General features: G+C 42.1%; 46 protein-coding genes (1 of these 46 running past the window's edge). 18 read left to right on the plus strand and 28 right to left on the minus strand.

Annotated elements, in window-relative coordinates:
* Positions 1–220 precede the first annotated feature (220 nt).
* From dnaA to PSYCG_RS00025, 5 genes are all read left to right on the plus strand, one after another.
* The gene (dnaA, locus tag PSYCG_RS00005) at positions 221–1,666 is read left to right on the plus strand and encodes a chromosomal replication initiator protein DnaA (RefSeq protein ID WP_020442403.1); all 1,446 of its coding nucleotides are present in this window, start codon (positions 221–223) and stop codon (positions 1,664–1,666) included.
* Between the two features lie 160 nt (positions 1,667–1,826).
* Complete coding sequence (dnaN, locus tag PSYCG_RS00010; RefSeq protein WP_011512380.1) at positions 1,827–3,002, plus strand: DNA polymerase III subunit beta; 1,176 nt, start codon at positions 1,827–1,829, stop codon at positions 3,000–3,002.
* A gap of 166 nt (positions 3,003–3,168) precedes the next feature.
* The gene (gene recF, locus PSYCG_RS00015; protein WP_020442404.1) at positions 3,169–4,377 is read left to right on the plus strand and encodes a DNA replication/repair protein RecF; all 1,209 of its coding nucleotides are present in this window, start codon (positions 3,169–3,171) and stop codon (positions 4,375–4,377) included.
* 499 nt (positions 4,378–4,876) lie between these two features.
* On the plus strand, positions 4,877–7,492 hold the full coding sequence (gene gyrB / locus PSYCG_RS00020) for a DNA topoisomerase (ATP-hydrolyzing) subunit B (RefSeq protein WP_020442405.1): 2,616 nt from the start codon (positions 4,877–4,879) through the stop codon (positions 7,490–7,492).
* Between the two features lie 124 nt (positions 7,493–7,616).
* On the plus strand, positions 7,617–8,198 hold the full coding sequence (locus PSYCG_RS00025; protein ID WP_020442406.1) for a manganese efflux pump MntP family protein: 582 nt from the start codon (positions 7,617–7,619) through the stop codon (positions 8,196–8,198).
* 113 nt (positions 8,199–8,311) lie between these two features.
* Here the strand turns inward: PSYCG_RS00025 and rlmF are convergent, their stop codons facing one another.
* A complete protein-coding gene (rlmF, locus tag PSYCG_RS00030) occupies positions 8,312–9,349 on the minus strand; it encodes a 23S rRNA (adenine(1618)-N(6))-methyltransferase RlmF (RefSeq protein WP_041772346.1) in 1,038 nt (345 codons plus the stop codon).
* A gap of 65 nt (positions 9,350–9,414) precedes the next feature.
* Positions 9,415–10,152 (minus strand): LysE family translocator, encoded by a 738-nt coding sequence (locus tag PSYCG_RS00035; RefSeq protein WP_020442408.1) that lies wholly within the window; start codon positions 10,150–10,152, stop codon positions 9,415–9,417.
* Positions 10,153–10,368: 216 nt separating this feature from the next.
* Between PSYCG_RS00035 and PSYCG_RS00040 the strand changes: the two genes are divergently transcribed.
* A complete protein-coding gene (locus PSYCG_RS00040; RefSeq protein ID WP_020442409.1) occupies positions 10,369–11,184 on the plus strand; it encodes a crotonase/enoyl-CoA hydratase family protein in 816 nt (271 codons plus the stop codon).
* Between the two features lie 26 nt (positions 11,185–11,210).
* On the opposite strand, the gene PSYCG_RS00045 is transcribed toward PSYCG_RS00040, so the two are convergent.
* Both PSYCG_RS00045 and PSYCG_RS00055 read right to left on the minus strand, forming a co-directional pair.
* A complete protein-coding gene (locus tag PSYCG_RS00045) occupies positions 11,211–14,096 on the minus strand; it encodes an ATP-binding protein (RefSeq protein WP_144061735.1) in 2,886 nt (961 codons plus the stop codon).
* Between the two features lie 661 nt (positions 14,097–14,757).
* Positions 14,758–15,600: a membrane protein gene (locus PSYCG_RS00055; RefSeq protein WP_020442412.1), complete on the minus strand. Its 843-nt coding sequence runs from the start codon at positions 15,598–15,600 to the stop codon at positions 14,758–14,760.
* Positions 15,601–15,838: 238 nt separating this feature from the next.
* Here PSYCG_RS00055 and PSYCG_RS00060 point away from each other — a divergent pair, with 238 nt between their 5' ends.
* Positions 15,839–17,014 carry a MalY/PatB family protein gene (locus tag PSYCG_RS00060; protein ID WP_041772186.1) on the plus strand — a complete coding sequence of 392 codons (1,176 nt, stop codon included), beginning with the start codon at positions 15,839–15,841 and terminating at the stop codon, positions 17,012–17,014.
* A 30-nt stretch (positions 17,015–17,044) separates the two neighbouring features.
* On the opposite strand, the gene PSYCG_RS00065 is transcribed toward PSYCG_RS00060, so the two are convergent.
* The 3 genes from PSYCG_RS00065 to PSYCG_RS00075 form a co-directional block, all read right to left on the minus strand.
* The gene (locus PSYCG_RS00065; RefSeq protein ID WP_020442414.1) at positions 17,045–18,613 is read right to left on the minus strand and encodes an FGGY-family carbohydrate kinase; all 1,569 of its coding nucleotides are present in this window, start codon (positions 18,611–18,613) and stop codon (positions 17,045–17,047) included.
* Between the two features lie 180 nt (positions 18,614–18,793).
* Positions 18,794–20,449: a glycerol-3-phosphate dehydrogenase/oxidase gene (locus tag PSYCG_RS00070; protein ID WP_020442415.1), complete on the minus strand. Its 1,656-nt coding sequence runs from the start codon at positions 20,447–20,449 to the stop codon at positions 18,794–18,796.
* 230 nt (positions 20,450–20,679) lie between these two features.
* Positions 20,680–22,431 carry an FAD-binding oxidoreductase gene (locus tag PSYCG_RS00075; protein ID WP_020442416.1) on the minus strand — a complete coding sequence of 584 codons (1,752 nt, stop codon included), beginning with the start codon at positions 22,429–22,431 and terminating at the stop codon, positions 20,680–20,682.
* Positions 22,432–22,687: 256 nt separating this feature from the next.
* Between PSYCG_RS00075 and guaA the strand changes: the two genes are divergently transcribed.
* Positions 22,688–24,283, plus strand: a complete 1,596-nt coding sequence (guaA, locus tag PSYCG_RS00080; protein ID WP_020442417.1) for a glutamine-hydrolyzing GMP synthase — start codon at positions 22,688–22,690, stop codon at positions 24,281–24,283.
* Between the two features lie 444 nt (positions 24,284–24,727).
* Here guaA and PSYCG_RS13090 read toward each other — a convergent pair whose 3' ends face one another.
* The 5 genes from PSYCG_RS13090 to PSYCG_RS00105 all read right to left on the minus strand — a co-directional run bounded on the left by PSYCG_RS13090 (position 24,728) and on the right by PSYCG_RS00105 (position 28,941).
* Complete coding sequence (locus PSYCG_RS13090; RefSeq protein ID WP_020442418.1) at positions 24,728–25,651, minus strand: hypothetical protein; 924 nt, start codon at positions 25,649–25,651, stop codon at positions 24,728–24,730.
* Positions 25,652–25,659: 8 nt separating this feature from the next.
* Positions 25,660–26,238 (minus strand): hypothetical protein, encoded by a 579-nt coding sequence (locus tag PSYCG_RS00090; RefSeq protein ID WP_020442419.1) that lies wholly within the window; start codon positions 26,236–26,238, stop codon positions 25,660–25,662.
* A 232-nt stretch (positions 26,239–26,470) separates the two neighbouring features.
* Positions 26,471–27,475, minus strand: a complete 1,005-nt coding sequence (locus PSYCG_RS00095; protein ID WP_020442420.1) for a YhdH/YhfP family quinone oxidoreductase — start codon at positions 27,473–27,475, stop codon at positions 26,471–26,473.
* A gap of 86 nt (positions 27,476–27,561) precedes the next feature.
* Positions 27,562–28,539 (minus strand): zinc-binding dehydrogenase, encoded by a 978-nt coding sequence (locus tag PSYCG_RS00100; protein WP_020442421.1) that lies wholly within the window; start codon positions 28,537–28,539, stop codon positions 27,562–27,564.
* 147 nt (positions 28,540–28,686) lie between these two features.
* Entirely contained in the window at positions 28,687–28,941 is a 255-nt protein-coding gene (locus PSYCG_RS00105) for a DUF2798 domain-containing protein (protein ID WP_011512396.1), read from the minus strand.
* A gap of 252 nt (positions 28,942–29,193) precedes the next feature.
* On the opposite strand from PSYCG_RS00105, the gene PSYCG_RS00110 reads away from it, so the two are divergent.
* Complete coding sequence (locus tag PSYCG_RS00110) at positions 29,194–29,913, plus strand: aspartate/glutamate racemase family protein (RefSeq protein ID WP_020442422.1); 720 nt, start codon at positions 29,194–29,196, stop codon at positions 29,911–29,913.
* Positions 29,914–30,033: 120 nt separating this feature from the next.
* Here PSYCG_RS00110 and PSYCG_RS00115 read toward each other — a convergent pair whose 3' ends face one another.
* A complete protein-coding gene (locus tag PSYCG_RS00115) occupies positions 30,034–31,605 on the minus strand; it encodes an MATE family efflux transporter (RefSeq protein WP_020442423.1) in 1,572 nt (523 codons plus the stop codon).
* Positions 31,606–31,871: 266 nt separating this feature from the next.
* Here PSYCG_RS00115 and PSYCG_RS00120 point away from each other — a divergent pair, with 266 nt between their 5' ends.
* Positions 31,872–32,819: an alpha/beta fold hydrolase gene (locus PSYCG_RS00120; protein WP_020442424.1), complete on the plus strand. Its 948-nt coding sequence runs from the start codon at positions 31,872–31,874 to the stop codon at positions 32,817–32,819.
* A 240-nt stretch (positions 32,820–33,059) separates the two neighbouring features.
* On the opposite strand, the gene PSYCG_RS00125 is transcribed toward PSYCG_RS00120, so the two are convergent.
* Positions 33,060–34,103, minus strand: a complete 1,044-nt coding sequence (locus PSYCG_RS00125) for an NAD(P)H-dependent flavin oxidoreductase (RefSeq protein ID WP_020442425.1) — start codon at positions 34,101–34,103, stop codon at positions 33,060–33,062.
* Between the two features lie 237 nt (positions 34,104–34,340).
* On the opposite strand from PSYCG_RS00125, the gene PSYCG_RS00130 reads away from it, so the two are divergent.
* Positions 34,341–35,312 carry a GTP pyrophosphokinase family protein gene (locus PSYCG_RS00130; protein ID WP_020442426.1) on the plus strand — a complete coding sequence of 324 codons (972 nt, stop codon included), beginning with the start codon at positions 34,341–34,343 and terminating at the stop codon, positions 35,310–35,312.
* A gap of 220 nt (positions 35,313–35,532) precedes the next feature.
* Here PSYCG_RS00130 and PSYCG_RS00135 read toward each other — a convergent pair whose 3' ends face one another.
* The 4 genes from PSYCG_RS00135 to PSYCG_RS00150 all read right to left on the minus strand — a co-directional run bounded on the left by PSYCG_RS00135 (position 35,533) and on the right by PSYCG_RS00150 (position 38,536).
* Positions 35,533–35,910 carry a DsrE family protein gene (locus tag PSYCG_RS00135; protein WP_011512403.1) on the minus strand — a complete coding sequence of 126 codons (378 nt, stop codon included), beginning with the start codon at positions 35,908–35,910 and terminating at the stop codon, positions 35,533–35,535.
* Between the two features lie 245 nt (positions 35,911–36,155).
* Entirely contained in the window at positions 36,156–36,698 is a 543-nt protein-coding gene (locus PSYCG_RS00140; protein WP_020442427.1) for an acyl-CoA thioesterase, read from the minus strand.
* A gap of 70 nt (positions 36,699–36,768) precedes the next feature.
* Complete coding sequence (locus PSYCG_RS00145; RefSeq protein WP_020442428.1) at positions 36,769–37,821, minus strand: YheT family hydrolase; 1,053 nt, start codon at positions 37,819–37,821, stop codon at positions 36,769–36,771.
* Positions 37,822–37,939: 118 nt separating this feature from the next.
* On the minus strand, positions 37,940–38,536 hold the full coding sequence (locus tag PSYCG_RS00150; RefSeq protein ID WP_020442430.1) for a YigZ family protein: 597 nt from the start codon (positions 38,534–38,536) through the stop codon (positions 37,940–37,942).
* Between the two features lie 198 nt (positions 38,537–38,734).
* Here PSYCG_RS00150 and PSYCG_RS00155 point away from each other — a divergent pair, with 198 nt between their 5' ends.
* Positions 38,735–39,439: a pseudouridine synthase gene (locus tag PSYCG_RS00155; protein WP_020442431.1), complete on the plus strand. Its 705-nt coding sequence runs from the start codon at positions 38,735–38,737 to the stop codon at positions 39,437–39,439.
* A gap of 325 nt (positions 39,440–39,764) precedes the next feature.
* Positions 39,765–40,850, plus strand: coding sequence for a disulfide isomerase DsbC N-terminal domain-containing protein (locus PSYCG_RS00160; RefSeq protein ID WP_020442432.1), 1,086 nt, complete (start codon positions 39,765–39,767; stop codon positions 40,848–40,850).
* 137 nt (positions 40,851–40,987) lie between these two features.
* Here the strand turns inward: PSYCG_RS00160 and PSYCG_RS00165 are convergent, their stop codons facing one another.
* Complete coding sequence (locus tag PSYCG_RS00165) at positions 40,988–41,641, minus strand: DUF2939 domain-containing protein (protein WP_041772353.1); 654 nt, start codon at positions 41,639–41,641, stop codon at positions 40,988–40,990.
* A 484-nt stretch (positions 41,642–42,125) separates the two neighbouring features.
* Between PSYCG_RS00165 and dnaJ the strand changes: the two genes are divergently transcribed.
* The 3 genes from dnaJ (at position 42,126) to PSYCG_RS00180 (ending at position 45,285) form a co-directional block, all read left to right on the plus strand.
* Entirely contained in the window at positions 42,126–43,262 is a 1,137-nt protein-coding gene (dnaJ, locus tag PSYCG_RS00170; RefSeq protein WP_011512410.1) for a molecular chaperone DnaJ, read from the plus strand.
* A 170-nt stretch (positions 43,263–43,432) separates the two neighbouring features.
* A complete protein-coding gene (gene dapB, locus PSYCG_RS00175; protein ID WP_020442434.1) occupies positions 43,433–44,263 on the plus strand; it encodes a 4-hydroxy-tetrahydrodipicolinate reductase in 831 nt (276 codons plus the stop codon).
* A gap of 101 nt (positions 44,264–44,364) precedes the next feature.
* Complete coding sequence (locus PSYCG_RS00180; protein WP_020442435.1) at positions 44,365–45,285, plus strand: hypothetical protein; 921 nt, start codon at positions 44,365–44,367, stop codon at positions 45,283–45,285.
* A 95-nt stretch (positions 45,286–45,380) separates the two neighbouring features.
* On the opposite strand, the gene PSYCG_RS00185 is transcribed toward PSYCG_RS00180, so the two are convergent.
* From PSYCG_RS00185 to erpA, 8 genes are all read right to left on the minus strand, one after another.
* Positions 45,381–46,556, minus strand: a complete 1,176-nt coding sequence (locus tag PSYCG_RS00185; protein WP_011512413.1) for a type III PLP-dependent enzyme — start codon at positions 46,554–46,556, stop codon at positions 45,381–45,383.
* Between the two features lie 244 nt (positions 46,557–46,800).
* Positions 46,801–47,355 (minus strand): peptide deformylase, encoded by a 555-nt coding sequence (gene def, locus PSYCG_RS00190; protein ID WP_020442436.1) that lies wholly within the window; start codon positions 47,353–47,355, stop codon positions 46,801–46,803.
* A 235-nt stretch (positions 47,356–47,590) separates the two neighbouring features.
* The gene (locus tag PSYCG_RS00195; RefSeq protein WP_020442437.1) at positions 47,591–47,845 is read right to left on the minus strand and encodes a GlsB/YeaQ/YmgE family stress response membrane protein; all 255 of its coding nucleotides are present in this window, start codon (positions 47,843–47,845) and stop codon (positions 47,591–47,593) included.
* Positions 47,846–48,158: 313 nt separating this feature from the next.
* Positions 48,159–49,658, minus strand: a complete 1,500-nt coding sequence (gene mpl, locus PSYCG_RS00200) for a UDP-N-acetylmuramate:L-alanyl-gamma-D-glutamyl-meso-diaminopimelate ligase (protein ID WP_020442438.1) — start codon at positions 49,656–49,658, stop codon at positions 48,159–48,161.
* 289 nt (positions 49,659–49,947) lie between these two features.
* On the minus strand, positions 49,948–50,571 hold the full coding sequence (locus PSYCG_RS00205; RefSeq protein WP_020442439.1) for a copper resistance protein NlpE N-terminal domain-containing protein: 624 nt from the start codon (positions 50,569–50,571) through the stop codon (positions 49,948–49,950).
* Positions 50,572–50,764: 193 nt separating this feature from the next.
* A complete protein-coding gene (locus PSYCG_RS00210; protein WP_020442440.1) occupies positions 50,765–51,295 on the minus strand; it encodes a disulfide bond formation protein B in 531 nt (176 codons plus the stop codon).
* 64 nt (positions 51,296–51,359) lie between these two features.
* Positions 51,360–52,943, minus strand: a complete 1,584-nt coding sequence (gene gshA / locus PSYCG_RS00215) for a glutamate--cysteine ligase (RefSeq protein ID WP_409033810.1) — start codon at positions 52,941–52,943, stop codon at positions 51,360–51,362.
* Between the two features lie 395 nt (positions 52,944–53,338).
* A complete protein-coding gene (erpA, locus tag PSYCG_RS00220) occupies positions 53,339–53,719 on the minus strand; it encodes an iron-sulfur cluster insertion protein ErpA (RefSeq protein WP_020442442.1) in 381 nt (126 codons plus the stop codon).
* A gap of 503 nt (positions 53,720–54,222) precedes the next feature.
* Between erpA and PSYCG_RS00225 the strand changes: the two genes are divergently transcribed.
* A complete protein-coding gene (locus PSYCG_RS00225; protein WP_020442443.1) occupies positions 54,223–56,214 on the plus strand; it encodes an ATP-binding cassette domain-containing protein in 1,992 nt (663 codons plus the stop codon).
* Positions 56,215–56,318: 104 nt separating this feature from the next.
* On the opposite strand, the gene PSYCG_RS00230 is transcribed toward PSYCG_RS00225, so the two are convergent.
* Positions 56,319–56,681 (minus strand): septal ring lytic transglycosylase RlpA family protein, encoded by a 363-nt coding sequence (locus PSYCG_RS00230; protein ID WP_011512421.1) that lies wholly within the window; start codon positions 56,679–56,681, stop codon positions 56,319–56,321.
* A gap of 542 nt (positions 56,682–57,223) precedes the next feature.
* Between PSYCG_RS00230 and PSYCG_RS00235 the strand changes: the two genes are divergently transcribed.
* A protein-coding gene (locus PSYCG_RS00235) for a DnaJ C-terminal domain-containing protein (protein WP_020442444.1) crosses the window boundary here: on the plus strand, positions 57,224–57,671 show its beginning. 545 nt of this gene lie beyond the right edge of the window; 448 of the gene's 993 nt are visible here — the first part of the coding sequence; the start codon lies at positions 57,224–57,226; its stop codon lies off the right edge, out of view.

The following is a 57,671-nucleotide window of genomic DNA, read 5'->3' on the forward strand; positions in this document are numbered from 1 at the left end:
ATGATTACTTATACACAAAAATATCCACAGGCTTATCCCCAGAAAACAAGGTTTTATCCACAGGTTATTTGTGGTAGATTACTCCCCTATAAGATATAAGGTGTTAGTGTACTTTGTAATAGGTTGTTTAACGTAAACCTCAACGCCTTTTTAGACCTAATTCGATCCATTCTTACAATAAAAAATGCTAATACTTTGAACTATAGGGCTACTGATATTCATGATAGATACAGCAAATATTTGGGATAAATGCCTAAACGACTTACGTTATCATGTCAAAGATAACGTGTTTACCATGTGGTTAAGACCATTGTCAGCTCATCAAGAAAACAACACTTTAATCATTCTTGCACCTAATGATTACTTTGTAACTTACATTAAAAAGAACCACTTAGAGGATATTCAACAGCTGGTTACTAAGCATAGCCAAGGAAGTATCGAAGAAGTTATTGTACGTGTTGATAATGCTGGTCGTACTGCTGATGATACTAGCTCGCTACAATCAGGGTCTTTATTCTCAGAAGATAACCTCTCCCCTACCCTTGCAAATCATGATTTTGAAACCATTCATCATAATAATGCCAAAGCAGATATCGATGCCAATATGCGTCATGCGGAAGCCGTTGACTCTGCTGATGCGAAATCCTTAAATTATTTAAATCCTGATTTTACCTTTGAAACCTTTGTCACAGGTAAGTCTAATAACCTTGCCTATAAGGCATGCTATGAGCTTGGTAAACGCCAATCAAAGAATCGCCACAATCCTTTATTTATATATGGACCTTCTGGTTTGGGAAAAACCCATTTAATGCATTCAGTAGCACATCGCTATTTAAAAAATAATCAAACTTTTTATTATTTCACTTCTGAAAAATTTATTAATCAATTGGTTTATTCATTAAGAAATAATAAAATAGAAGACTTTAAAAAGAAAATAAAAAAAGTAGATTTATTAATAGTAGATGATATTCATGTATTAGCTGGAAAGACTAAAAGTAGTAATGAGTTTTTAACATTGTTTGCAGATTTTACTAGTGGTGATAAACAGCTGATTTTGGCATCCGATCGTCATCCATCACAAATGACTGAATTTGACGAGCGCTTTAGATCTCGTTTTTCTTGGGGCTTAACGGTCGCAGTTGATCCGCCTGAAATTGATACGCGCGTACAAATCTTACAAAGGAAAGCCGCCTCTTATGGAATGAGCCTTCCTAAAGAATGTGCGTTATTCATCGCTCAAAATGTTGTTTCTAATGTGAGACGTTTAGAAGGTGCTTTAAACCAAGTATTTGCCAATGCTAACTTAACCGGCGCCCCTATTACCCTTGAAATGGTGCAATATGCCTTAAAAGATATTGTTGCCATGCGCGTACAAGCGGTCAATATGGATAATATTCGTAAAGTGGTCGCTGAATATTATGATGTGACGATTAAAGATATGCTTGGTCGCAAGCGTACGCGTAGTATTGCTAGACCTCGCCAAATAGCGATGGCACTATCACGAGAGTTGACCAGCGAGAGTTTTCCTGAGATTGGGCAGTCTTTTGGAGGACGCGACCACACAACAGTGATGCATGCTTGTGATAAAGTGAATGAGCTACGTGCCGCCGATCCAGCGTTTGACAAGGATTACAAGACCCTAGCTTTGATGCTGCAAGCTGGTTAGAAGGCTCTACTATCACTATATTTTAGTAGATAGATATGGTTTATAATGTTGAAAACGGGCGTATACAGACCCCTAATAGATTATCGTCAGTAGACAGGGTATATTAAGTCAATATTCTTTATTTTTATAAAAAGAATCAATCAAATAAGAGTAACTAAGCATGCAATTATCGATTAATCGAGAGTCGTTACTAAAAGCCATTAACTTGATCGCCAAGGCTGCTGATAAACGCCATAATATGGTTATTTTGGGTAATATCAAGCTACAGCTATTTGAATCAGAGCTTGTTTTGACCGCTTCTGATTTAGAAGTAGAGCTGACATCGACGTTGAAATTGCCTGCTGGAGCTTGTGTTGAAGCAGGTACGACGACATTGCCTGCCACTAAATTAAGAGATATTTGTAAATCTTTACCCGCTCAAGCACAAGTTAGTCTGATAACTCAAGAAAACCAACGCTGCTTATTGACCAGTGGCAAGAGCCGTTTTACCTTGGGGACATTGCCTAGCGAGGATTATCCAAGTTTGGGCAATCCTGAAAATATTACACCATTAACGATTAGCCGTAGCCGTCTTATTGATTTAATTCATAAGACCCAATTTGCGATGGCGATTCAAGATGTCCGTTATTATCTAACGGGTATGCTATTTGATGTATCACAGCAGCAGTTAACGACTGTTGCAACCGATGGTCATAGACTGGCATTAGCACGTAGTGTTATTGAGGTCAGTGCTGATTTAAGTATGCAGGCTATCTTGCCACGTAAGGCTGTAATTGAGCTTGAGCGTTTGGCTACCGAGCTGGGCAAAATGCTTGGTGATAAAGACAATGCCGTTACGTTGAGTTTCGGTCGTGAATTTTTGCAAGTGAGCTTACCCTTTGGTGATGTGGATAGTGCAGGGCAGGTTAGTCAGGATTTGATGGTGACTTTTACCGCGCGTCTGATTGATGGTAAATTCCCTGATTATCGCCGTGTGATGCCTAGCAATACAGACAAACTTGCTCTATTTAATCAAGAGAAAATGATGGATGTGCTGCGCCGTGTCGCGATTTTGAGTAATGAGAAGTCTCGCGGAGTAGTCTTTAATTTTGCCAGTGATGGTATGGTAGAAGTACGCGCCAATAATGCAGAGCAAGATGAAGCGGTGGAGATGATTCAAGCTAAGTATCAAGGTGAGCCGATGGAGTTGTCCTTTAATGCTGCTTATCTACAAGACGTGCTAGGTGTCATCCAAGGCGACTTGCAAATGCATATGAGCCAGTCAAATGCGTCGGTATTGGTTAATCAGTTAAATGATGAGTTTCATCAATACGTTATTATGCCAATGCGCATATAATCTATTCTTTAAATGATAGATAATTAGGGTTGAAAGTTATAATTGTTATGAATTTTAACCCTCATCATATCGATAATTTTAAGCTTCCAAAGCTTAACATTCTATATTTTAATTAAACTTTTGCCTGCTAAAATACAAGTAGGATTTATAGGCGGCTGTCGGTATTATGATTGAACGTCTACAAATCTCTCACTTGCGCAATTTAACGCACATCAATTTATCTCCTGCAGCTTGTAATGTTATTATCGGCGCTAATGGCAGTGGTAAAACCTCGTTACTTGAAGCTATATTTTTGTTATCAAGAGGCAAAAGTTTCCGTCATCATCAGCCTAAACGCTATATCCAACATTATCAAGAGTCTGCCACTATACATGCTAAGCTCAATGACAGCCGTACCTTAGCTATCCAAAAGAAAGCAGATGCGACGACTATTCTGCGTTTAAATCAAACCACTGTATACAACCAAAGCATCTTGACCGAGCAGCTACCAACATTGCTTATAGACCCATCAACGATGGACATGCTAGAGCAGGGTAGTGCCAGTCGTCGCCAGCTATTGGATTGGTTAGTGTTTCACATGAAACAAGGCTTTCACCCCCAGTGGGTTGCTTATCAACGTCTTCTAAAACAGCGCAATAGTTTACTAAAGCAACGGCGTCATTTAACTCAGGTTCAGCTCGCTGAGCTTAAAGCTTGGGATAAGGGGCTGGCCAGTCATGCAGCGCTGATTCATCATTACCGTCAAGCTATATTTGAAGCTTGGCAGCCTTATTTTTCTAAGAGCATTGCACAGTTATTGCCTGCTTATGCTGAACAATTGAGCTTAAGCTACAATGCAGGCTATGATACTGGTATAGCGCTCGACATACAGCTTAACGAACGCCTAGAGCAGGATTTGCAGTTGGGTTATACCCGTATTGGTAACCATCGTGCTGATATTCACGTACATTGGCGCTCGATAGGCTCAAGACAGATAGCTGATGAGAATCTAAACTCACCTTTATCAGCAGATTCGACTGTGAAACTGCCTATTTTAAAAGAGCAGGCGGCTAATATCTTATCTCGTGGAGAGAAAAAACTGTTGATTACGGCATTGCGTTTATCACAATTACCATTGTTGCTTAATGCTAAAACTAATAGCGAGCTATATAACAGTGACGCTAAATTAAGTGCTACACCAGTAGTATTACTAGATGATATTACTGCAGAGCTAGATGATAAGGCGATAGAGATTTTATTATCAACATTAGCACAGCTACCATGTCAGGTATTTGTGACCAGTTTGACAGACAGTATTTTACCTTTAGTACATAAATATTGGGAAAAATCTCAAGTGTTTCACATGAAACAAGGATGTATTTTGCCAGCTCAGTAGCTTTTACTAGGGTATTGATATCTGCGTTATTAATCCTTATTTTATGTCCTTAAGCACCCTTCCCCTTGCATATTTCACCCTCATCTTATACCGCATTCTGCTACTTAAAAATCGTTCCCTAAACAGTGACTTACAGGCAAAAAAATGCTAAAATAGAGCTTTATTTTTGTCCTATTCTTAGCAAGTTATCTTACCGTTTTATATGGATTTTTATTATTGGTTGTAAGGACTTAAGTTATTGATAACAATGAATTTGATTCAATATTTTTAAACTTCATAGTTTTAAGAATAATCGCAGTATGGATCAAATAGAGTATGCAGACCTGACATATTTTTCAATCTGGTTTTTTGCCTCTATATTATTTTCTAAAAAGCTTGGGCCAACCTTAATAAAGACAGAATATGACTACAAAACGATATTATAGATAGCATCATTAAGTATCACCACTGTGGTGAGCTGATGATAAACAGCTGATAATGGCTAGATCAAGGAATGCACATGAGTGACTCATTACCTACCGACCACCAGCAATTAACGTCAGACAGCGCAGTTGAGACTATTGCCGCCGCTGTCGCTCCTGAGGTATTACCCTCTGATTACAGCTCGAAAGACATCCGAGTACTGCGCGGACTAGAAGCGGTGCGCGTGCGTCCTGGTATGTATATTGGTGATACCGATGATGGTACTGGCTTGCATCATATGGTCTTTGAGGTGGTGGATAACTCTATCGATGAAGCGCTTGCTGGTCATTGTGATCAAATTGATATCATTATCCACGAAGATGAATCTGTCAGCGTGATGGATAATGGTCGCGGTGTCCCTGTTGACATTCATCCAGAAGAAGGTGTGTCTGCCGCACAGGTTATTATGACGGTACTGCATGCTGGTGGTAAGTTTGATGATAATAGCTATAAAGTCTCTGGCGGTCTGCATGGCGTTGGCGTTTCAGTCGTTAACGCCCTATCCAAAAAGCTTGAGATGAATATCTGGCGTGAAGGTTATCATTATCATCAGACTTATACTGATGGTGTGCCTGATGGCGATATTCAGCAAATGGAAGCGACAGATCAAACTGGCACACAAATCCGTTTTTACCCTAGCAATGACGTATTTACCGGTACTATTTTTGAATATGATATTTTAGCCAAGCGTTTACGTGAATTGTCATTCTTAAACTCTGGCGTACGTATTGTTTTGACTGATGAACGTATTGATAAGCGCCATGAGTTTGAACATAAAGGTGGATTGTCAGAGTTTGTCAGCTATATCAATGCTGGTAAAGATGGCATCAATGATGTGTTCCATTTTATCAGTAATCAAGATGATGGTATCAGTGTCGAAGTGGCGTTGCAGTGGACAGATACTTATAACGAAAAGGTGTTTTGTTTTACCAATAACATTCCACAGCGCGATGGCGGCACGCATTTATCTGGCTTCCGCTCAGCACTCACGCGTTGTTTAAATACCTATATGGATCGTGAAAATCTCTTCAAAAAAGAGAAAGTGGCTGCGACTGGTGATGATGCCCGTGAAGGTCTAACGGCTATCGTATCTGTCAAAGTTCCAGATCCTAAGTTTTCGAGTCAAACCAAAGATAAACTGGTATCAAGTGAAGTAAAATCTGCCGTCGAATCAGCAATGCACGATAAGTTTAATGATTATCTGCAAGAAAATCCAAGCGCTGGTAAATTGATTGCCGGTAAAATAATTGATGCTGCTCGTGCTCGTGATGCCGCTCGTAAAGCGCGTGAGATGACTCGTCGTAAGACCACATTAGATATCGCAGGTCTGCCGGGTAAATTGGCAGATTGCCAAGAAAAAGATCCTGCATTATCAGAGTTATATATCGTGGAAGGGGACTCTGCTGGCGGTTCAGCCAAGCAAGGTCGTAGCCGTAAAACGCAAGCAATTTTGCCTTTAAAAGGTAAAATCCTAAACGTTGAGCGCGCGCGTTTTGACAAGATGTTATCATCACAAGAAGTCGGTAATCTAATTACTGCACTTGGTTGTGGTATTGGTCCTGATGAATATAATCCTGATAAAGTTCGCTATCATAAAATCATTATCATGACCGATGCGGACGTTGATGGGTCGCATATTCGCACTTTGCTATTGACCTTTTTCTTCCGTCAAACGCCTGAATTGATTGAACGTGGTTATATTTATATTGCTCAGCCACCACTTTATAAAGTCAAAAAAGGTCGTCAAGAGCTATATCTAAAAGACGATGAGGCGCTTAAAGCGTATTTATTATCTTCAACGATTGATAATACTAGGCTGCATATCAGTGCGGACGCCCCTGCCATTACTGGTCAAGCGTTAGAGACTTTATTAAACGACTATAACCAAACGCAACTGATTAAGGCGCGTTTGCAGATTCGTTATCCAGCCATCTTATTGGATGCATTGACTCATACGCCAAAGCTTAGTACTGATATGACGTATGATAAAGATGTAATGCAAGCATGGAAAGACACGCTACAGACCCAGCTTGAACACTTTGGTAGTGACTTAAGTCCTGAGATTGAGCTGGTGAATATCCATGCACCGCAGCCTAAAAATATGGATGCTGCTGCCGCTGATTTACTGGGTATGAAACCTGTCGTTGCCGTTGAAGAAAGTGATAGCTCTGACACTGAAGCGGTAGTCGCAAAAGCACAATGGCTGCCACGTATTACGGTCTATGTGCATCAGTTGGCCCATCATTACTTGCTCGATGCCAGCTTTATCAATTCGGGTGAGTATACTAAGCTGCTGCGTTTATCAGCTGAATGGAATACCTTGCTTGATGAAGATGCTTTTATTCGCCGTGACGCAACAGCGGGTACAACCAAAGACATCCCCATACGTGACTTCGATTATTTGTGGCAGCAAATGATGCTTGATGCGCGTCGTGGTCTAGCGATCCAGCGCTATAAAGGGTTGGGCGAGATGAATGCCGATCAGCTGTGGGATACCACTATGGATCCTGAAAACCGCCGTATGCTGCGCGTCAATATTGAAGATGCTATCGCAGCGGATCATATGTTCACCTGCTTGATGGGTGATCATGTAGAGCCGCGTCGTATCTTTATCGAAGAAAATGCGTTAACGGTTTCTAATTTAGATATCTAAATGGCATAATATTGTGAATCAATGAAAAACCACCGCTTTGGCAACCAATGCGGTGGTTTTTTAATATCAAGCTTGTTTCACGTGAAACTTAATTGAATAAATGCTTTAAATAATGGATGTAGAAATGATCGAAGTTATTTTACTTGCTATAGCATTGGCAATGGATGCGTTTGCGGTATCAATTGGTTTAGGCGCTAAGTCTCAAAAACAATCGTCCGCTTATGTTTTACGTTTAGCGGTTTATGCAGCACTGTATTTTGGTATCGCACAAGGCGTTATGCCGCTGATAGGGTATTTATTGGGCGCAGTATTGCTAGGCTGGTTAGCGACTGCTGCACCGTGGATTGGCGGTGGTATCCTTATTCTGCTTGGCACTAAGATGTTATATGAAGCGTTTAATGGTGAGGTTGAAGCGGTATTAGAAGACAGTTTTGATAGAAATATGCAAGAAAAAATCAATCATCGCATGATGTTTACACTGGCTATTGCCACCAGTATTGATGCCATGGCAGCAGGATTTACTTTAAATTTACTGGCACTTAATGCGTGGTTAGCGTGCTCCATCATCGCTATTGTTACCGCTGGATTTGGCTTTTTTGGTATCTATTTAGGTAAGTTTTCTGGAACGTGGCTTGAGGATAAAGCTGAGATACTTGGTGGATTGGTATTGATAGCCATTGGTATAAAGGTTATGTTTATCCGTTAATAAGCACCATTATTTGGATTAATTCTCTACAATAAAAAGCACCCCTTTGATGATCAAAGGGGTGCTTTTTTGTTTCACGTGAAACTATAGTTATTTATGATCTTAATTATTATTTACTCTTCATCAGTATTAAAACGCCATGCAAGTATACGAGTACTTTTTTGACCTTGACTCATCTCGATGATACGCATTTGGGCGACACCAAGTTGTTTCAACAGTAATTGCAGAGGTTTTACGTTTTCTGACTTAGATACCAGTGTCGTAAACCAGCCAACATGCTCAGCGAAATCTTGACTCTCTTTTGCCATTTTGGTTAAAAAGGCAATCTCACCGCCCTCAGACCACAGCTCTTTATGCTGACCACCAAAGTTTAGGTTTTGCGCGGCATTGCCAGACTTTGTTGAGCTGCGGCTGATTTGTTCATTCTCATTCTTACCACGATGTCGTTGTAAATTATGCTGCTTACGACTATTGGCTTCCATCGCTTCTTCCAACGAGGCATGAAACGGCGGATTACAAACCACCACATCAAAGTAATCTTGGCGACCGATGATATTTTTAAAAATAAATTTAGGTTCGGTCTGTAGTTTGACTTTAACGGCACTTTTTAGCTTTGGATTGGTCTCACAAATCAGCGCGGCAGTATTGACCGAAATAGGGTCAATGTCTGAGGCGGTAAATCGCCAACCGTAGCTTTGACTACCAATAATCGGATAAATCGCGCTGGCACCCGTGCCAATATCTAGGGCGTGAATTTCTTTGCCAGTTGGCGGTGTATTGTCTTTATTCACATGCGTGGTTTGCGCGAGCAGGTCAGCGATATAATGGATATAGTCGGCACGACCAGGGATTGGTGGGCAGAGATAGCCTTCAGGAATATCCCAAAATTTCACGCCATAATAATTTGCTAGTAGCGCCTGATTGAGCACTCGTACCGCTTGATGATCGGAGAAGTTAATCGTCGACTCACCTTTAGGATTGGTAATGGTGTGCTTGGCAAGCTCTGGTAAGGCACGAGTCAGTGCCACAAAGTCATAGCGACCTTGGTGCGGATTGCGCGGATGCAGCTGACCGAGTTTTTTGGCAGTCTCAGGCGAGCGGTTTCTGTGATTATTGGCGGTCGGGCGACGGTTTATAGGCTTACTGGTCATAGTATCGGGCTTTGATGTTTGAATATAATGCACCATTTTAGCAGATTTCACGAGTCACTAGCGTCTTATCGACTACGTAAAATAAGATTTAATCCCAATATTATCATCGCTGTACCCAAGACGCGGTCTATCCAATGCTCAAAGCGTTGAAAGCGACGATGAATGGCAGGAATAGACAGTAACATCACCACCGTGCTAAACCATGCCATCTGCAAGACCATCATCCATACGCCATAGATTGCTAACTGCCAAAGCGGTATGTCAGGTGACAATACTAAGGTAAATATCGCCACGAAATACACTGGTGCTTTTGGATTAAATACATTGCAAAAAAAGCCACGGCGCAGAATGGCAGTGGTCGATTCAGTATCAGTAGGCGGTTTTTTATTAGAAATAGCTTTATCAGAAAGTGCTGTATGAGTGCTAAGCGTCGTTTGCTTGGTAAGCGTATCTTGCGAAACGTAAGCGCCTGAATCTGTTGGTTCTGCGGAAAGGGCTAAATCTGCTGGCTTTTTAGGTTTGGCTTGAATACCTTGCCAACCTAAATAAATAAGATAACTGCCACCTAACCATTTAATAGCAGTAAGTAATGGCTGCGAATGGGCAATTACCGTCGCCAGTCCTAGCACCGAATAAGTGATGTGTATCGCAAGACCTAAAGTAATACCAAGGCTACAAATCAAACCCGTGCGTCTACCTTTTGCCAAGGTTTGCTGCGAGACCAATACAAAATCAGGACCCGGAGAGGCGGCAGCGAGTAAATGGACGCTGGTGATAAGCAAAAAACCGTGCCAAAATTCCATAAAATGCTCTGAGTCATGTCTTGAGTTGGATAATAGTTGCACATTAGCGTAAATGAGGTCAACTGATATTGATACCAGCTATTGATGCTCATGCTAAAACGTTGCTTGCGTTGCACGTAGCGTATGTCTATATTGAAAGTAAGTTACATGATTTTTAGCAGTGTTAATTCGCCATGTGACAAACCATAAAACGATCGCTCTAATAAGGATAAAAATATGACTACGGAAAGTAATAACAGTAATTCTACTAGCAATGACACTCGCATTACTTATGAAACTCAAGATTACATCTGCTTGATCGGGCTCAATCGCGCTGATAAACGTAATGCCTTTGACAGTCATATGATTAAGCAATTATCTGAGGCACTCACTCAATACGAAAATGATGCCAATCTTCGCTGTGCGCTGATATTCGCTCACGGTGAGCACTTCACTGCAGGGCTTGATTTGATGGAGCTACAAGATAAATGGGATAAAGGCGCGTTTGAGTTTACTGCTGACGAAATCGATCCTTGGGGTATCGGTGGAAAATTGCGCAGTAAGCCCGTTGTCGTCGCAGTACAAGGCACGTGCTTTACCGCTGGGATTGAGCTGATGCTCAATAGTGATGTCGTCATCGCAAGTGATAACTGCAACTTTGCACAAATGGAAGTGCAGCGCGGCATCATGCCCTTTGGCGGCGCAACCGTACGCTTTGTCGCTGCTGCTGGTTGGCAAAAAGCTATGCCTTATTTACTCACTGGTAAAGCGTTTGATGCGCAAACGGCTGATAGACTGAATTTGGTCAGCGAAGTGGTGGCAAATGGAGAAGAATACGAGCGCGCGCTAACTATCGCCCAAGAAATTTGCAACGCTGCACCGCTTGGGGTGCAAGGGTTATTGTCATCAGCGCAAGATGCCAGTCGTAATGGGGCTGCGACTGCATTAGCCAATATCCATAGTTATCTGCCACCGCTCTTTCATTCAGAAGATGCCAAAGAGGGTGCGATGGCGATGGTTGAGAGACGTGAGGCTGAGTTTAAGGGGCGTTAGTTTTAAACATAGTTATAAAGCTTATTTTAAACTTTAAAATAAGCTTTTCCGTTATTTAGTTCTAACCATGTGTCAACTATGGAATATCCGACTTCTTTTTTCTCTATTAATATATCTGGATCTACGTTATCCCAATCAAAGTAGTGTGCGATAGTACCTACTAGCTTTTCTTGTTCCAAAAAGCTTATTACTTCTTCTGGTTTGAATAACCCGGGCAATTCGTTTGAAATTTTATTTTCTAAAATGTACCAATCACTATTTTCCCAGATAATATCTAATTTGTTCTGAAAACGTTTGGGTAAAAATGTTGGTTTACATATTTCTTCATAATCGTCAATACGTATAAATAGCCTTGAACCAGACAAGAATTTTAAAAGGAAGTTTCCATATAAGGCTCTATAGTGATTTGTACTTGAAAACTCAAAGTAGTTTCTAACCCAATCTAGCCTACCAGTTTTAGTATCGCCAGAAACTTTAACAAATGAGAAGTCAGTGTAAAAACCGTTTAAAAGCTTTTTTTCTATAGTAGGAGTATCATGAAATGGAATGATTTGAATTGAAGTTGGCTTGGATTTCACTATAGTTTGCTTATCTACTAGAGATATACCTTGTCTTGAAAACAAAAAAGCACTAATGTAGCTATCTTTATGTCTACCAATTTCCCAGTTCAACTTTCTCAAAATTAAAGTTTTCTTGATAGTATTTTCGATGCTAATAAAGTCTGTTTTACTAAAGCTTTCAAAGAAATTCTCTATGAGTTTCTTTGTTACATCTTTACTTACTTTGCTTATAAAACTTGCGTTAGAGTAAGTAAGGCTATTTCTTTGTATATCAAGCGGTACTTGCCCGTCTTGGTCATAAACTACTACAGTTGGATCTTCTGGAGTAAGTATTTGATTTCCTCTATCCCAGAGGAATTTTATGTTGCTATTGTATTTAACTGAATTGATAAATATACCATTGCACACTAATACTGAGAAATATTTGTTTGAATGATATTCACTATCTTTAGTTTCAAAACCTTCGTATGACCAAACTACATCGTCAAGTCCTTCAGTTTCAACTCTAAACCAGTTAGTACCTTGTAAATTACTTCTAGATTGTGGAACAACTATATTTTGTTCCAAGAACTTTGTATGTTTCTCATTAGAATCATTAACCTTAATTAAACTTCTCTTTACTTTAGGCACTGATAAACAGTACCAATCCCAAGATTTTGGATTTTTGCTTAAATTACAAACAATATTTTTACTTGTCTTAATAGATACCTTAGTACCTACGTGACAATCAGTATGAGATATAGTGACAGACTTACTTCCTCGACTGCATCGAAACTTCAAACCTTTATTTTCTGGACAGCTTATGTGTCTGGTTTCAACCTCTAATTCATCACCCAATAGGTAGGCTGCTAACAATCCGATACCAAATCTTCCTGTACGGTGAATATCAGAGCTACCTTCAGTTTCATGAGTTTTTTTCCATCTATCACTATTTCTAAAGGAAGCACCGATATTTAAGAAATAGTTTTCGATAATATCAAGTGTCATGCCTACACCGTAATCCTCTACAATTACTTCACCATAATCTCCATGCTCAATTACTGAAACGCATACATCAAAGTCTTCAGGTTTTTCGATGACAATTTTTTGCTGTTTTTTGCTTATATCTTCAAGCTCTAAACAGGCATCTACTGAATTTTGTACTAATTCTCTAATACCAATTTCTGGTTTGTTCCCATATAAAGGTGCAATAAGTAGTTCCATCATTTCAGAATCAGCAGTTCGAAATTTGAGAACCTTAGGGATAAATTCAGGTTTTTTATTTCTAGTATATTCATTGATATCATCTAATGAAGAGCGTAGGCGACGAATATTGATACCTAGATTAGCCATCTTATCGTACCTTCCATAAACCTCGCCCAGCACAGCCCAAACCTCATCCAGCTCTCTTTGGATGTCAGTGAAAAGCCATCTCAAGTCTTCGAAAAGAATCGCATCTTGAGGTTCAGCATCTATAAATAAAGCTTCTGGATCTTCATCGGCATGATTGATTTCGAGAATAGCATCATGCTTTTTCCACTCACCTTTTGATATAGGGCTAATCAACGATTTAACATTTAATAGTTGAGAAGGCGCTCTAGTTGCTTGTACCTGAATATAGTCCGAGATACGTAATACGGACATCAAGAATGGAACGTGGCAACCAAGATGCTCTCTTTTCTTCTTTGTATTAAGAGCATCTACGGCTTGCCTTAGAGACATATTATGACTTTTAGCAATGAACCCACACAAATCTAAAAAATGTCGTCTTGGTTCTTCCGCTAGCTTGAGAGTTTTTCCATCAGTTCCTGGTACACCATTAAACACGATCTCGTGTGCTATTCGAGCATGATGCCTTCTAATAAACTCACCAATCAATAGTTTATCTCTAGTCGTAAGATCTATTTTATTATCTGGAATATCACTGACAGGTTTAGAGTCATTGAAAATAGACTTGAGCTTATCAGAGTTAAAACGTTTAGCTTCTGCGATATAGTCAGACCACATCTCACTCCATTTAGGATCGGTACTAAAATATTGAGATTTAATTGAAGGATAAGTATCTGTTATCAGAGAATAGAACCCATCTTCTGTAATATGCATTGCGCAATCATGAAGTAAGACGGAAATTATCATTGCTGATACGTCTTCGGGTGTTATGGTATCCCAGCTTTCATCTGTAATAATACTTTCAGCTGTCGCTAAGACTTCATTCAAATGTATGAAACTATGATCAGTGTACTCAGGAAAAAACACTGTTGTATTTGCATCTAGCCAAGGTTTAAGATTGTTTACGCTTGTTAAAGTAAAAGAGTTGATACCAGAATCTTGTTCTAGTCTTTCTTTCATTCTATTCGGGATATTTAATGACACTAAGATTCCTTAATTTTTACTGATTTTAATTATAAAGTCATAAATTTATGTTCTGTTGAGCTGTTATAAGTTTGCAGCTGATTTATTATTCAATCTATTGTAGCAAAGAGAACCAAAGTTGACTTGAATATTAGCTACTAAGGGTTTCAAAAAAACGCGATAGTTAGTCTCAATTTTAGAGCTTGCCACGAAGGCGCGTTTTAGCCCTGATATGAGAGCCGTAAAAAAATTGCACTGCAATTTTAGGCTTGCAAGTGAAACTCTCTTAAATGAGAGTTTCTTAAGGCTATCCTGCTTGAATAGGCGTGTTGCGAAGGCTAGGTTTTGGGGCAGTCTCGTGACCAAACCTAGCCACAGAAAATCATAGATTTTCTCTTGCGTCAGGGCGAAGCAGTACTTCGCTTGATCCATCCTCACACCTAGATAAGCAGATAATAGCGAATGGCAGGATTGGCTCCCCTTATTACTGCAACGGTTTTACCTTCTAATCCGCAAATTCTAAACTATTCCCAAACCATCTAAAGCCCCAAGCCAAACCCCTAAACCTAGTACCGTAATCTCAAATAGCAAAAACCTCGCAATCGCGAGGTCTTATTATCTTATTGAGTATAGCTGGTGATAATTGCACCAGCGTTAGCAGCTTGGCTCTGATTGATTACTATTATTTAGCTGATTTTTTATAGTAATCAACCATCATAGTACCTAAAGTACCATTGTCATCGATAGTGACGATTCTGACCGTACCTGACTGAGACGCAGTACTGGACTGCACTTGTCCAGCATTACCTAAGACGACTTGATTGTTTTTCGTCGCCATTGCTCCGTTACCGATAGCGATGCTATTCATGCCGCCAGCCATAGATTTATTGCCTAACGCTACCGAGTTTGCACCTTGTGCGGCAGCCGCTTCACCAACTGCGGTAGAGCGTACGCCACTAGCATTGGCTATATGACCGAATGCTTGCGCGCGTTCGGCAGTGGCTTTTGACTGCCAACCGATAGACGTCGAGCCTAGACCTGCGGCATTGGCTTCACCGCCAACAGCCGTTGCTGAGTTCAGACCTGCATTGGCTTTATTGCCGACAGCGACGGTATCGTTAGTGCCACCAGCCATGGCTGCTTCACCAACAGCGGTAGAGCGTACGCCGCTAGCATTGGCTAGATGACCAAAGGCTTGCGCGCGTTCGGCAGTGGCTTTTGATTGCCAACCGATAGACGTTGAGCCTAGACCTGCGGCATTGGCTTGACCGCCGATGGCAGTTGCCGAATTAAGTCCTGCATTGGCCATATTACCGATTGCAACAGTATCATTGCTGCCGCCAGCAGTGGCTGTATTGCCAAGAGCGAGGGCAGTAGTGCTAGTAGTGTTTGCGGTGGTTTGTGCATTTGACATTTGATAGTCAGCGCCTGTTGCCATAGTCGTGCATGAAGCGGTGGCAGCGATGGCTAAAGTAAGGGCACACGTTTTGAGTGCTAAGTTTGGTAAAAAGTCCATTTTCATCATGCTAAATCCTTTTAGACAAGCCATCTTGGCTTAGTAGGGGGTTTGAGTAAAAGCTGATAGATCACAATCCTTGCAATATCAGCGTACTCTGGCATAAATAAATGATCATATGTAGAGTCCGCAACATTAATGTAACACTAATTTTTAACCATTATTCAAATAATGATGATGTTATATTTTCGAATATCATTTAAGCCGATGGATGAACAGTTATAATATAAAGCAATCGTAAAGGGGAATGCTGGTGTTGTACAACTTTAATAAAATAATAGACAGACGTAACACGGGATCGTTTAAATGGCACTATACCGATGACACGATTCCGCTGTGGGTAGCGGATATGGACTTTAAGACTGCTCAGCCTATTTTAGCGGCGATTGAGCAAGTAGCGCAGCATGGCATATTGGGTTATACCGTGCCGACCGAGCCGTTGTATCAAGCGATTATCGACTGGCATGGCAGTCGTTATGACTTGTGGCTGGATAAGCAGGATATCCTGTTTTCTCCGGGTGTCGTGCCAAGTTTGGTACTGATGATGAAGGTATTTACCGAGGTAGGGGATGCGGTACTCATCAATGACCCTATTTATACGCCTTTTATGACCAAGGTTTTAGACAATGATCGTAAGCTGGTGACTTCTGCATTACAGGAGGTTGAGGGCCGATATCATCTAGATTTAGTCGATATCGAAGCCAAAATTATCGAGCATAAAGTTAGGCTGTATTTGTTCTGCAATCCGCATAATCCGGGCGGGCGGGTATGGACAGCAGATGAAATTGAGGCGTTGCTTTCGATTTGCAAAAAGCACGATGTGGCGATTGTGAGTGATGAGATTCATCAAGATTTAACTTTGAGTGGGCATACATTCACGCCTTTTTTAACCCTAGCAAAAGACTATGAACACAAAGTAGTAAGCCTAACCTCGATGACCAAAACCTTTAATATTGCCGGTACCAAAGGCTCGATGATATTTGCTAAAGACAGCGCATTACTGAGTAAAATTAACCAGCAGCAGCGTTTAAGTGACGAACATGAGCTAAACTTATTTGCTTATACAGCGATGCGTAGTGCATATGAGCAAGGTGGTGAGTGGTTGGCGCAGGCGCTGACTTATATTGAAGCCAATATTGACTTAACCCTGCAATTTTTAGAAGAGCATTTACCTAAAATTAAGGTGATGCGTCCAGAAGCTTCGTATTTGATTTGGCTTGACTGCTCGGCATATGAGCAAGACGATCAAACGCTTTATGACAAATTGAGAGCCGCTAAGGTTGAGCTGAGTGCAGGTATCAAATATGGTAATGAGGGACATCTTAAAATGCGCCTTAATGTAGCGTGCCCTAAAGCGCTACTGATAGAAGGGCTAAACCGTATGCATACTGCATTAAATAGTAATGAAAACTGCAAAGCCTAATCAGCATTAAGTCTAAACAGACATTGAATGTTATTTAGCTGGATAACCGGTAATATCTTGAATACTTTGATATAAGGGTTTTAGACGCTCATACATTTTGAGATAAACCTCATTATAAAGACGTTTGTAGAGCTGAACATTGGCGTCAATGGGTAAGAATTCATCGCCCAAATGGGTCATGGCCTGAGTTGCGGTTAAATGGTCAGGATAAACGCCAAGTCCCACCGCACAGTTGATGGCAGCGCCTAAGCCTGAGGCTTCATAAGTATGCGGTCGATAAGCAGGCATACCAAAGATATCTGCCGTCAGTTGCATCGCTGAGTCACTTTGGGAGCCACCGCCAGACACACGCAGATGCTTAATGGCTTTGCCTGTACGCTTCTCAATGGTATCAAAACCAAGCTTTAGCTCATAAGCCAGCCCTTCTAAAATAGCGCGGTAGACATGCGCTCGCGTATGTACATCACCAAAACCAATAAGCGCACCTTTGCCTTCAAGACCTGGATGACGAACACCGGGCGACCAGTACGGCTGCATCATCAAACCCATACAGCCTGCTGGAATGTCTTTGACTGCCTTGTCGAGTAGTTTTTCAGTATCAACACCCTGCGTTTTTGCCAGTTGCTCTTCATACTGGGCAAATTGCTCTTTAAACCAGCTAACCATCCAAAAGCCGCGATAAATCATATACTCATGATTGTAGTAATTTGGCGCGGCGGCGGTATAAGCGGGCATGTGCTTGAGTATCTCAATATAACGGCTCGACGTGGTATTGATAGTCGCAGTAGTGCCAAAGCTTAAGCAGGCGGTATCGGCGGCAAGTCCGGCGGAACCCAACGCTTCGCAAGCTTTATCACTGGCGGCAGCAATCATTGGCGTGCCTTCAAGAATACCAGTAGCGGCGGCAGCGTGAGCGGTAATATGACCAAGTAGCTGCCCCGGTGCAATGAGTCTAGGCATTTGCTCTAGTCGACAACTGAACAGTCGCCATTTGATGTTGTTTGGCTTAAACCATGCTTGTGTTTTGTAATCGTAAGGCAGGTAGCCTAAGGCATGACCAGTAGAGTCGGCAATCTCGCCTGTGAGCTGATAGGTGAGGTACGCTGATAAATTGACATAATAGGCTGTTTTTGCCCATATCTCTGACTCATGATGCGCAAGCCAATTACAGCGTGCTTTTTGCTGCGCCTCTTGTACCAGCTCGCCCATACCGATGACTTTGGTGAGTGGACCTAGAAAGCCTATGTCATTGTTCTCGCCGCGACGCAAATCCATCCACACAATGGCTGGGCGTAGCGGTTGTTTATCCTTGTCCAAACATATCATGGTATAGCGCTGGGTGGCGAGGCTAACGCCGGCAATTTGTACTGGCGTGATATCGCAATTTTGCCACAACTGCTGACAGGCCTCGCTTAATTTTTGCCAATAGTAATCGGCATGTTGCTCGGCAAAACTAGGCTGCTCAGAAAAATACGGCTCGATAGGAACGCGTGCTTTGGCTATCTCGGTGCCGAATTGATCAAAGATAAGCGCTCTGACGCTTTGGGTGCCATTGTCGATGGCTAAGAAATAAATAGGCGCATCAAAGTTGTCGGTCATAGTCATCCTTAACTATGTGGGAATATAGGTTGAAGCTAACTTAGAGTATCAAGCGGAACGGGTATTAATTTTTCTAGCTTGCTGTGCCTACGCCGACAGAGGCTGAAAAAATTCATCCCAGTTCCGTCATATCTTTTCAACAATGAGTTTAGTATAGATAAATTAGGATGTAAAAGAGCGCTAAGCCGCAGGCAGATAATAGTAGCGTTGCCATAAGGCTTGATAACGGTCAGCCTCTTGCTGCCATTTTTGCTCATCCCAGCCTAGCTCCTGCTGACATATTTGCTTGACTCGCTGACTGATTAGCGGGGTCATCGCACCATTGGGCAATATAAGACCCAAGCGCGTGCGTCGTAGTAATAAATCATCCAAATGAATAACCTGCTCATAGCGAGCAGCAAAGCGAATCTCCGCCCAAATGGTATTGCTATCGGTCACATAAGCCAAGTCATCGTCATGAGCCAGCTCTAGCAAAGTATCGAGCTGTAGGCCATAAAAACCTTTTAAGCGCTGTTGTAATGGTAGCGGCAGGGCAGTAAATTTAGGATTGGTTGAGGTTTGCTTGCTAAAAACTTGGCTGCTATACAACACATTATCTTGAGTAGCTGATTCATCGAGTTCGAGCACCTTTTGACAGACTTTTAGCACATCAAGGGCGATTAGGCGAAAAGTGGTTAATTTGCCACCGCTTACAGTGACCAGATTATTATCCAACCAGACGCTATGATCGCGTTTTTCCTTACTAGGACTGACGCGCTTACCATCATTGCCATCAGAAATCAGTGGGCGCACGCCTGCCCATGAGCTGATGACATCCTTGCGGCTAATATCTACATCATCAAAAAGATCATTGGTCGCGGTCAACAGATAGTCCACCTCAGCATTGGTAATGCCGACTTCTGTATCATCTAAGGGTGGATGGTCCAAATCAGTAGTACCAAGAACGGTTCGGTTTTCCCACGGAAAGACAAAGATTGCTCTTTTATCGACAGGATGCAAAAAGGTATAGGCTTGATTGAGCGGTAGGCGCTCTTGACTGACCACCAAATGACTGCCACGCGATGGACGAATTTGCTTATGAAAGGTTTGTTCCGTTTGCTGACTGGCTTGCATCCGTAACGTATCTGCCCAAGCGCCCGTGGCACTGACCACGACTTTGGCCTGAACGTCGTAAGTATGGGTACTATGTTGAGGAGAGGTGTCTTTTAGAGTAGCCCCCACCACTAAACCTTGTTCAGTGGTTATGAGTGATTCTGCTTTAAGATAGTTAATCGCGTGCGCACCATCATGAATAGCTTCGTCCAATACCCGCATCACGAGCCGTGAGTCATCGGTCACGGCATCACTAAATTGACTGGCACCCAAAAACTTATCTTGTTTAATATGAGGATTAAGGCTAAGAAAGGCGTCTTTTTTAAAGTACTTAAAGTAGTGCTTACCCGCGAGCTTATCATATACCCTAAGTAGATTATTAAATATCCATGGCGGTGGAAACTTGCCTTTGTAATGGGGCATGACATAGTGCATCTCATTAACGAGGCCACTTGCTTCATTCAGCATGCGTTCACGCTCGCGTACGCTGTGCAGTGTCGTCTTGAAATCGCCTGAGGCAATGTAACGTAGCCCGCCATGTACCATTTTGCTTGAGCGGCTGGAGGTGCCCCAAGCGAAGTCTTTTTGCTCAATTAATAGGACTGCTAAGCCGCGCCTTGCTGCTTCGCGAGCAATACCAGCACCAGTGATCCCGCCACCGATAATGAGCATATCCCATGGTTCAGAACGAGACAGTGGTGCTAATGCTTGCTGGCGTTGTTGATACTGATTAGCTCGGTTCATAGACGACTCATTTTAATTGTTATTTAATTTCAACTATGTATGTTATCCAAATAATCTAATTCATAGTCGTTACTAAATAAAATAAATACACTATATTATAATGCGCGACTGGTATTAATTTTCCTTGCGTGCTGTGCCTACGCCGACAGAGGCTGCGAAAAATCAATGCCAGCCGCGCTGTAACGCTCTTAAACCAAACTAACTATAAACAAGGTTTTTGAGTAAAGTTATTATTCAATCAAAACACCCGGATTCATACGCTGCTCAGGGTCCAGACTTTTAAGCATATCACGGGTAACCTGAATACCTAGCTTACCCTTTTCAGCAGTGAGGTAAGGGGCATGGTCACGGCCGACACCATGCTGGTGCGATATTGTCGCTTTGCCATTTGCCAGACTTGAGCTGGCAGCATGCTTGATTTTTTGCCAGCGACTTAAGGTACTGGTGTGATCTCGTGCTGCTCTAAAGAAATAGGTGGTATAAAGGCTAGCACCTTGCTTATAGACGTGTGAGATATGCGTAAATGCCATCACGGCTTCGCCTTCGTCTGCCAGTGCAGTTTGCACCGCTTCTTGCATCTGCTGCATTTGCTCGTCGATATTATGCCAATTGGTCGCGGTCTCAAAGGTATCCACCATGATGCCTTTTTCCCACAAAGTACCGCGCAAATATGGAAATTTAAAACGCCCATGTGACCATATCTTACCCATCAGATTGGCAAGCTTGCCACTGATACCCCCATGCTGCTTTAATAGGTTTTTAAACTGCGTCAGTGCCAGCGCATTCTGTGCTTTATCACCTGATAGGCCATAGGTAAGCATGACTTTTTGTGAACCTAATCCGCGCGCTTTTAGATAGGTATTAATGGCTAAAAATTGACTGGGCGTCGTGCCTAAATGTAGATGAGCATCAGTCTCGACCGCATTGCTTAGGCGTAGCATTGATAGGCGGATGTTTTTTTGTACTGCTTGTCTGAGCACTTCTTTACCCGCTTCCCAGTTGGGGAGAAATGCGACTTTAAACAGCTCTTCTTCAGGCTGCTGTTGCACGCGCATTTTGACTTCAGTAAAAATACCAGCACGACCTTCCGTACCCATCGTCATCTCACGCAGATCAGGCCCTGCTGCTGACGCTGGAATATCAGCGATATTGAGTACACCCTGCGGCGTGACCAACGTACCACCAGCAAACATCTGCTCGATACGTCCGTAACCCAATGACTGCTGACCGCTAGAGCGTGCTGCAATCCAGCCGCCAAGCGTCGATAATTCCCATGACTGCGGATAATGTCCCAAACGGTAACCGTGGGCATTTAATTGTGCCTCGACTGCTGGACCTTGTGTACCTGCGCCAAAAGTAGCAATTTGGCTCTCATTGTCTAAATCAATGAGTTGATCCATCTTGCTCATGGCGATGGTCAATACGGGGCGTGAACCCTTTTGCGGATTGATATGACCAGCGACTGAGGTACCACCGCCAAAAGGAATGACGATCAGGTCGTACTCGCTTGCTAGTTTTAATAAGATTTCGACATCAGCGGTTGATTGCGGATGCGCCACGCCATCAGGGAAAGCCCCAAAGTCGCCGCCGTGCATGGCTATCCAATCTGGAAAGCTTTGACCACGGGCGTGTCTGAGTCTTACTTCGTTATCGACAGATACAGTATCAAGCTCAATCATAGCAGCAGGTAAGCGTGATTTTGGAACGGTTTTGAGCACCTTTTGTAAGCTGACAGAAGACAGTTTTTTAGTTTTACCGATATGAGATTTGATCAGTTTTGCGCCATGTGGCGAGACTTTTTTATTGATACTGACATTGCCCCAACCATTCCAGCGCGTCTGTTCTATAGGTGTGTTGGCAGGCGTAATGACGGACGTATCTATTTTTGAGAGCGTATCTAAACTGGTATTATCAATAGGAGAGGTCGTTGAGATAGAGGCAGTTTTAGACTTTTTACGCATAAAGGATTTAATTTTGCTCATAGTAAATTTAACCTATCTATTTATAATCACGGTTTGAGTGTCGCTACTGTGGCTATCTAATTGTCTATGATCAGGCAATGAGGATATTTTTCTTTATCGAATTAGCATATCACAAATGATCTGATTATTTGTGATATGCTAAACATTAGTAGAATAATTAAAAAATAGATAATAATAAACGCATATCTAACCGCCACTACATTCGTGAAACTTGTTAAAATAGCGCACCAATTTATTTATTGATGGACACTACGTTATGACAACTGCTGCCAACGTTCCTACTATTAAAGAAGATCGCATCTTAATTCTCGATTTTGGCTCGCAGTACAGCCAGCTTATCGCTCGCCGTGTCCGTGATTCAGGCGTATTCTGTGAGATGTTCCCGTTTGACATCGACACCCAGCGCATTACCGATTTTGGCGCAAAGGGCGTTATCTTATCTGGTGGTCCTGAGAGCGTCCACGCAGATGACAGCCCACGTATCAATGATGCTGTATTTGATCTAGGCGTACCAGTATTGGGTATCTGCTATGGTATGCAAGCGATGGCAGAGCGTTTCGGTGGTAAAGTTCACGCCAGTGATATCCATGAATTTGGCGCAGCAACCATCAATATCGATGGCAAATCAACGCTGACTGATGGTATCGAAGACGCAGCAGCGAAGCTAAATGTCTGGATGAGTCATGGCGATAAAGTGGTCGATGCCCCACAAGGTTTCGATATCGTCGCTAGTACGCCAAGCTGTCCGATTGCGATTATGGCTGATGATTCGCGCCATTATTATGGTTTGCAGTTCCATCCTGAAGTGACGCATACCGCACAAGGGTCTGCATTACTTGGTCGTTTCGTCCATGAAATCTGTGGCTGCGCCGGTAGCTGGACGCCTGATAACATCATCGATATGCGTATTGAGCAACTGAAAAAGCAAATCGGTGATAAGCAAGTATTGCTCGGTCTTTCAGGTGGTGTAGATAGCTCAGTCGTCGCAGCATTGCTGCATAAAGCGATTGGCGATCAATTAACGTGTGTATTTGTTGATACTGGTCTCTTGCGTCTGCATGAAGGCGACCAAGTGATGCAAATTTTTGCAGAAAACATGGGCGTAAAAGTCATCCGTGTTGATGCCGAAGAGTTATTCTTAACGGCATTGGCTGGCGAGTCTGATCCAGAAGCCAAGCGTAAAATCATTGGTAAAACCTTTATCGATGTATTCGCTAATAGCGCCCGTGAAGTCAGCGAGCAAAGCGATGGTAAAGTCATCGAATTTTTAGCGCAAGGCACGATTTATCCAGACGTGATTGAATCAGCTAAATCGCATCAAGGTAAAGCGCACGTCATTAAGAGCCATCATAACGTTGGTGGTTTGCCAGATGATTTGGCGTTTGAATTGGTTGAGCCGTTACGTGATTTGTTTAAAGATGAAGTGCGTAAATTGGGTATTACCCTTGGCTTGCCTGCGAAGATGATCAACCGTCATCCGTTCCCAGGACCGGGTTTGGGCGTGCGTATCTTGGGCGAAGTGACCAAAGAATTTGCTGACATTCTGCGCTCAGCCGATGCTATCTTTATGGAAGAGTTAGAGCGTTCAGGCTGGTATGAAAAGACTGCGCAAGCATTTGCTGTATTCCAACCAATCAAATCGGTCGGTGTGGTCGGTGATGGTCGCCGCTATGCGTGGGTGATTGCGCTACGTGCGGTTGAGACTGTAGACTTTATGACCGCACGCTTTGCGCATCTACCGTATGATTTGATTGAAACGGTATCAAATCGAATCATGAACGAAATCGCTGAAGTTTCACGCGTGACTTATGATGTGTCGAGCAAGCCACCAGCGACTATTGAGTGGGAATAATATCTACTTAGCCTATAGCTGACATAAAAAACACTCAACTTGGTTGGGTGTTTTTTTGGTTAAAAATCTCTGGAGCTAATCTCGCTTTCCGCTATTATCTTGTCTGCCCAATAGAGCTGCAATCTAGTAGTCAAACAAGAATAACCGCTACAATCAAGGCTAAAACGCTCTACAAGTAGAAGATTAAGGTTTAAAAGGCAAGTGTATCGAAGCTAAAATAATCATTAAAATTTTCTAAAAGTTATCTACTTTTATCATGTCACTATAGAACTGATCAAAACCGTGGCGTAATCGTATTATGAATAGGATAAAAAATTTGTCGCAAGTGACTGACGATGTGTTGAGTAAGCTACTAGCTACTATTAAGTGGAAGTAGGAGATTACTTAGTCTTTAGCTAGTATTGAAAAACACTCAACTTGTGAGTTGTTTTTTCAGACGTATCTTCAATCAATATATTCACCCAAAACGTCTTCTCGATAGACTTTTGCTAAACTTAAAGCATTAGAGTACCACTGATTAATAATACTATTATTGTTAGGAATGTCGAGAATTGACAATATACGGCTACCATCAGAGAGATAAGAAGTTGTTATTTGTCCACTAATAGATTCACATAATTCAGATAAACTAAAAAATAGTCTTTCTCCTGCTGGCAAAGTTTTAGCTAAAGTACTAACATTACCTTGTGCCAAAAAGCTTCTAACCCCGTTTAGTGCATGAAGCATACGATCATGCTCAATGTACAATTGCAAAAAAGGATCAAAATCTTTTTCTAGAACGTATTCACATGAGAAGTTCCAGCTTTCTAACCATTCTAAGTTTTTGTTATTAATAATGTTAGGAATTATACTTTTTAAACTATTTACAGATTCTATATATTGTTTGTTTGGGCTGAGTTCTTCTACAGTTTGTAAAAGTTGAGGAAAAAAATTGATTAAAGCTCGACGGTGTGGCTCTTCATAAGGATTTATATCATCCCAATAATAAACATGTACTTGAAATTTCTCACCATTTGGTCGAGTATGACTGTTTTCACCGTTATAAAAATAATCCTGAAGGGTAGTATCTTTAGGAGCAGTAGTAAAAATTATATAATGTTCGATTTTACCCCTAAAGCTGTCTGTTTTCTTAAGTTCTGACAAAATAATTTGAAAACTTAAATTAGAATTTAGTTCCTTACATTGTACTACAATGGGAATTAAAGTATCTTGTGAAGGAATTAAATCAACTCCATATTGTTTCTGACCATTTCTACCATAGCTAACAAACTCTACATATTTACCAGTTTTTTTATATACTAGGTCTTTGGCAAGATGTTTACATATTTCTTCCCAATCATGATGGTTATTTACTTTTAAGTTATTCATATTCTTATTTATGACTCCCGATATTCACTCTTCTTAATTAAATTACTATCCCTATTTGCGTCATTAAATGCTTCTGTGAATGAGTCTTCTAACTGTTGTTGTAATTTTTCAGTATTTTTAAAATATAGTAATCCTAGGATAACTGTTAGCAAACCAGATAATATTGCAAATAATGTAAAAAGAATAAAAAAACTAAGTGTTTCGCTTGAAGCATTATAAAAAATGGAAGCTTGGTCTAAATTTCCAGGGTTTGTGATGAGGGTATATTGACCAATAGCGGTAGTAAGGCCACATAGCAGTGGAAGCAAGAAACCCAATAAAACGAAAAAAATGGATCTGCCTCTCGCATGTGAAATTCTAGAAATATGTAGTTCTCTGTATGTTTTGTCAGTTTTTAGAATTGAAACCTCGTATGCCCATTCTTGTTTCACTTTTTCATTCTTATCCTTTCTTGATTTTGAGTAATTTGATAACCAAACGTCTATGTGTGGTTTTAAATAACTTGCTCCTAAGCTAACTGAAATTCCAACAAAAATAACTCCAAACCACCAAGATACAGAGCTCAGGTTGTTTAGAATATCATTCATTTACTAAATCCTTATTATAATTAATATTATTTTGATCATAAAGGATCAGGAGAAATTGTTATTTAGTATAAACTAATAACAGTAATAGATTTTTATTTGATAAACAAGTGTGCACTATACAAAATTTAAGATATCGGGTTCAATATAATAGCTGAGATTAATGTCAAAAAAAAGCAGCACCCCAAAAGAAGCACTGCCATTATCTAAAAACTAAATTTTATAAACAAAAAACCTAACCCCGCACATTCACCACATAACGCCCAACCGTTTGACTCGCCATAAAGCGATCCAAGTATTCTGGCGTTTGTTCTAAAGTGATTTCTTCACCATAGCTTTCAAGATTGGGCAACTTCATATCAGTAGCAACGCGCTGCCAAATCGCTTTTTTATCAGCCAGTGGAATATACACCGAATCGATACCGAGTAGGGACACCGCGCGGGTGATAAACGGCAATACCGTCATCGTAAACTCAGCACCGCCCGCCAAGCCACAACTGGTGACCGCGCCGCCTGCTTTGGTTTGCTTAAGTAGGTTGGCCAAATAGTCGCCGCCTATCGTATCAATAGCATTTGCCCACAGCTCACGACCGACAGGTTTATCGCCGATTTCATTGATAGTATCGCGATGACGGACTTCGCTTGCGCCAAGCTCTTTTAGATAGTCGCTTTGCTCAGGCTTACCAGAGAAGGCAATCACCTCATAGCCTAGCTGCTTTAAGATGGCGATACTGATACTACCGACACCGCCCGTTGCACCCGTGACTGCTATAGGACCGTCTTCAGGTTTTGCGCCCATTTTTTCTAACTTTTGAATACTTAATGCTGCGGTTAAGCCGCCAGTACCATAAATCATCGCTTCTTTTAATGTCAAAGAAGATGGGCATTCGACCGCCCAATCGGCGGGTATAGAGATCATTTGACTTAAGCCGCCATCGGTATCCATGCCCAAATCATAACCAAAGACCACGACTTCTTGGCCTGCGGTAAAGGTACCAGACTTATCACTGACCACCACGCCTGCTGCATCGATACCAGGGGTGTGTGGATAGTGCTTGGTTATCCTTTTATTACCTGATGCTGACATGGCATCTTTGAAGTTTAGTGATGAGTAATGCACCTCGATTAATAAATCGTTTTCAGGTAAATCACTGACGCTGCGCTGTTGAATACTTTTATTAAAAGTGCCATCAGCATGTTCTTCGACGACCAAAGCTTTAAAAGTGGTGTTATTAGACATAAGGCTATTCCTAATTGGATTTTTTATATAGATATCCGTTTGCGAGTAGAGAAGAATGCTCGAAACCTTAAGATATAAAATGAATCTTAAGGTTTTAACAGTACCTTACCGTTTTTTTCTGACTGCATTTTCCCGTCAACTGCTTTTAAGATATCAGCCAAATCAAAGGTCGCTTCAACGGGCAGTTTTAAATTGCCATTGTTAGCACGCTCGATCAGCTCATCAACCAAGCGTTGTTTATTCTCAACGCTCATTTCTTGACTGATTTTGCTGCCCCAAAAGCCTTTAATCGTCGCTTGTTTAAAAATAATGTGGGTTGGATTTAGCACCATTGGTTTGCCTGACATGATGCCAAACGATGCCAATGTGCCACCATGACCCAGTAATGCCAGCAGATCATTACTAGACTCACCACCGATAGAATCAACCGCCGCACTGATTTTCTCATCACCAAGAATGGCTTTTACTTGATCTTTCCAGTCGTCATCTGAGGTGTTGATATTATGCTTGATATCCAGTGCTTCTAATTCCTCGATAGCATCGCCACTTCTTACGACATTAATGGTGTTAATACCACGCGCGGCAGCTAGCATGGCGAGCGATTTGCCGACCGCGCCATTGGCAGCATTATGGATAATCCACTGACCGCTTTCTAGTTCTAAGAACTCGATCAGCATCAGCGCGCTCAGCGGCATTGCAATCAATTGTGCTGCCATTTCGTCATCTAAGCTGTCGGGCATCGGGAATACCATATCTTCCACAGCGACGAAATACTCTGCCCACGTCGCTTGTACACTGGCGGCTGCGACACGCTGACCGACTTTTAGATTCTTAACATCGCTGCCTACTGCATCGATGATACCGACCGCTTCACTACCACCGATGGCAGGCATTTCAGGTTTAAAACCATATTGACCGCGAATGGTTAGTAGGTCATGGTTGTGGATAGAGGCGAGTATCGTTTTGACGCGGACTTCATTGGCTTTGGGCTCTGGAGTAGGGCGGTCGCCGATGCTGAGTACTTCAGTGGGTTTGCCAAAATGATCATAAGTTGCGCTACGCATGATAAATCCTTTTTTTAGTTTTTAGATATTTGTCTAAGAAGTGAGTTGATGAGTTGATTTACAACCATCAACAGTAACAATTCTGCTTGCCAGTTATCAGTACTTGTTTGGTTAAGGAACGTTGTTATGTACTTATCGTCGTATGACTTAGTAAAACTCAATCCGACTAAGCACGTGCTCTTGTACCAGATACGCACAGATATAAGCGCTCGGCCACGCAAAGACAAAGGCCAGTACCCACGAGTGCATTAATTCCATAAAGAAGCCATCGACGAACCCTACTTTAACCAGTAATAGAGCGGATGAGATAATAAGTGACATCATCAGCGCCATCAGACCGGTAAAGATAAGACGGTAGTACTTACGCCTTGCGCGTATTCTGATAATAGGGAAGTTTGCCATAATGTTGAATTTTCCTACATGATAATAGTGAGGCTCAATGAACGATGATAAATAGCATTATGAGGCGTCGTTATTGACTATCATAGCGTATGCTGGTGAGTGGATAAAATCGTTGTTATTAATAGTGATGTTCGTTACATTTTAATGATCGTTATTTCTTTTCTAATAATGAGAATATTCTAAATATTGGCAAATTAAAGCTGATCTTTTGCTACGATAACTAAGATTGAAATACATATAAAGAGTAATAGTATGACCGTTCAAAAGCAGCGAACCTTAGGTATCATCGGCGGAATGAGTTGGGAAAGTACCCAAAGCTATTATCGGCTGATTAATGAAGGTATCAAGGCTAAGCTTGGCAACTTACATTCAGCAGACTTATTGATTCATAGTGTCGACTTTGCGCCAATTGGCGAGTTACAAGCCCAAGGCAAGTGGGAAGAGTTGGGTGATATCATGGTAAACAGTGGTAAGCGCTTACAAGCGGCTGGTGCCCAAGGTTTATTAATTGCGACCAATACCATGCATAAAGTAGCAGAGCAGGTACAAGCGGCGACGAATTTGCCACTGATACATATTGCAGATGCGACCGCAGATGCGATTAAGCAGCAAGGTTTAACCAAGATTGCTTTACTCGGTACACAATTCACCATGACTGAGGACTTTTATAACCAGCGTCTGATTGATGCGGGCTTGCAGGTGCTGATACCAGATACCGATGCGCGTGCTGAAGTCCATCGCATCATCTATGATGAGCTGTGCCAAGGACAATTGCTTGCCAGCTCACGGCAATATTATACGCAAGTGATTAATGAGTTAGCGGCACAAGGCGCTGAGGGCGTGATATTAGGCTGTACCGAGATTGGACTGTTAATTAGCCAAGCAGACAGTCTAATCCCTGTGTTTGATACCACCGCTATTCATGCAGCCGCAGCGGTACAGTTTTTATTAGGTAATGAAAATTTTAGTTAAAGGTAAAACCAGTTTCGGTATTTGCAGTGGTAGGCAAGTATGATGAACAATTTACTCGCCCATGCTAATGAGTAAAAGCCGCCCGACTAGGCGTTATGCGTGTATATATAAACCACGCCATTATCGTTTATTCTTTTTTATCACACGGAGTCTATGAAGATGAAGTCTTCTATGAAGTCGTCGATGCAACCTTGTGATACGGCGCAAAGGTGACAGCTTCCATACAGTCGTCGGTACAAGATCTCGAAACGACGCACTGGTGCCTGTATGCGCGCGAAACTCCTCAGACCTTTGCGCAGCTTCCTCTGCGGGCAAGTGTTTGCCTTTGCGCCATCCGCCGTACAAATATAGTCCTGCTCCCATCACGGCGGTTGCCACCATGCCTGCTGGAAAGGATAGCCAAAGGGCATCGGTTCCAAGTAGAGGATAAAGCCCGAAAGCAAATCCAAGACGCACTGGATACATCGAAATGACCATGACAATCAGCGGCCAAATCACATAACCGTTTGCACGCATGGTGCCAAACAAAACCTGTGCTATCCCAAAAAAGATAAAACCCCATGTCGCCATTAGCTGAATATGACGCCCAATCGGCACCGCTTCACTGTCACTGCCAAGAAACAAGCCCAGAATGGTCTCATCAAAAATGGTCAGTAGCACAATAATAAAACCGGTCAATGCCAGATTAAAAATCAGTCCCCAGCGTGTGATCCCTGCGATTCTGTGCCATTGATTGGCACCGATGTTCTGTGCAACCATCGCACTGGCCGCAGCACTTAGCGCCATTGCTGGCATCTGCACGTAGGTCCAAAGCTGCTGGGTTGCGCTGTAAGCGGCTGTGGTCTGTACACCTTCGCGATTAATCAGCGATAACATTGTCAATGCTGCCGAAGAGATGACGATCATCTGTAGACCCATCGGTAACCCCTTAGAAAACATCGACTTCAGGATGTCTCGGTCTGCGCGCAAAAAGCGAAGCTCCGGCAACTTAAGCGTCAGCACAGAGCCACGCAGATACATAGTGGCTAACATGCCAATGAGCGCTAGCGTATTTGCGACGGCTGTTGCGAAAGCCGAGCCAAATATGCCCCACTCGGGAAATGGTCCTAGACCCAAAATCAGCGTCGGCGTCAAAATAAGGTCAATCACGACCGATATAATGATAAACCAAAGCGGCGTCGTCGAATCGCCCGTCCCGCGCAGTGCCATCATTATTAACGTAAAGGTAAGTGTGACAGGCATCGCAATAAAAATCATGCGCAGATAGGTTAGGGCAAGATCTACAGCACTTGCCGGCGTGCCAAGCAGCTCAAGTAGTATCGGCGCAAATATCCACCCTACTGCCGACACTATTACGCTTATCGGAATAATACTGCCCAGCGCCGTGCCCATGGTTTTCTTAACCATAGCGTTGTCACGGCTGCCCATTGCCTGACCAATCAAAATAGTAGACGCCATACCGAAACCAAACACGAAGGAGATCAGTATAAACATCAAGATATTGCCGTTGGCTGTCGCTGCTAACGCTTCCTCACCCAAAAATCGACCTACCCAGACAGCATTGATCGAGCCGTTCAATGACTGTAATGCAGATGACCCAAGGGTTGGTAATGCAAATAAGAGCATGGTTTTAGGGATCGAGCCTTGGGTGAGGTCACGCCGTTTACCAGTAGAGGTATCTGTTTTACTCAATGGTTATCCTTTTGCAATATGCAGGGCTGACTAAACAAAAGCGCTTATCATAAACCAGAAAGCGTTTACCGTCTTTATTAGAGCTGTAACCCCTCGGCAAACGCTATGATTATTTGCCTGTCATTTTTTTAGGCGATTGTCGAGCAATTTATAGGGGGAGGGTGGTTATTATAAGTGCTGAAACTTAAAATATTCTTGTGCTAGGATGATGCTTTTTACTTCTTACTTCTTACTTCATTTTTCTAGTTTTCAAAAAGGATATTTCGATGCTATTAAAACGCCTAAGCCTTGCCACTTTGTTAAGCTTTTCAGTCGTTGGTTGTACCACCGCGCCCAATACCTTGGCGATAAATACCACCCAAAAGATTATTCAGTATGAACGCTCAAAATCAGACCTTACGACTCAGTCATTTACGTTAAGCTCTGGCGATAAAATAGTCTATGCAGAAAACGGTAATGTCGCGGGCGAGCCTTTATTATTGATTCATGGCTTTGGCGGTAATAAAGACAACTTTACCCGTATCGCTCGGCAGTTAGAAAACTATAATCTGATCATTCCTGACTTGCTCGGCTTTGGTGACTCTAGTAAACCGATGGCGGCTGACTATCGCTCGGAGGCGCAAGCGACGCGCTTACACGAGCTACTGCAAGCTAAAGGCTTGGCATCTAACATTCATGTCGGTGGCAACTCAATGGGCGGCGCTATCAGTGTTGCTTATGCTGCGAAGTATCCTAAAGAAGTCAAAAGTCTGTGGCTGATAGACAGTGCGGGCTTTTGGTCAGTGGGTGTGCCGAAATCCTTAGAAAGTGCAACTCTTGAGAACAATCCGCTATTGGTCGATAAGAAGGAAGACTTTTATGCTATGTATGACTTTGTTATGTCTAAGCCGCCTTATATTCCTAAGTCTGTAAAAGCCGTATTCGCGCAAGAGCGTATCGCTAATAAAGCAGTAGAATCCAAAATACTCGCGCAAATAGTTGAAGATAATGTTGAGCAGCGTGCCAAGGTTATCGCTGAATATAATATTCCAACACTAGTCGTTTGGGGTGAGGAAGATAAGGTCATCAAGCCTGAAACAGTGACGCTAATAAAAGAAATCATCCCACAATCACAAGTGATTACGATGCCAAAAATCGGTCATGTACCGATGATAGAAGCGGTGAAAGATACGGCGAATGATTATAAAGCGTTTCGTGAAGGGTTAAAGAAATAGTCATTTACATATGATGTTTTAAGGCGTAAATGATCCAACGTTTGATTAGATATGAGCTGTAGTCAGTCCTAAATAAAAGAAATACAAAAATTATAAAGTGCTACTGGTATCAAATTTTGTTGCTTACTGTGCTTACGCAGACAGAGGCTGCGAATAATTAATCCCAGTAGCACTGTACTCTTTTAAAACTGTATCTACTCTATTGTAGGCTGAGTTAAAAATCAGCCTACGTCGATCAAACTAACTCTCTCTTACCAGTCGCTCTAGCAGTTCAACCGTGCGCTCTTGTCTGACCAAAGCGACGCCTTGTCCTGCCCATAAAGACTGATGTTCGGAATCGTGGTTTTTGGTTGCATGGGCACGCAAAAATTTGGTCATCGCATTTAATTGTGGGTAAGGCGGTAGCTCATGCGCGCTCTCGAATTGAGCAAAATCATGCAAATAATCATTTAATAAACCACGAGCCTGTTTCCCTGAGAATAATCTGGTTAAGCGCGTCTCAGAGCTGCGTCCACCTTGACTGGCATCGAGTAGCGCTTGCTTATAAATGTCATTGATTCCGCATTTATCTGTGGTCAAAAATGCCGTCCCGATTTGCGCCAGCTCGGCACCAGCCGTTTGAACCGCTTTGATGTCCTGTCCGTTCATAATGCCACCAGCCGCGATTAAAGGAATATCGGTGCAGGCACGCGTTTGACTTATTAGCGTCAATAATCCTAATGGATCGTTTTCACTTTGCGGCAACCAACCACCGCGATGCCCACCCGCTTCGACCCCTTGCACGCATACCGCATCTGCGCCAATATCTGCCCATGCTTTTGCTTCTAATGGATGATTGGCAGTACCGACGACCCTTGTGCCTAAACTCTGCAAACGCTGTACCTGCTCAACGCTGATAATGCCAAAGGTAAAACTGGCGACAGGAACGGGATTGTCATAGAGCACTTGTAGCTGCTCTGCAAAGCTTAGCGCTGGGTGCTTCGGTAGAGTAAATTCGATATTTTTCTCTTGATAGTACTTGCTTAGCCAAGCAGGGATTTCGCTACCTAAAGCACTAGATTCATGCTCTGATAACACCATCAGATTGATCATAAAAGGACGATCGGTGAGCGATTTAATGGTGTTGATTTCACTATTTAAAACGTCTGGCGCCGTCATGCCAGCCCCCAATGACCCTAATCCACCAAACTTACTCACCGTCGCCGCCAGCTCAGGGGTGGTCGCTCCTGCCATCGGCGCTTGCACGATAGGGTAGGTCAAATCAAGGGTATTCAATAAGGTCATAACTGGTTTCCTTCTTATTTTATGAGGAGTTTTGCATGACTTACTTTAGCAAAGCTGGATGGCGTACGTGTTAGATAATGTATATTTAGTTGCTGAATATAGGAGGTGAGGTTTGACTATAAAGTTGTAGTCAACTCATGCATCAAAATCTGTAATTATAAATTAATTTTTTTAATTATTTATAATGTAAGATACAATTATCGACTTCTCGTGACAATCTATCCAATGAGTTATAAAATGAATGCAATACTAAAAGAATATGACAATTCAAAAATTTTATTGGACAATTTAGATAGGACTCTTCTAAATCTAATAAATTCTCTACTCGAACAAAAAAGTATTAGAGTCCATCAAGTACAGACTAGAGTTAAAGATAGAGATAGCTTGGAAAATAAAATTATAAGAAAAAATGATAAGTACGGATCTTTAAGTGATATTACAGATATAGTTGGTGTACGTATTATTACTTATTTTGATGATGAAGTAGATCAAATTGCGGCTATGATTGAAGAAGAGTTTGTTATAGATCAGGACAACTCCGTAGACAAGCGGAAAATAGATAATGATAAATTTGGGTATAGAAGCCTTCACTATGTGGCTAATTTAAAAAGAGATAGGATAAACTTACCAGAATATTCTAGCTGTGGAGAGCGTAAGTTTGAATTCCAAATTAGGACAATCTTACAGCATTCTTGGGCAGAAATTGAGCATGGTCTAGGCTACAAAGGTGAGTTTGAGATCCCCTCTACTGCTAAACGTACTTTTTATAGAGTTGCAGCCCTTCTAGAACAAGCAGATATTGAATTTGTAAAATTAAAATCAACCATAGCCGAGTATGAGAGTGGTTTGAGTCAGAGTATCAAAAATAATCCTAGTCAAATTGAAATAAATAAAGCTTCATTAACTTCATTCATGACAACAAATGATAATGTGATTAATTTTGAAGATAATGTATTTTTGCATGAGTATGGTTTGGTTATCACGGAGCCAGATGTTGATAGCTTTGATCACTACCGATTAATAAATAGAATTAAAGACTTAGGTATTAAAAACATAAAGCAATTGGAAGAAGCTTATTTGAAAAATGAAAGACTGCTTAGGGAAAGTATTAAATCTATTTTTCCACTGGCAAGTAATAGTATCAAACGAGGTGATTCTGTGTTAATACTTCTAAATTATACATCTTCTAATTATGAAATTCAGAAGTAGTATAATCAAAATATTGATATCCCTTCAAATGTGGAGCTTTTGTTAGAGTTGTTCTGATAATTATTAGGATTTATAAGTTTATTCTATGCTGCCTAATAGTTCGTTTTAGATATTTTGTAAACTGACTTACTATACAAAAAAGAGGCTGGCCCTCAAAGCCATCAAAAGATGCTAAAGAAAGCCAACCTATTCTTATAGCTTTGCTTTTTAAATGTTACTATTAATTCAACTGCAAAGATCCCTTAGCATTCATCAGCAGCTCAACCACATCATCACCACTGATGACCGTGAAGCGCTTATCAATGGCTGATTCTTCTACGCCACCATGTTTCATACACGCGCCGCAAACCAATACTTGACCGCCTTTTTCGATAAAGGCTTCTAGTAATTCGCCAGCAGGTTCAAAGGGATCGCCAATATCGACATTATCTAAAGCGTTTGGCAATGCCAAATGTACCGCGTCCACCATCAATATGACTGATGCAGAGTGACCTTTTTTAAGTGCCACACCCGCCATAGTAAAAGCTAAGGTGATCTTGCTTGGGTTTGACTCACTATTATCAAACAGCGTACCGACATAATCCGTATTATTAACCATATTATTTTCCTTTATTAGATTATTTCTAATTAGATAGTATTCAGTTGAGTATAAAACTCACTACTATCCTAACATTGATTATATTTATTTATATAATGTATTGTTAGCAAACAGTAGTTATAAGGTTAACTGATTGTGAATAGCTGTCTATGAAGAAATTGATCATGACAAGCGGATTTTGACGAAGCGCTGCGATGCAAATGGTTAAATAATCAGTCCTTATTTTGAGGTAAGCCTAGCAAAACCTAAGATTGTGGCGGCCATGGACGGTCGGCATCACTGACAATCCATTCTGCCACATAGCCGCTCGGCGGTAGCTGCCAATCCGATTGGTCTAAAGCTGCCAGTACTCGTGCCGTCTCGATGACCTTACCGCCTTTGGTGACGCCTGTACGTAGTAGTGCCGACGAGCAAGGCTTGCCCTTTACCCACATCGATTGCTCAATATATATCCAGCGCTCATCGAAGCCGACGATTTTGGTCTTCATGGTGACTTTTTCAAAAGCACGAATGCGTTTGCGATATTGGATGGTACTACCAGCGACGACCAAGCCCCAACGCTGCTTAAGCAGTTGAGTGCCAAGCCCGCTCCGTACTGCAAAGTCGGTACGCCCCATATCATAAAGGGTCAGCACGCGACCATTATTCATCTCTAGGAAATTATCAATATCTGTCAGACGGCAGCGAAAGGTAATCTCACTGGTTTCTTTGAACGTCAAAGTATTGCCTTTTTTCACTTGCAGCGCGGCATGGGCGATGGTGCTGGCGTAACGGATAAACGGATACATAAAGCAGTCTCAAAATATTTAAAGATAAAAATGATGTTTTTTATTTTATAGTTTATCTAGTTTATCTAGTTTATCTAGTTTTATTAGATGGCACGCCAATATGATTAAAGTAGGCACTCACGGTTTCAGGTATCCAGTTGATGTCAAACTTTGATTTTTTACTTGGAGTTTTTACATTGCTATTGCTTGTACGATAACGCAAATAGCCGATATGACCCCCGTGTGCCGTATCTAATATGGTGACACTGTCTGAGACATCATTGGGCGTGGCAGTAAAGCCAATAAAAGGATCGTCTTTGGCGCTAATAAGCAACAGCGGGCGTGTGACATTCCTTAAGTGAGGTAGGGCAGAGGATGAGTGGTAGTAATCATTATTAGAGCGGTAACCATGCCTAGGCGCAGTGAAGATATTATCAAAATCGCTAATGCGTTTTACCGCTTTGATAGAAATAATCTCGTCTGCAGTAATTTCATTTGCCAAGGCTTTTTTGATAATCGGGTTGAGCAAATATGGGGTATAGATACGATGACTCAAAAAGCTATGCATCGTAATAGCAGCCGATGACATGTCAACTGGCGCAGATATTACCGCTGCGCCGTCGCATAGCGCCTCATCACCATATTCACCCATATACTTTGCCAAGGCATTACCGCCAAGTGACACGCCAACCCCATAAATATGGGCGTAATTCTCGCGTAAGTTCTCTAACATATGATGCACCTCGCCCGTGTCACCAGCGTTATAAAACACTTTGCCATTAGCGGGAATACCACCACAACTGCGAAAGTGAGCGACGACAAAGTGCCAGCCTTGCGCGTGCATCTGATATGCCAAGGCACGCGCATAATGACTGTCACTGCTGCCTTCCATCCCATGAAAAAGTACGATTAATGGTGTTTGTTCAAGTTTGCCATTTTCTGAATCTTGGACAGGATGGGCATCATAAAAGTCATAAGCGATATCAGTTTCGCAAAGTGAATCTTGTTTAATCACGCGTCGGTAATTTGGTGTTTTTGGCGCAAAAAACTTTGGCAAAATACTTTGCAAATGCGGATTGGTGAGCCAAAACGGCGGTTTAAAAGGGGCAGGTGCGAATGGTTTTGTCGACTTTGAGGTTGGCATATTTCAGTCTTATTTTATGTTTGTTAAAAAATCGTCTTTGAAAATCAGTGCCTTATCATATCCAAGGTCGTCATCAAAACCAATGGTTTTCAGTGAACGCATGATTACTCATTTAATTTTAAGACTTATCTAATACGCGTCCATCCATCGCAAGACGTTCTTTTAAGTGCTCGATATTTGCCTCAGCGAGCGTCACAGTCAAGGTAACCTGCTTACTATAGGCGACATTATCTATGCTGCCGTTTAAGCTCTCAACGACATAGCGGCACTGGGCTTCGGTGGCGAATTCTGCCAGTATTTGTACTGTGATCATAGGAACATAAGGGCTTAGTATCATCTCATCGACTGCCGCTTGCGCTGAGCCTGCATAAGCACGAGTCAAACCGCCAGCACCGAGCTTGATACCACCAAAATAACGGACAACGATAATAATGACATTGCCGATAGATTTATGTTGCAAGACGTTTAATATCGGTCGTCCCGCAGTGCCATTGGGCTCGCCATCATCGTCAAAGCCTGCGCTGGTGGTGTTATTGGGATCGCCAATAATATACGCCCAACAGTGATGACGGGCATCAGCATATTGCTCACGTAGTTGTTCCACATGAAACATTGCCTGCTCACGCGAGGTCACTGGATAAGCATAGGTAATAAAGGCAGATTTTTTGATTTCTAAGCGTGCAGTGACGGCACGTTTTAGCGTTTGATAGCTCATATTTCATCAGGCTTAGGTTGGATATGGTAAACTTGTCTAACTTTCACTGTTGTCCGTATTTGGCGCAGTGTAAATTTCATTTTTCATTATAGTACCACTTCTGACCATTGAAGATAGCCAACAACAGACGTGCACGTGCATGCATCGTTGGTCTTTGATTGAGAGTGAGTATCCCAAAACGGATGGTAGGCAAATCGTATGCGTCTAGATAAATTTCTGAGTAAAGCCACTGAGCTGTCGCGTAAAGAATCCAAAAAAATTCTGCACGCTGGTGAAGTCACAGTAAACGAGCAAGTCATTAAAGATCCCGGTGTACATGTCGATATCGTTAATGACGATGTACAGTGGGCAGGCGAGCCATTGTCGGTCGCCACTGGCAATCGCTATATCTTGCTTCATAAACCAGAAGGCTTTGAATGTACCCTAAAGGCTAAAGAATACCCAATCGTCACTGACCTTATTGCGGTGCCAGAGCTTGGCAGTTTACGTATTGCTGGGCGTCTTGATGTTGATACAACTGGTGCATTGCTCATCAGTGATGATGGCGGCTGGCTACATCGCGTAACTAGTCCAAAGCATGAACATGCCAAAGTCTACGAGTTGACGTTAGCAGATGCTATGGATAGTGACGCTCAAGCCAATGCTATTAAAGAAGTTGCTAAAGGCATCCTTTTAGAAGGTGATCACGAAGAAACCAAGCCTGCGACCCTCGAGTTTATCGATGAAACTCATGCGCGTTTAACCTTAGAGCAAGGTAAATACCATCAAGTGAAACGTATGATGGGCTATTTCGGTAATAGAGTGGTTGAGCTACATCGTGCTAGTGTCGGTCATATTACTTTAGACGGGTTAGAAAAAGGCGACAGTCGCTTCTTAACACCAGAAGAAGTAGCAAAATTTTAGAGTTGTAGCTTATTAGGTTATAAAATTATGCTTTAGAAAAATTACTCCAAAATCAGCAGCCACTTAATAGTGTGCTGCTTTTTGCGTTCTGCTACTCAGCTATTTCTGTTAATTAGCATTAGCGGCTGCCTGTGTTGCCTATCTCTTAAAGCTCAGTAGCAGTTTTGCAAAATTAAGTCTTTAATACTTTGAAAAAACCTTCCTTGTGCTACAGTCAGCCTATCTTTTTTAATCTATATTTTTACATAATGTTATTTGCTGCTCTTTTATTAAATATTCATGAGTGAATAACGATCATTGTTAAAAACCAGATAGGACGGTCTCTGTGAAACTCCCTGTATTAAAATCCGCAAGTTTGATTGGTGTTATGTTGTTAGCAACCACTGCTTGCGCGCAGCCGAACACTGCCGATATGACCAATAAAACAGTCAGCCAAAAGGTTAACAACAGCGCCCAAGCTGGTCAGAATACGAAAGCTATTGGTACAGTCAGTAAATCTGTTGATAGCCGTTTGCGCCAATTGCTGACCCAAGCAGGTATCAAAACGCAGATAACCTCGATTGTACCCTCTAAATTACCCAATATGTATCAAGTCAATTTGGCTGAGCAATTGCCACTGCATATGACTGAAGATGGTAAATATGTCATTCAAGGCGAGCTGCAAAAGAATCCAAGCAAGCGAGTAGTAACCAAAACGCCAGCACGTAGCACCAGCGCGCAAATAGGTAAGTCTGTCAGTGCCAGTACCAAATCTGACATATTGGCAAATATGGGCGCGCTTAAGAACATGAGTAACAAAACACCGTTCTTTTACACTGCAGTACCGGGTGTGATTTGGGGCGCGACTTTAGAGGGCGTACCGTTCTTGTTATCAGATGATGCCCAGTACATCACCGATGGTGAGATATCAGTCATCGAAAATGGTCAGTTTACTGGGCTTGATAACCGCTTTGAAAAGCTTAAAAATCAATCTGTCCTAACCACATTGGATACTAAGCAGCTGATTACCTATCCTGCCACTAGTGCTGAAAAAGCGGTGATTTACGTAGCAACGGATGTCAATTGCCCTTATTGCCGCAGATTACATAAGCAGATGCCGATGCTTAATGCCAAAGGCGTGACGATAAAAACCATTGGTTATCCGATTTATGAAGCGTCGCCTGAGCAAATGCGCGGTATCTGGTGCCAAGGTAATGAGGAAAGTCGTCGTAAAGCGCTTGATCAGGCGATGCTTCATGGCAAGATGACACCAGCGCCCGCATCTTGCAAAACTGATGATGTGGCAGGCAATCGTGAAAAAGCGGCAGGTCTAGCTGTTATGGCAACTCCTGCTATTTATCGTGAAGATGGTGTACTGTTTCAAGCGAGTTTTGAGAGTCCTGAGTTTTTAGAATTCTTGGGAGTAAAATAAGTTGTTGATATTTCTATAGTGTGATATTTCTATAATAGTTATGATGGATATCATATTGAATAAGAAATAAAAACCCGCCCTATGAATATAGCTCATAGGGCGGGTTTTTATTCATATAACAGTTGATGGTAGCAAGTCTATTGCGGCAAGACGATATCGACGATTTTCCAGTTAATTAAACCCTCACGCTGCATCTCTATAGTCAAAGGATAGCCTTTTACCTGACCACTGATGGTGAAGCAGTTGATACCGCAGTAACTTAATTGGGGTTTGTCACTGTCAGTCCCTTGGGCTGCCTGCTGTTCAAGCTCATCAGCCTGCTTTTCCATGATTTGCTGCATCTGATTTTTGACCACAGCATTAACATCACCGCGATGAATAATCAGATTTTGAATGAGATTTTTTAAATCGACTTGATTGCTAGCGATTGCCCACGCTGCCGCCAGCTCTTTAGTGGCAGTGTTGGCTTGACCTTGGGTATTGATGACTTTTTCAATGTTTTGCGGCGTGATGGCACCAGCGACTGCTTGCATAATAAAACCATTAGCCGCCTCTTTTAGTGGCTCGCCGCCAAGCTCAGCGACCAATGGGTATTTTGTCATGGTCACAGCGAACTGCTCAGTGAGCTGGTTTTGCATACTTGGGCGTACTTGCTCATAGTCGATAGCTGCCGCGATAGTCGCACCATCTTTGGCATCATAAGCCTTTTTAAGCTGATAAGCGCTGTAATAAGGCGAGCCTGCATAGATAGTAACGGCAATGACAATTAATAAAATAATCAGCTTTTTCATAAAATTGATACCTTGATACCAGCGTAATGGCGATGAGTATAAATAGGACTTTAAAGAGTAATATTCGAGTACAGTTGGCTTAAAATAAAAGCGCATCACCTTTAGTGGCATTCATGCTTTAAACGGACTCGACTACCGCTATCTATATGGCGATAAATACTAGCATGGCTGAGCATTATGTAGGTATAAAAACCTTTGTTCATTCCTTAATGAATTCTTTTTAATATTAACTAAAGAGTCTAATTAACACTTTGTACTTCTGCCAACTTGATAAATGGTGCTGCCATCTCCATAAATAGCGCAAACTTTTAATAATTGATTTGACTAAGCAGTACCCCACTGTATTCGCTGGTAAGATTTATACGATTGTCATCACTATTCTCTGTCTTCCGCTAGGTTTCATGTGAAACATTTTTTGCGATGATGAGCAGTATTGAACGATAAAGCAACCAAGCGGTGGACTGTGAAGACGATAGGAGAGCCCATGAGTAAGCGCGATTTTTATGAAATACTAGGTGTCAGTAAGACCGCTGATAACAAAGAGATCAAGCGAGCCTACCGCAAGCTTGCCATGAAATACCATCCAGACCGTAACTCTGAAGACCCAGATGCTGAAGAAAAATTTAAAGAAGCATCGATGGCTTATGAAGTATTAAGTAGCGAAGAAAAACGCTCAGCCTATGACCGTATGGGTCATGCTGCTTTTGAAAACGGCATGGGCGGTGGTGGTTTCGGCGGTGGCGGTGGTGGGAACTTCCAAGATATCTTTGGTGATATCTTTGGCAACTTTGGTGATATCTTTGGTCAGTCACGTGGCGGCGGCGGTGGGCGTTCGCGTCGCGGCTCAGACTTACGTTATGTGATTGAGCTGACTTTAGAAGAAGCGGTACGCGGCTGCAAAAAAGAAATCAGCTTTACAGCTCCTGCGCCTTGCGATACCTGTGATGGTAAAGGCGCAAAAAATGCCTCTGATATCGTGACTTGCCAAACTTGTCATGGTCAAGGTCAAGTTCGTATGCAACAAGGCTTTTTTGCCGTTCAACAGGCCTGCCCACATTGTGGCGGTACTGGTAAACAAATTAAAAACCCTTGTTCTGACTGTCATGGTAATGGCGTCAAAGACAAGTCACGCACGCTAGAAGTTTCTATTCCAGCAGGCGTTGATGATGGTGATCGCGTCCGTTTAGCAGGCGAAGGCGAAGCGGGCGGCGCTGGCGTACAAAACGGCGACTTATACGTCGAAGTACGTGTCAAACAGCACAACGTCTTTACCCGTCAAGGTGCAGATTTGTATATGGATGTGCCAGTTAGTATCACTGATGCAGCACTTGGTAAAGAAGTTGAAATCCCAACCTTAGATGGCAAAGTGAAAATCAAGGTTGCAGAAGGTACACAAAGTGGTAAATTATTACGTGTCCGTGGTAGAGGTGTGACACCAGTACGGACGACCATGAAAGGTGATTTGATCTGCCGTGTGGTCATCGAAACACCAGTGAATCTGACTCGTGAGCAAAAAGATTTGCTACGTCAATTCCAAGATACACTGGATGGTGATAGTAAGCATCAGCAGTCACCACATAAAAAATCTTTCTTTAAAAAGATTGGCGATTTGTTCGACTAGCAGTATTCGCTATTTAAATGAATAGCTGATAAAAGCTCGATAGTTTCACGTGAAACTATCGAGCTTTTTATTGGTGCTATAAAAAACCATTCACAAGCTGATATTTGCTAAACTTAGCCTAATAAATTTAAAAACCAGCGTATTAAAAATAAAGTACTTAGGATAATTATATGAGTCAGCCAGAGAATAAAAAAATGATTAATGTCGGTGTCATCGGTGCAGGTGGTCGGATGGGACGTATGCTTATCGAAGCGATACAAGACAATCCACAAACGACATTAATTGCAGCGATTGAGCGTCAAGGCTCAAGTTTGGTTGGAGCAGATGCGGGTGAAGTTGCTGCGGTCGGTCGATTGGATGTGCAAATAGTTGATGATTTACGGTCAATGATTAATAAGATTGATGTATTGATTGACTTTAGCTTGCCTGCTGCTACTGAACAAAACATGCAAGTCTGTGCTGAACACAACGTCGCCATGGTTATCGGCACGACAGGATTTAATGAGCAGCAAGAGCAAGTATTGGCAAAAGCGAGTGAGCAAGTTGCTATCGTTTATGCGGGTAACTATTCAACAGGCGTTAATCTGTCATTAAAGCTATTAGGTATGGCTGCTAAAGCTTTTGGCACTGATGCTGATGTAGAGGTCATTGAGGCGCATCATAAGCATAAAATCGATGCGCCATCAGGTACGGCTTACATGATGGCAGAAGCTGTGGCAGAAGCACGTGGACAGAATCTAAAAGACGTTGCTGTCTATGGTCGTGAAGGACAAACTGGCGAGCGCGAAGCAGGTACGATTGGTATTCATGCGATACGTGGCGGTGAAATCATCGGCGATCATACTGTGATGTTTATTGCAGATGGAGAAGTTGTTGAAATTACCCATCGCGCGCGCGCAAGAATGACTTTTGCTGCTGGCGCTGTGCGTGCCGCTACGTGGATTGTTCAGCAATCGGCTGGACAATATAATATGCAGGATGTCTTAGGTTTGAATGACTAGAATTTAACGAGCAAGATTTGAATTATTAAGATTTTTTCTCATGGTTTGGTAGCTACTGAGTATGGCTTTTGATAGCGTTTAACTATTGCTAGAGGTCAATTATGAATAAGTTTAGTGAAAATCTGATAGCGAGTTTTGGTCGAAAGCTGGCTATTATAAAAACTGCCAAAACTATAAGTTATGGACGCCAGATAGCATTTATCCTAAGTTTAACTGTAGTGCCAATAGTTGTACAAGCAGCTGCTTATCAAACCTATGTCATTCATACGTATGGCGGTGATGCATTGCTACCTTCCGTTCGTCAGCAGTTAAATGCTAGTCGCGACGGCGGCACGGTGTCGACTTATCAAGATAAGCTAGTGCTTCGTACCACTGCCAGCAACTATCAGGCAATACAAAAGCTATTGGCACAGATTGACCGTCAGCCACAGGCATTGACGGTCGCTGTGCGTGTTGGCAATAATAGCAGTGCTCAGGATAATATTCAGCAAGGTCGAGTCACTATCAGCAATAGCGGTATTCAAGGCGTAAGGATTATCAACCAGAGTAATAGCCAACAACAAACAAATAATTTATATCAAGTACAAACCTTGTCAGGTAGTGCCGCCAGCATTAGCACTGGTACACTCTACGCACTAAATCAAACTTATACTGCCAATAGTTATCCAACCTATCCAGCTTACAACCGTCCAGCAGGAAGGATTATTATCCAGCAGCAGCTCTTATTGCCAACGAGCCAAGGTATTGCGGTCACGCCAAGACTGTTACCGAATGGACAAGTCGAAGTACAATTGACCCAAGTTGAAGAAAAGCTCGTGCGCGCCAATCCTTCATACAATCGCTATGGTTATAATAGTAGCGTGCAAGGGCAAAGATTGCATAGCACCATTATTGTGCCACGTGGACAGTGGGTGACTATCGGGCAAATCTCTCAAAACAGCCAAAATCAGACCGCAGGTTATGGTGGCAACCAAAATAACAGCCTTAGCAATGGTGTGCCAATATCGCTACTAGTACAGTAGCTAATGATAAATAATATAGCGAAATAAAATATAAAAAGCGCGGCACTGTTATTTACAATGCCGCGCTTTTTATAGTAACGATTATTTATCACAAATTAGTCAACATAGACCACTTCTAACGGTGGAAAACCATTGAACTCAATAGATGAGTACGAGTTGGTATAAGCACCCGTAGTTAACCAAAATATCTTGTCACCAATCTCCAGCTCTTCTGGTAGCTGATAACCTGCCTCTTCATACATAATATCAGTTGAGTCACAAGTAGGACCTGCTAATACCACCGTACCCGCGCTGGTTGAGGTTTCCATTTTAGGTGTATAAACAGGGTACTTGATGGCTTCACCTAAGGTTTCAATTAAACCTTGAAATAAACCCACATCGGTATAGACCCAACGTGTCAGATCAGTATGCGATTTACGAGAAATCAATACCACGTCACTAACCAGTACGCCTGAACCGCCAACCAATGAGCGACCGGGCTCTAAAATAATCTCTGGCATATCTTCAGCACTATAGTCATCACTTAAGTAGCTTTGAATCTCTTCAGCATAGACTTTGATAGGATTGACTTCGCTCAGATAGTTTGCCGGAAAGCCGCCACCCAAATTAATCATTTGAAGCTTTATGCCTTCTTCGTTCTTCATCCAATCAAACATATATTTAACTTTGGCTAAAGCATCATCCCAAGCGGCAACGTCTTTTTGCTGACTGCCCACATGGAATGAGATGCCATAAGGTACCAAGCCCAATTCTTGCGCTTGAATCAATAGTTCAATCGCCATATTGGGGTGACAACCAAATTTGCGTGATAATGGCCATTCAGCGGTATCTGACCCTTGTACTAAGATACGTACAAATATTTTTGAGCCAGGTGCATGTTTTGCGATGTTTTTTAAATCTGCTTCTGAGTCGGTCGCATACAAATCAACCCCTTTTTCAAAGGCGTATTTGACATGTTCAGGCTTTTTGATGGTATTACCATAAGAGATACGTGAGGGCTCAACGCCGCAGTCAAGTACGCGATCAAGCTCATAAATCGATGCACAGTCAAAGTTTGAACCAAGCTCAGCAAGCAGATTGATGACCTCGACAGCAGGGCTTGCTTTCATCGCATAATGGATTTTAGCATGAGGAAAAAAACCAACCATTTCATGATATTTTATTTTAATGCGATTAAGATCAACCACCAAAAATGGTGTTTCACGACCTTCAGCCGCTTTAGTAAATTTCTGCCAGCCGGCAGGGTCAAAATATTGGTCGATTTTAATCATAGTAAGACCTTTAATAAAAACAGTATTTAATGAGAACAAGGAGTGAAGCTAACAAGGAGTGATGCTAACCAGAACTAATAATAAAAGCCAAACTCTTTACGCTAAAATCTAAGCGTTCAATCGTCGCCTTATCGCTGCGCTATGTGCAGTATCTAAAACAGACAGCGTTTAAAACGTAGCATAAGGCATAAAAAAACCACTTGACGATAAACGTATGTGACAATCAACTTATCAAAGAAATAGATCAAGAATTTGCTGGCTGTGGCTCTTTTTCCGCCATTTGCTCGCCTTGTTTTTCACGTATTTTAAGGACTTTACGCACCTTATCACGCGCACGTGTCTGTTTCAAACGCGACAAATAATCGACGAAAATCACCCCATTCAGATGATCCATTTCATGTTGGATGCAAACGGCAAGTAAGCCTTCTACTTCTTCATCAATCTTATCGCCATTCTCATCTAGTGCTTGGATACGCACTTTGTTTGGACGCTCAACCTTGTCATAGACGTCTGGCACGGACAGACAACCTTCTTCATACGGCTGCTTTTCTTCAACCAATGGCGTTACTTTGGGATTGATAAATACTCTTGGGCTGTCTTTATCTTCTGATAAATCTATCACGATAAGCTGGATATGTTGATCCACTTGGCTTGCAGCCAGACCGATACCTTGCGCATCGTACATGGTCTCAATCATATCGGTGATTAAGGTTTTGATTTCAGCAGTGACTTCCTTGACAGGCGTTGCAATCGTACGCAGACGCGGGTCGGGATAGCTTAAAATAGGGAGTAATGCCATAAGGCTCACCTCAATGATAAAGATAAAAAATAGGTTTGATATTATAAGATAAATGGGGACAAAAGTAATGCTTATCAATAGCTAAAGCGAGATATCCTGACTGATAAATATAAGAAAACTATAGTAATAATGTATGGATAGAGGAATTTGAAACAATAAAAAAGGCCTTGATTGCACAAGACCTTTATTTTATGTATTCGTTATTGAAATATATTAGCTATTTAGCTGTGTCCAATTATATGCGACGTTTACTCATAATCATCTCATAGATGAACAGTAAGATAATCGCACCAATTACTGAGAAGATTAGACCAGTGAAACCGCCATCAGCATTAATACCAATTAGGCCAGCCACGAAACCACCAAGCATCGCACCAACGATACCCAATACAATCGTCATAATCCAACCCATAGGATCGCTACCTGGCTTAATCGCACGTGCTAATAAACCTGCAACCAGACCAACAATAATCATCCAAATAAAGCTCATATCAATTCTCCTAAAGTGTCTATCATTTATAATGGTTTACTTATTTTGTTGAATCCATTGTAAACATTATCGAGATCGAGAAATAAGCAAAAAATGTTACCTATGTATGGGCTCTGTGAGAAAAAAGCGATATTTGCTATTTAGCAGGGGAAATAGGTAAACGGGGTGTTACAAAGGTAGTAAAGTCGATAATAAAATGACTGTATGTCTCTATCAAAGTAGAGATAGTTTTTATGAGTATAAGAAGAAATAAAAAGGCGTAGCTCATTATTAATTAGCTACGCCTGTTATTCTACAGGGTTATAGAGCCAGACTAACTATTAGCTAAAGCGGTTAATACATGCTGATGAATACCTTCAAAGCCGCCATTAGACATAATCACAATCGCATCACCAGCCTTGGCATATGTACAAATATGAGTAATGATATCTTCCACGCTAGAGAGTACCTGTTGGCTGCCAATATCTGGATTTGCGATAGTGGCATTATTAATGACTTCTTTTAGACCCCACTCCAGTCCGGTAGGCTCATACCATAAGGTATGATCGGCGAGAGCAGCAGACTCAGCCAAGCTGTCTTGATGAATGCCCATTTTCATGGTATTGCTACGCGGCTCAATAATTGCCCAAAGTCGTCTATCAGCTAGCTTTTTCTTAGCACCATCCAAAGTGGTCGTAATTGCCGTTGGATGATGAGCAAAATCATCAAAGACAAAGATATTATTTACATTACCTATAAGCTCCATCCGACGTTTAATACCCGCAAATGCTGATAACGCCGCGCAAGCAGTTTTGACACTGACGCCGATGTTATAAGCCGCTGCGACAGCAACCAAGGCGTTATTCACATTGTGAATGCCACTCATCGACCAATCGACGACTCCCGTGGCTTCTTTATCAGCAATATCAGCCGCAAAACTAACCGCAAATCGACCACCGTCTTCGCTGATAAGTTCAGCTTGCCAATCACTACTATCTTTCACATGCTTATCTGTTGCATAGGTATTATGTGCCGCTGAGTCCAATACTGCTGTCCGCCAAACGGGTGTCCAAACACCTTTCGCTAACGTTTCCTCTAAGCTGGCAGTCGCTGTGGGCATAATGATTTTGCCAGTGCTTGGAATCATACGTACCATATGATGAAATTGGTTCTGAATAGCATCAAGATCCGCAAAAATATCCGCATGATCAAATTCAAGGTTATTTAAAATAGCCGTACGCGGACGGTAATGTACGAACTTTGAACGCTTATCAAAAAATGCAGAATCGTATTCATCTGCTTCGATAACGAAATAGCCAGTATTTGCCGAATCGTCATTATCAATTTTGTCAGCACCCAAATAACTGCTGTGAGCGAAGACGTGCTGTAAATGCTCATCAGTGGTATCAACAAGTGGCACACCACCGATTAAAAACCCAGTATCGATACCCGCATAGTGCAATATCCAAGCGAGCATGGTCGTCGTCGTGGTTTTACCGTGAGTACCGGCAACGGCTATCACATGACGCGATTGTAATACCTGCTCAGATAAAAACTGTGGTCCTGAGGTATAGCGTAGACCTGTGTCCAGCATATATTCGATGACATCCATACCGCGCTTCATAGCATTACCAACCACGACCAAATCTGGTGCTGGTTGTAAATGCTCTACCAGATAGCCTTGCTCAATGGTCACGCCCGCGTTTTCCAGTTGGGTAGACATCGGCGGATAAACGTTGGCATCTGAGCCCGTGACCGTATGTCCAAGCTCGCGCGCCAATAAGGCCAGCGAGCCCATAAAAGTACCACAAATACCAAGAATATGAATATGCATAGACGTTCCGTACGAGCTTGAATAAGAGGAATGAAAATCTAACGTAAGCCAATAAAAGAGATTGCTGTATTTCGGCTGAGCTAATATTTATCTTAGCAAATTACTATTTAAGCCAGTACTCTTTTATGTTGAGCCAACGACCGTAGCACAGCAGGCAAGCGCTCATTGTAAAGTAATCATGGTTCATTGACCAATAAAAAACGCCTAGTAAATAGGCGTTATCAAAATTATAAAGTAGTCGGATTTATTGTTATCTCAAAGATGCTATATGGCGTTACTATTCACGCATTTATTGACGTGCTAAAGCATAGTTTTCATCAGGATTTTTATACTCATCCATCATGATCAAGTGATTGTCTTGAATTTGATAGGTTTCGATGTTTTTTTTCTCATAAACGATAGTAATTACATCATTGTCTTGACGATAGACACCGGATTCTACCAAAGGCGGTTGCGGCGTTTTGGCCTGATTAAAAACACTGGTTTTCAATACTGAACCGTCAGCGAATAAGTTTAGAGTGAGGTCGATACTGCCACAAGATGGGCAGGGGACAACGCCACCATAATCGCCCATCAAGGTCGCTTGCAACATACTGTCGCTATTTGCTGCTGAAATCATCGGTGAACGTGTTAAGTTATCATTCGAGTTTGCTGCTGCAATAAGTGCCTGTCCTTCTTGATCACTGTCTTCATTAGCTGATGCTTTAGCACTATTGTCTTCTAAGGCAGGCTCATCATTATTCAAAACGTTACTTTGGTCGCTGTTAATCGGCGCACCTTGGGTATTTTTATTTGTAGAAGAAGAGGCACTGTCACAACTCACCAAGGCGATACAGACCGGTACGGCTAATAATAGGCGTAGACAGCGGTTGTTAAGCGAGGAAGCAGAAAATACAGGCGAAAAATTTATCATAGTATTACCACAGAGCAGATTTTTAAACAATATTGCTAATTACAACTGATGTCATTTTGACTCTAAAATCAGCGTAAAAACCACATAGAACGAAAACGACTAGAGTAACGACAATAAGCCCGCGTTGCGAGCTTGATTTCGTTAAATTATGTGATAAAAATGGAGAAACTATGAATAGCGCGCCGTGCGTTATTTATCGAGCGATAGGCTTAGGAGTAGCAGGACGTACGATACGCCACAAGATAAGCAAATGGGTCAGTATGAGAATACTAAATAAAATCAAGGATTGTTCAGGGATGCTTAAGCCCAGAAACGTCCAGTCAATAGAGGCGCATTCACCAGAGCCCGCAAATACTTCTTTTAATACCTGCTGCATAGGCAAGGTATCAAGCCAATAATCTAAACCCGGACCACATGACGGGACTTGATCTGCTGGTAAATGCTGTAGCCAGACATGACGTCCTGCGACTATCGCCGCCCAGCCGATACCCGCTAAACTACCAAGCCAAAGTAGTAGTCTGATAACCATCGATTTTGGATGAAACAAAGCGGCGATTAAAGCAAACCCGCCCATGATCATCAGACCAATCCGCTGAAAAATACAAAGCGGACAAGGTGAAAACCCCATATAACGCTGTAAGAAAAATAGTGCAAAGCTCATGCCTATCGCGGTCATTATGACTAAAAACACTTGCAGATTGCGGTAAGTGGTTAGCTGTAGCATGGGGCAGATACTCTTATAAAGTGCTTGTTAATAAAGGACAGAAAGATATGAAAGATATGAAAGATTAACGATATTGCTGCAAGAAATCCATGAAATCTTCTGTTTCAGCTGCTTCTATTTCCGCTTGTTGTAAGATGGATTTTTCGGCGAGCACTTCATATTTTGCTTGGGTATTTGGACTGAGGGTCTGCTGCAATAACGAGTCGCGGTGCTGCTGCGCTAAGGTAAAGCCCAACTGCCATAAACTGCCCAAGCGCTTGCTATCAGAGTTCACTTGCGCTGAAATAGTTGACTCAGAGTGACCAGCTTTGCCTTGCATCAAGGCAACTGCTGCACGATAATCATTGCCCCCATAGTGTGCATCTAGTAGTGCCGCTAACGGCTGCATACGATTTAGATGCATCAGCATCCAGCTCTCTAATGATTGCTCGGCGCCATTATTAAGGATTTGTAAATTGTCGCGGCGACCTTCATTAACGACGCGCTCAAGATTGATAGCGAGCGCATCTTCTTCCTCAGGCATTAATTCAGGGGAATCACTAAGCAAGCAATAAAGCGCCATCACTTCTAAAAAGCAAGCACTAGATAAGCGGATACCGATATCGCTATAAGGGTCCAAATCAATCGCACGAAACTCAACGTAAGCGATACCGCGACGCTCAAGTGCTTCAGTTGGGCTTTCGCCACTCATGGCTATTTGTTTAGGACGAATAGGGCTGTAGTATTCATTTTCTATTTGTAAAATATGATTGTTGATTTGAATAGGATTGCCATTCTCATCATCTAAGCCGAGTTTCTCAAAGCTTTCATGCGGGGTTTGAATCGCACGGCGCAGACCTTTGACATATTCAGGCAAATTGTTGTAGCGGATATCAAGGTGCTCTTGCACACTATTGGTGTAACCAAGTTTGCCCATACGCAGGCTGGTAGCAGTTGGTTTATAATAGGTTGAATTATTGAACATCTCAAGGTCGTGCTCAATCCCTGAAACAAAACAAGGGCAGACACTCGGACTTGCGCCCAATAAATACAGCACCAAGCTGGTCAGGCGCTTAAAGTTACGAATTAGACCCAGATATTTATCGTTTTTAAACTCTGTTAATGTCAGAGATTGTGCAGTAGGCGTTTGTGTTTGCCACGCAGTGAATAAATCGTCACCAAATGATAAATTATAATGTAAACCTGCAATGGTCTGCATCCGGCGACCATAACGAACACCAAGTCCACTACGGTACAAAGTTTTCAATTTACCCGTGTTAGAGCTACCATAGTCCGCGAGCGGAATATCTTCATCATTTGATGATAGCATACAAGGCATAGACAGCGGCCACATCAGCTCATCTTCAGGCATACCTTTATAGACCAATAGATGCAGCTGACGCAGCATGTTTAGCGTCTCTTTTGGTGATGACTTGGGGTCGGTAATCAGCTCAAGTAAGCTTTCAGAGTAATCCGTCGTAATAAAAGGATGAGTCAGCTTGGAGCCGAGTTTGGCAGGGTGCGGCGTTTGGGCCAAATAACCATCAGGCGTAACACGCAATCCTTCTTTTTCGATACCACGTAACATGCCTGCTAAATGCTCGCTGGCAAACCAGTTTGGAATATCAAAATCGACAAAGCTACTCGCAAAATTACTCATAAGGATCATCTGTTGTTATTGGTTATTATTGATTAAAAAACCATCAATGGCTAATCGGAAAATAGAGAATAGTGACTTCAGTTTAGCCCAAAGACAGGCTAAAAACCACGCACGATTACAAATACGGTCAGTTTTACTGAAGGTGAATTCCACATTGTTTGGCAGAAAATCTAGCCATAAAATAGCAGTAAAGCCCTAAGAAAGTTGTGACTTTAATTGATCGTTTGTGCTTATTTTCTTGAAAGCTTTTATGGAGGGCAACTCTATTTTTATCAATAGCCCATGCACCCAAATTTTTACAGGAAAAATATCTGAAATAAAAAGCACCTACCAATCGGGTAGGTGCCATAGCAAAACAATTTTTCATATAGTCATTGGATATTAAGATATACCGAAGCGAGTATTTAGATCGAGAATGACGAGCCGCAGCCACAAGTGGTCGTGGCATTAGGATTGGTCACGATAAAGCGTGCGCCTTCCAAGCCTTCGGTATAATCAACGGTAGAGCCTTGCAGGTATTGATAGCTTAATGAGTCAACGACCAAGGTCACATCGTTATTATCGAAGTTGGCATCATCTTCATTGAGCTCATTGGCGAAGTTAAAGCCATAAGAAAAGCCTGAGCAGCCGCCGCCCGTCACATAGACGCGTAGCATCAAGTTGTTATCGCCTTCTTCTTCACGCAGGCGACGGACTTTTTGCGCCGCACTGTCAGTCAGGTTCAATACAGTTGGATCGACAGGTTGGCTTGAGCTTGGATTAAATTGGTTGGCTGGTTGGTTCATATCTACCTCAATTGCTAAAATCAGATGTTATTATTTTTACGTATGCGAGGTCGTCTATTGATACAGGCTAAGATGACTTGCCAGTAGCTTTTCATAGCTGCTATTCATGATCTACCGGCAACTGCACTATTCTTTATGCAAGGTATCGCTATTTTTGGACAACCACTGCGATATAGACAGCATAGTAACTAGGCTTTAATTGAGAATATCAGCACTTAACTGCCTGATGTCAATAGTGTTTTGCTAGTATAACATAGTTGGGCTAATGATTAATTTGTCAAGGGTAACAATAGCGTTTGCTATTATAACGTACTTATATATGCCCCTTGTTGTTTGTTAATACAAGGGAATTAGTAGCAGTATAAAGGTTTGAATTTAAAATACTTATTTAATTGTTTGCCTATCGGTTAGGCGTTTGAAATAATAGCCGCCAGTAAACACGCCAGATAAGTGTTTTTCCTATTGCCTTATGTTTTATATTACCGCTGAGATGAAGAAATTATATGATCGAATTTAAAGACGTTGGTGTTCGCCGTGATGGTCGTGAGTTGTTTGCAGGGGCAAGCTTCCAGCTACATCCGGGCCACAAAGTTGGCTTAACGGGCAATAACGGGACCGGAAAATCGACCTTATTTGCCTTGTTATTGACACGAATGGGTACCGGCGATACCGAAGTAACCCTTGATAGGGGTGAAGTGAGTATCCCTGATAGCTGGCATGTGGCGCATATGGCGCAGGAAGTTGGCGCGACCACACAGACGGCGATTGATTATGTGCTAAGCGGTGATGAGCAGTGGTATGAGATTAATGCTACTTTGAATGATCTAAGCAGCGTCAGTGATGAGCAGATTGGTGTGCTGCATCAGCAATTTGATGAGATTGATGGCTATCGTACACCAACCAAAGCCGCGCAAATCATGGCAGGACTTGGTTTTAATACTAACCAGCATGAGCTACCGGTAGAAGGGTTTTCGGGTGGTTGGCGTATGCGCTTAAACCTTGCTAAGACCTTGATGAGCCGCGCTGACTTGATGCTACTCGATGAACCAACCAACCATTTGGATTTGGATGCTATCTTGTGGCTTGAGACGTGGATTAATGCCTTTACTGGTTTGGTCATCGTCATCTCGCATGATCAAACGTTCTTGGATAATACTGTCGGTCATATCTTGCACGTTGAGCAGCAAAAAATCACCCTTTATACCGGTAACTATCAACAGTTTATTCGCACACGTCATGAGCGTATGGCGCAGCAGCAGCAAGCGTTTGAGAAGCAAGAAGCGACCAAAGCACATTTGGATGACTTTATTCGTCGTTTCCGTGCTAAAGCCAGTAAAGCAAAGCAAGCGCAGAGCCGTATCAAGCAGCTTGAGCGCATGGCAGAGCTGTCACCGATGATGGCAGACAACCCGTTCTCGTTTCGCTTTTATGAGCCGGCTAATATGAGCTCGCCATTGATTGAGTTGACCGATGCGGATATTGGTTATAGCGACACGCCGCTACTTTATAATGCAAACGTACAAGTCACTCCTGATACTCGTATTGGGCTGCTTGGAATGAATGGCGCTGGTAAGTCGACCTTGATTAAAGCCTTGGTCGGTGAGCTTGGCGTATTAAAGGGCAGTTATAACGTTTCTGATACGCTAAAGCTTGGCTACTTTAACCAGCATCAAATGGATATCCTTGATCCGAAGGCAACGCCGATAGAGATGTTGCGTCGTTTGGCAGGCAAAACGTCTGATGCGATGTTACGCTCGTTTTTGGGTAGCTTTGATTTCCGTGGCGACCGTATCGATACCATAAGCGAGCTATTTTCTGGTGGTGAGCGTGCGCGCTTAACATTGGCTTTAATTGTTTGGCAACGTCCGAACGTGCTGGTACTCGATGAGCCAACCAACCATTTAGACTTACAAATGCGTCAGGCGTTGACCATTGCCTTGCAAGGGTTTGAAGGGGCAGTAGTACTGGTCTCGCATGACCGCGAGTTGATTGCCAATGTCTGTGATGAGCTATTTTTGGTACATGATGGTCAAATCGATGAGTTCGATGGTGACATCAGTGATTATGGTAAATGGCTTGCTGAAAAACGTAAACAAGAAAATTCGCAAGACAAAAATACCAGTAAGAAGAAAAGCAAAAAAGAGAGTAAGAAGTTTGTTTCACGTGAAACAGATGCCAATTCAGTAGGTAGCCAAGCAAGCAAGCAAGTGGGTAAAGATGCGCAGCGTAAACTGGCGGCTGAGCAACGCAAATTAACCGCGCCTATTCGCCGTGATATTGAAAATACAGAAAAGACCTTAGCAACAATTGATGGAAAGCTGCTGGTGTTAGAAGAAAAGCTGGCGAATACGGATCTTTATGAAGAAAGTCGTAAGGCTGATTTGATGATATTGCTGAATGAGCAAACCGCGCTACAGCAACAACATAGTCAACATGAAGAAAAATTGCTACTGGCAATGACAACCTTGGAAGAAATGGAAGCCAATATCGGCTAATATAGTGAGGTTTTTATCAATTAGTTTTTAATCGAAACCAAGCGATAAAACTCAGTCATTAAAAAAGGGAAGGCTTACGCCTTCCCTTTTTTTACTTTATTGCCTTACTCTCTACGATATCGACCATCACCATAAGATAGGATTTCCATCGTAGTAGTACAAAGCTGACAGTTTATTTGACCAGCAGCAGCTTTAGATAAATCAAGGATGCGACCTCGTATAAAAGGCCCTCTATCTGTAATTTTCACAATCACACTCTGCTTTGTCTTTTTGTTGGTCACTTGTACCTTCGTACCAAACGGCAGCGTTCTATGTGCGGCTGTCAGGGAGTTCATATTGAAGATACTACCACTTGCCGTACGCTTACCGTGGAACTTGCTACCGTAGTAGCTAGTATTACCGGCGAAAGCAGTGGCGCTCAATAGTATTGATAAAGTGATGACTAAAGACTTGATTAAATAAGACATTTAAAACCTTTTTGCTATTGAAGAAATAGACAGATACTCTTGCCTATGTTATGCATACTCCCTATGAGTACAAATAATATAAAACATCATACAAGAAATAACTTTTCACATTCTTACAGCTCTGTAAAAAAACTCTTTAGGTCAAAAATGCTGTTTTAACAGTAAGTTATGATATATATACCTATTTTGCTATATTTAGATTGCTGTTAATATAAACAATTTATTGTTCGATTCTCTCATTATAAAATCAGTTGAAAGTAAAATCCTTCATAGTAAACAGTATGTTTCAAAGAAAAATATCCCTTGCATACTACTATCTGCCTAGCAGAGACGATAATAATGTATAGCAAGTGCACGGTATCGCTTTTAAGTTGAATCCCCTATATTGGTAATATTTCTATAATGGTATTTGGTTTTTTTAGCGCTATCATTATAAGTAGACTAGGGTCACAATCTGTTATATCGCCAACCTAATTTCGATTACTAGCGTTTACAATTGGCATTTCATTATTATTAATAGATCTTATTTTGAGGAACATAACATGGCAGAAAAAAACTACTATGACATTTTAGGGGTCAACAAAGACGCCTCAGACGCCGATATTAAAAAAAGATATCGTAAGCTCGTCCGTCAATATCATCCAGATGTCAGCGATGCGCCAGATGCCGATAATAAGATTGCTGAGATTAATAATGCTTATGAAACCATCAGAGATAAGGACAAGCGTGCTGAATATGATGCGATGCTAAACAATCCTTTTGCTGGTCAAGGCAGTGGTTTTGGCGGGCAAGCAGGTGCTGGTCAGGGCGGCTTCCGTTGGGAAGATATCAAAGATCAGTTTGGGGAAGGTGAGGCTTACGGCGATGGAGGTTTCCGCTTCGATGATATTTTTTCGGCATTTGGACGCGGCGCACGCGGACAAAATAGTGGACAGGCGGGTAGTCAGTCACAGTATGGCGACTTTGGCAACCAAGATAGCAAAGGTCAAG

Origin of the sequence: Psychrobacter sp. G, assembly GCF_000418305.1 — a bacterium.
Lineage (GTDB): Bacteria > Pseudomonadota > Gammaproteobacteria > Pseudomonadales > Moraxellaceae > Psychrobacter > Psychrobacter cryohalolentis.

Excerpts from the sequence above, each read along its gene's own strand:
- dnaA (WP_020442403.1), top strand. The coding sequence starts at position 221 with ATGATAGATACAGCAAATATTTGGGATAAATGCCTAAACGACTTACGT.
- dnaN (WP_011512380.1), top strand. The coding sequence starts at position 1,827 with ATGCAATTATCGATTAATCGAGAGTCGTTACTAAAAGCCATTAACTTG.
- recF (WP_020442404.1), top strand. The coding sequence starts at position 3,169 with ATGATTGAACGTCTACAAATCTCTCACTTGCGCAATTTAACGCACATC.
- gyrB (WP_020442405.1), top strand. The coding sequence starts at position 4,877 with ATGAGTGACTCATTACCTACCGACCACCAGCAATTAACGTCAGACAGC.
- PSYCG_RS00025 (WP_020442406.1), top strand. The coding sequence starts at position 7,617 with ATGATCGAAGTTATTTTACTTGCTATAGCATTGGCAATGGATGCGTTT.
- rlmF (WP_041772346.1), bottom strand. The coding sequence starts at position 9,349 with ATGACCAGTAAGCCTATAAACCGTCGCCCGACCGCCAATAATCACAGA.
- PSYCG_RS00035 (WP_020442408.1), bottom strand. The coding sequence starts at position 10,152 with ATGGAATTTTGGCACGGTTTTTTGCTTATCACCAGCGTCCATTTACTC.
- PSYCG_RS00040 (WP_020442409.1), top strand. The coding sequence starts at position 10,369 with ATGACTACGGAAAGTAATAACAGTAATTCTACTAGCAATGACACTCGC.
- PSYCG_RS00055 (WP_020442412.1), bottom strand. The coding sequence starts at position 15,600 with ATGATGAAAATGGACTTTTTACCAAACTTAGCACTCAAAACGTGTGCC.
- PSYCG_RS00060 (WP_041772186.1), top strand. The coding sequence starts at position 15,839 with ATGCTGGTGTTGTACAACTTTAATAAAATAATAGACAGACGTAACACG.
- PSYCG_RS00065 (WP_020442414.1), bottom strand. The coding sequence starts at position 18,613 with ATGACCGACAACTTTGATGCGCCTATTTATTTCTTAGCCATCGACAAT.
- PSYCG_RS00070 (WP_020442415.1), bottom strand. The coding sequence starts at position 20,449 with ATGAACCGAGCTAATCAGTATCAACAACGCCAGCAAGCATTAGCACCA.
- PSYCG_RS00075 (WP_020442416.1), bottom strand. The coding sequence starts at position 22,431 with ATGAGCAAAATTAAATCCTTTATGCGTAAAAAGTCTAAAACTGCCTCT.
- guaA (WP_020442417.1), top strand. The coding sequence starts at position 22,688 with ATGACAACTGCTGCCAACGTTCCTACTATTAAAGAAGATCGCATCTTA.
- PSYCG_RS13090 (WP_020442418.1), bottom strand. The coding sequence starts at position 25,651 with ATGAATAACTTAAAAGTAAATAACCATCATGATTGGGAAGAAATATGT.
- PSYCG_RS00090 (WP_020442419.1), bottom strand. The coding sequence starts at position 26,238 with ATGAATGATATTCTAAACAACCTGAGCTCTGTATCTTGGTGGTTTGGA.
- PSYCG_RS00095 (WP_020442420.1), bottom strand. The coding sequence starts at position 27,475 with ATGTCTAATAACACCACTTTTAAAGCTTTGGTCGTCGAAGAACATGCT.
- PSYCG_RS00100 (WP_020442421.1), bottom strand. The coding sequence starts at position 28,539 with ATGCGTAGCGCAACTTATGATCATTTTGGCAAACCCACTGAAGTACTC.
- PSYCG_RS00105 (WP_011512396.1), bottom strand. The coding sequence starts at position 28,941 with ATGGCAAACTTCCCTATTATCAGAATACGCGCAAGGCGTAAGTACTAC.
- PSYCG_RS00110 (WP_020442422.1), top strand. The coding sequence starts at position 29,194 with ATGACCGTTCAAAAGCAGCGAACCTTAGGTATCATCGGCGGAATGAGT.
- PSYCG_RS00120 (WP_020442424.1), top strand. The coding sequence starts at position 31,872 with ATGCTATTAAAACGCCTAAGCCTTGCCACTTTGTTAAGCTTTTCAGTC.
- PSYCG_RS00125 (WP_020442425.1), bottom strand. The coding sequence starts at position 34,103 with ATGACCTTATTGAATACCCTTGATTTGACCTACCCTATCGTGCAAGCG.
- PSYCG_RS00130 (WP_020442426.1), top strand. The coding sequence starts at position 34,341 with ATGAATGCAATACTAAAAGAATATGACAATTCAAAAATTTTATTGGAC.
- PSYCG_RS00135 (WP_011512403.1), bottom strand. The coding sequence starts at position 35,910 with ATGGTTAATAATACGGATTATGTCGGTACGCTGTTTGATAATAGTGAG.
- PSYCG_RS00140 (WP_020442427.1), bottom strand. The coding sequence starts at position 36,698 with ATGTATCCGTTTATCCGTTACGCCAGCACCATCGCCCATGCCGCGCTG.
- PSYCG_RS00145 (WP_020442428.1), bottom strand. The coding sequence starts at position 37,821 with ATGCCAACCTCAAAGTCGACAAAACCATTCGCACCTGCCCCTTTTAAA.
- PSYCG_RS00150 (WP_020442430.1), bottom strand. The coding sequence starts at position 38,536 with ATGAGCTATCAAACGCTAAAACGTGCCGTCACTGCACGCTTAGAAATC.
- PSYCG_RS00155 (WP_020442431.1), top strand. The coding sequence starts at position 38,735 with ATGCGTCTAGATAAATTTCTGAGTAAAGCCACTGAGCTGTCGCGTAAA.
- PSYCG_RS00165 (WP_041772353.1), bottom strand. The coding sequence starts at position 41,641 with ATGAAAAAGCTGATTATTTTATTAATTGTCATTGCCGTTACTATCTAT.
- dnaJ (WP_011512410.1), top strand. The coding sequence starts at position 42,126 with ATGAGTAAGCGCGATTTTTATGAAATACTAGGTGTCAGTAAGACCGCT.
- dapB (WP_020442434.1), top strand. The coding sequence starts at position 43,433 with ATGAGTCAGCCAGAGAATAAAAAAATGATTAATGTCGGTGTCATCGGT.
- PSYCG_RS00180 (WP_020442435.1), top strand. The coding sequence starts at position 44,365 with ATGAATAAGTTTAGTGAAAATCTGATAGCGAGTTTTGGTCGAAAGCTG.
- PSYCG_RS00185 (WP_011512413.1), bottom strand. The coding sequence starts at position 46,556 with ATGATTAAAATCGACCAATATTTTGACCCTGCCGGCTGGCAGAAATTT.
- def (WP_020442436.1), bottom strand. The coding sequence starts at position 47,355 with ATGGCATTACTCCCTATTTTAAGCTATCCCGACCCGCGTCTGCGTACG.
- PSYCG_RS00195 (WP_020442437.1), bottom strand. The coding sequence starts at position 47,845 with ATGAGCTTTATTTGGATGATTATTGTTGGTCTGGTTGCAGGTTTATTA.
- mpl (WP_020442438.1), bottom strand. The coding sequence starts at position 49,658 with ATGCATATTCATATTCTTGGTATTTGTGGTACTTTTATGGGCTCGCTG.
- PSYCG_RS00205 (WP_020442439.1), bottom strand. The coding sequence starts at position 50,571 with ATGATAAATTTTTCGCCTGTATTTTCTGCTTCCTCGCTTAACAACCGC.
- PSYCG_RS00210 (WP_020442440.1), bottom strand. The coding sequence starts at position 51,295 with ATGCTACAGCTAACCACTTACCGCAATCTGCAAGTGTTTTTAGTCATA.
- gshA (WP_409033810.1), bottom strand. The coding sequence starts at position 52,943 with ATGATCCTTATGAGTAATTTTGCGAGTAGCTTTGTCGATTTTGATATT.
- erpA (WP_020442442.1), bottom strand. The coding sequence starts at position 53,719 with ATGAACCAACCAGCCAACCAATTTAATCCAAGCTCAAGCCAACCTGTC.
- PSYCG_RS00225 (WP_020442443.1), top strand. The coding sequence starts at position 54,223 with ATGATCGAATTTAAAGACGTTGGTGTTCGCCGTGATGGTCGTGAGTTG.
- PSYCG_RS00230 (WP_011512421.1), bottom strand. The coding sequence starts at position 56,681 with ATGTCTTATTTAATCAAGTCTTTAGTCATCACTTTATCAATACTATTG.